Annotated in this window: 44 protein-coding genes and 1 pseudogene (2 of these 45 only partly in view); 29 read left to right on the top strand and 16 right to left on the bottom strand. The window is 69.1% G+C overall.

Annotation, left to right across the window (positions count from 1 at the left end):
* Positions 1 to 173 (bottom strand): annotated as a pseudogene (locus NUG21_RS09055) (glycosyl hydrolase 108 family protein) (it extends 459 nt beyond the left edge of the window).
* 187 nt (positions 174 to 360) lie between these two features.
* On the opposite strand from NUG21_RS09055, the gene can reads away from it, so the two are divergent.
* From can to NUG21_RS09015, 8 genes are all read left to right on the top strand, one after another.
* A complete protein-coding gene (gene can, locus NUG21_RS09050) occupies positions 361 to 1,023 on the top strand; it encodes a carbonate dehydratase (protein WP_160948265.1) in 663 nt (220 codons plus the stop codon).
* 39 nt (positions 1,024 to 1,062) lie between these two features.
* Complete coding sequence (locus NUG21_RS09045; protein ID WP_160948264.1) at positions 1,063 to 1,587, top strand: 3-hydroxyanthranilate 3,4-dioxygenase; 525 nt, start codon at positions 1,063 to 1,065, stop codon at positions 1,585 to 1,587.
* 31 nt (positions 1,588 to 1,618) lie between these two features.
* Positions 1,619 to 3,763 (top strand): FUSC family protein, encoded by a 2,145-nt coding sequence (locus NUG21_RS09040; protein WP_242083087.1) that lies wholly within the window; start codon positions 1,619 to 1,621, stop codon positions 3,761 to 3,763.
* A gap of 123 nt (positions 3,764 to 3,886) precedes the next feature.
* The gene (gene kynU / locus NUG21_RS09035; RefSeq protein ID WP_263392863.1) at positions 3,887 to 5,158 is read left to right on the top strand and encodes a kynureninase; all 1,272 of its coding nucleotides are present in this window, start codon (positions 3,887 to 3,889) and stop codon (positions 5,156 to 5,158) included.
* A 46-nt stretch (positions 5,159 to 5,204) separates the two neighbouring features.
* Entirely contained in the window at positions 5,205 to 6,569 is a 1,365-nt protein-coding gene (locus NUG21_RS09030; protein WP_263392862.1) for an FAD-dependent oxidoreductase, read from the top strand.
* Positions 6,570 to 6,735: 166 nt separating this feature from the next.
* The gene (gene sbcB, locus NUG21_RS09025) at positions 6,736 to 8,175 is read left to right on the top strand and encodes an exodeoxyribonuclease I (protein ID WP_263392861.1); all 1,440 of its coding nucleotides are present in this window, start codon (positions 6,736 to 6,738) and stop codon (positions 8,173 to 8,175) included.
* Positions 8,172 to 8,858 (top strand): DUF2461 domain-containing protein, encoded by a 687-nt coding sequence (locus NUG21_RS09020; RefSeq protein WP_160948259.1) that lies wholly within the window; start codon positions 8,172 to 8,174, stop codon positions 8,856 to 8,858. The genes sbcB and NUG21_RS09020 overlap by 4 nt, the downstream gene beginning before the upstream one ends.
* A 100-nt stretch (positions 8,859 to 8,958) precedes the next feature.
* Positions 8,959 to 9,495, top strand: coding sequence for a DUF2939 domain-containing protein (locus NUG21_RS09015; RefSeq protein ID WP_263392860.1), 537 nt, complete (start codon positions 8,959 to 8,961; stop codon positions 9,493 to 9,495).
* A 424-nt stretch (positions 9,496 to 9,919) separates the two neighbouring features.
* On the opposite strand, the gene NUG21_RS09010 is transcribed toward NUG21_RS09015, so the two are convergent.
* The 5 genes from NUG21_RS09010 to NUG21_RS08990 form a co-directional block, all read right to left on the bottom strand.
* Positions 9,920 to 10,852 (bottom strand): hypothetical protein, encoded by a 933-nt coding sequence (locus NUG21_RS09010; protein WP_263392859.1) that lies wholly within the window; start codon positions 10,850 to 10,852, stop codon positions 9,920 to 9,922.
* Positions 10,853 to 11,099: 247 nt separating this feature from the next.
* Complete coding sequence (locus NUG21_RS09005; RefSeq protein ID WP_263392858.1) at positions 11,100 to 11,909, bottom strand: fused MFS/spermidine synthase; 810 nt, start codon at positions 11,907 to 11,909, stop codon at positions 11,100 to 11,102.
* Positions 11,906 to 12,871, bottom strand: coding sequence for a 5'-nucleotidase (locus tag NUG21_RS09000; protein ID WP_160948255.1), 966 nt, complete (start codon positions 12,869 to 12,871; stop codon positions 11,906 to 11,908). Before NUG21_RS09000 ends, NUG21_RS09005 begins: the two co-directional genes overlap by 4 nt.
* A 130-nt stretch (positions 12,872 to 13,001) precedes the next feature.
* On the bottom strand, positions 13,002 to 13,772 hold the full coding sequence (locus NUG21_RS08995) for an NAD kinase (RefSeq protein WP_184502413.1): 771 nt from the start codon (positions 13,770 to 13,772) through the stop codon (positions 13,002 to 13,004).
* A gap of 421 nt (positions 13,773 to 14,193) precedes the next feature.
* Entirely contained in the window at positions 14,194 to 19,326 is a 5,133-nt protein-coding gene (locus tag NUG21_RS08990; protein ID WP_263392857.1) for an NAD-glutamate dehydrogenase, read from the bottom strand.
* A 242-nt stretch (positions 19,327 to 19,568) separates the two neighbouring features.
* Here NUG21_RS08990 and NUG21_RS08985 point away from each other — a divergent pair, with 242 nt between their 5' ends.
* The 3 genes from NUG21_RS08985 to NUG21_RS08975 are packed head-to-tail and all read left to right on the top strand — an operon-like array spanning position 19,569 to position 24,679.
* Positions 19,569 to 20,222: a TetR/AcrR family transcriptional regulator gene (locus NUG21_RS08985; protein ID WP_160948252.1), complete on the top strand. Its 654-nt coding sequence runs from the start codon at positions 19,569 to 19,571 to the stop codon at positions 20,220 to 20,222.
* Positions 20,219 to 21,493, top strand: a complete 1,275-nt coding sequence (locus tag NUG21_RS08980) for an efflux RND transporter periplasmic adaptor subunit (protein WP_263392856.1) — start codon at positions 20,219 to 20,221, stop codon at positions 21,491 to 21,493. Before NUG21_RS08985 ends, NUG21_RS08980 begins: the two co-directional genes overlap by 4 nt.
* A gap of 12 nt (positions 21,494 to 21,505) precedes the next feature.
* On the top strand, positions 21,506 to 24,679 hold the full coding sequence (locus NUG21_RS08975; protein WP_263392855.1) for a multidrug efflux RND transporter permease subunit: 3,174 nt from the start codon (positions 21,506 to 21,508) through the stop codon (positions 24,677 to 24,679).
* A gap of 365 nt (positions 24,680 to 25,044) precedes the next feature.
* Here NUG21_RS08975 and NUG21_RS08970 read toward each other — a convergent pair whose 3' ends face one another.
* Positions 25,045 to 26,193: an acyl-CoA dehydrogenase family protein gene (locus NUG21_RS08970; protein ID WP_017907602.1), complete on the bottom strand. Its 1,149-nt coding sequence runs from the start codon at positions 26,191 to 26,193 to the stop codon at positions 25,045 to 25,047.
* A gap of 126 nt (positions 26,194 to 26,319) precedes the next feature.
* Here NUG21_RS08970 and NUG21_RS08965 point away from each other — a divergent pair, with 126 nt between their 5' ends.
* The 3 genes from NUG21_RS08965 to metH all read left to right on the top strand — a co-directional run bounded on the left by NUG21_RS08965 (position 26,320) and on the right by metH (position 31,341).
* Positions 26,320 to 27,309 (top strand): ArsR/SmtB family transcription factor, encoded by a 990-nt coding sequence (locus NUG21_RS08965; RefSeq protein WP_263392854.1) that lies wholly within the window; start codon positions 26,320 to 26,322, stop codon positions 27,307 to 27,309.
* Entirely contained in the window at positions 27,306 to 28,451 is a 1,146-nt protein-coding gene (locus NUG21_RS08960; RefSeq protein WP_263392853.1) for a homocysteine S-methyltransferase family protein, read from the top strand. Before NUG21_RS08965 ends, NUG21_RS08960 begins: the two co-directional genes overlap by 4 nt.
* A gap of 100 nt (positions 28,452 to 28,551) precedes the next feature.
* The gene (metH, locus tag NUG21_RS08955) at positions 28,552 to 31,341 is read left to right on the top strand and encodes a methionine synthase (RefSeq protein ID WP_263392852.1); all 2,790 of its coding nucleotides are present in this window, start codon (positions 28,552 to 28,554) and stop codon (positions 31,339 to 31,341) included.
* Positions 31,342 to 31,546: 205 nt separating this feature from the next.
* Here metH and NUG21_RS08950 read toward each other — a convergent pair whose 3' ends face one another.
* The 7 genes from NUG21_RS08950 to NUG21_RS08920 form a co-directional block, all read right to left on the bottom strand.
* On the bottom strand, positions 31,547 to 32,401 hold the full coding sequence (locus tag NUG21_RS08950) for a transporter (protein ID WP_263392851.1): 855 nt from the start codon (positions 32,399 to 32,401) through the stop codon (positions 31,547 to 31,549).
* 41 nt (positions 32,402 to 32,442) lie between these two features.
* The gene (locus NUG21_RS08945; protein ID WP_263392849.1) at positions 32,443 to 34,581 is read right to left on the bottom strand and encodes an acyltransferase family protein; all 2,139 of its coding nucleotides are present in this window, start codon (positions 34,579 to 34,581) and stop codon (positions 32,443 to 32,445) included.
* 2 nt (positions 34,582 to 34,583) lie between these two features.
* Positions 34,584 to 35,273 carry a DUF2058 domain-containing protein gene (locus NUG21_RS08940; RefSeq protein WP_263392848.1) on the bottom strand — a complete coding sequence of 230 codons (690 nt, stop codon included), beginning with the start codon at positions 35,271 to 35,273 and terminating at the stop codon, positions 34,584 to 34,586.
* A gap of 27 nt (positions 35,274 to 35,300) precedes the next feature.
* A complete protein-coding gene (locus tag NUG21_RS08935; protein WP_010344225.1) occupies positions 35,301 to 35,537 on the bottom strand; it encodes a SlyX family protein in 237 nt (78 codons plus the stop codon).
* Positions 35,527 to 36,873, bottom strand: coding sequence for a UDP-glucose dehydrogenase family protein (locus NUG21_RS08930; protein ID WP_019796455.1), 1,347 nt, complete (start codon positions 36,871 to 36,873; stop codon positions 35,527 to 35,529). The genes NUG21_RS08935 and NUG21_RS08930 overlap by 11 nt, the downstream gene beginning before the upstream one ends.
* Positions 36,874 to 36,888: 15 nt before the next feature.
* Complete coding sequence (locus tag NUG21_RS08925) at positions 36,889 to 37,839, bottom strand: FKBP-type peptidyl-prolyl cis-trans isomerase (protein WP_160948242.1); 951 nt, start codon at positions 37,837 to 37,839, stop codon at positions 36,889 to 36,891.
* Positions 37,840 to 37,939: 100 nt separating this feature from the next.
* Positions 37,940 to 38,506 (bottom strand): glutathione peroxidase, encoded by a 567-nt coding sequence (locus NUG21_RS08920; RefSeq protein ID WP_263392847.1) that lies wholly within the window; start codon positions 38,504 to 38,506, stop codon positions 37,940 to 37,942.
* Positions 38,507 to 38,634: 128 nt separating this feature from the next.
* Here NUG21_RS08920 and NUG21_RS08915 point away from each other — a divergent pair, with 128 nt between their 5' ends.
* The 7 genes from NUG21_RS08915 to NUG21_RS08885 all read left to right on the top strand — a co-directional run bounded on the left by NUG21_RS08915 (position 38,635) and on the right by NUG21_RS08885 (position 43,162).
* Complete coding sequence (locus NUG21_RS08915) at positions 38,635 to 38,877, top strand: hypothetical protein (RefSeq protein ID WP_242160424.1); 243 nt, start codon at positions 38,635 to 38,637, stop codon at positions 38,875 to 38,877.
* Positions 38,878 to 38,879: 2 nt separating this feature from the next.
* A complete protein-coding gene (locus NUG21_RS08910) occupies positions 38,880 to 39,242 on the top strand; it encodes a GntR family transcriptional regulator (protein ID WP_017908106.1) in 363 nt (120 codons plus the stop codon).
* Positions 39,239 to 40,117: an ABC transporter ATP-binding protein gene (locus NUG21_RS08905; protein WP_263392846.1), complete on the top strand. Its 879-nt coding sequence runs from the start codon at positions 39,239 to 39,241 to the stop codon at positions 40,115 to 40,117. Before NUG21_RS08910 ends, NUG21_RS08905 begins: the two co-directional genes overlap by 4 nt.
* Positions 40,114 to 41,106: an ABC transporter permease gene (locus NUG21_RS08900; protein WP_184502411.1), complete on the top strand. Its 993-nt coding sequence runs from the start codon at positions 40,114 to 40,116 to the stop codon at positions 41,104 to 41,106. Before NUG21_RS08905 ends, NUG21_RS08900 begins: the two co-directional genes overlap by 4 nt.
* A gap of 43 nt (positions 41,107 to 41,149) precedes the next feature.
* Positions 41,150 to 41,974, top strand: coding sequence for a DUF4097 family beta strand repeat-containing protein (locus NUG21_RS08895; RefSeq protein WP_263392845.1), 825 nt, complete (start codon positions 41,150 to 41,152; stop codon positions 41,972 to 41,974).
* 38 nt (positions 41,975 to 42,012) lie between these two features.
* The gene (locus NUG21_RS08890) at positions 42,013 to 42,567 is read left to right on the top strand and encodes a DUF2884 family protein (protein ID WP_160948236.1); all 555 of its coding nucleotides are present in this window, start codon (positions 42,013 to 42,015) and stop codon (positions 42,565 to 42,567) included.
* 154 nt (positions 42,568 to 42,721) lie between these two features.
* Positions 42,722 to 43,162, top strand: coding sequence for a hypothetical protein (locus NUG21_RS08885; protein ID WP_160948233.1), 441 nt, complete (start codon positions 42,722 to 42,724; stop codon positions 43,160 to 43,162).
* Positions 43,163 to 43,536: 374 nt separating this feature from the next.
* Here the strand turns inward: NUG21_RS08885 and NUG21_RS08880 are convergent, their stop codons facing one another.
* The gene (locus NUG21_RS08880) at positions 43,537 to 44,970 is read right to left on the bottom strand and encodes a class II fumarate hydratase (protein WP_263392844.1); all 1,434 of its coding nucleotides are present in this window, start codon (positions 44,968 to 44,970) and stop codon (positions 43,537 to 43,539) included.
* Positions 44,971 to 45,298: 328 nt separating this feature from the next.
* Positions 45,299 to 46,303: a YiiG family protein gene (locus NUG21_RS08875; RefSeq protein WP_263392843.1), complete on the bottom strand. Its 1,005-nt coding sequence runs from the start codon at positions 46,301 to 46,303 to the stop codon at positions 45,299 to 45,301.
* Positions 46,304 to 46,676: 373 nt separating this feature from the next.
* Between NUG21_RS08875 and NUG21_RS08870 the strand changes: the two genes are divergently transcribed.
* The 8 genes from NUG21_RS08870 to lpdA all read left to right on the top strand — a co-directional run.
* Positions 46,677 to 47,990 carry a hemolysin family protein gene (locus NUG21_RS08870; protein WP_263392842.1) on the top strand — a complete coding sequence of 438 codons (1,314 nt, stop codon included), beginning with the start codon at positions 46,677 to 46,679 and terminating at the stop codon, positions 47,988 to 47,990.
* 230 nt (positions 47,991 to 48,220) lie between these two features.
* Positions 48,221 to 49,588: an adenylosuccinate lyase gene (purB, locus tag NUG21_RS08865; protein WP_263392841.1), complete on the top strand. Its 1,368-nt coding sequence runs from the start codon at positions 48,221 to 48,223 to the stop codon at positions 49,586 to 49,588.
* A 61-nt stretch (positions 49,589 to 49,649) separates the two neighbouring features.
* Positions 49,650 to 50,252, top strand: coding sequence for a DUF3060 domain-containing protein (locus NUG21_RS08860; RefSeq protein ID WP_263392840.1), 603 nt, complete (start codon positions 49,650 to 49,652; stop codon positions 50,250 to 50,252).
* Between the two features lie 276 nt (positions 50,253 to 50,528).
* A complete protein-coding gene (locus NUG21_RS08855) occupies positions 50,529 to 51,770 on the top strand; it encodes a ribosomal protein uL16 3-hydroxylase (protein ID WP_263392839.1) in 1,242 nt (413 codons plus the stop codon).
* A 7-nt stretch (positions 51,771 to 51,777) separates the two neighbouring features.
* Positions 51,778 to 52,677: a GNAT family N-acetyltransferase gene (locus tag NUG21_RS08850; protein ID WP_263392838.1), complete on the top strand. Its 900-nt coding sequence runs from the start codon at positions 51,778 to 51,780 to the stop codon at positions 52,675 to 52,677.
* Between the two features lie 183 nt (positions 52,678 to 52,860).
* Entirely contained in the window at positions 52,861 to 55,686 is a 2,826-nt protein-coding gene (locus NUG21_RS08845; protein WP_160946043.1) for a 2-oxoglutarate dehydrogenase E1 component, read from the top strand.
* A gap of 47 nt (positions 55,687 to 55,733) precedes the next feature.
* Positions 55,734 to 56,948, top strand: a complete 1,215-nt coding sequence (sucB, locus tag NUG21_RS08840) for a dihydrolipoyllysine-residue succinyltransferase (RefSeq protein ID WP_160946042.1) — start codon at positions 55,734 to 55,736, stop codon at positions 56,946 to 56,948.
* Positions 56,949 to 57,060: 112 nt separating this feature from the next.
* Positions 57,061 to 57,671: the beginning of a dihydrolipoyl dehydrogenase gene (gene lpdA, locus NUG21_RS08835; protein ID WP_263392837.1), read on the top strand. 832 nt of this gene lie beyond the right edge of the window; 611 of the gene's 1,443 nt are visible here — the first part of the coding sequence; its start codon is at positions 57,061 to 57,063; its stop codon lies beyond the right edge, outside the window.

Here is a 57,671-nt window from a genome sequence, read left to right as displayed (position 1 = left end):
AGCGCGCGCAGGTTATCCAGGGTCGGCTCCAGTTGCAGCAGGCTCTTGGCGTAGACGCGGAACGTCGCCAGGGTGATGCCCTTGTTGGTGGCGCCGCCCGGGTCCACCGGGTCGTTGACGAAGCCGCCCTCGTGCTTGAGCAGGGTCGGAAAGAATGCGTTGAAGTCGGCCATGGGATCCTCCGCTGGTGCCCGCTGGTGGGCGTGGAGGAAGTCTGCGCAGCGGTGCGCGGCGGCGGGATCGGCAAAAGCCCGATCCGGCGGCGCCTGCGCACTGAGGCGCCGCGGCGATCAGGCGCGCATGCCGGTGCGCCGCGCCAGGCTGCGCACCGGCCGCGGGCTTCTGGGATAATGCCGGGCTATGAGCAAAATCGCGCAACTCCTGGACAACAACCGCTCCTGGTCCGAACGCATCAATCGCGAGGATCCCGAGTTCTTCAGTCGCCTGTCCAAGCAGCAGACGCCGGAGTACCTGTGGATCGGCTGTTCCGATTCGCGGGTGCCGGCGAACCAGATCATCGACATGGCGCCGGGCGAAGTGTTCGTCCACCGCAACATCGCCAACGTGGTCGTGCACACCGATCTGAACTGCCTGTCGGTGATCCAGTTCGCGGTCGAGGTGCTGAAGGTGCGGCACATCCTGGTGGTCGGCCACTACGGTTGCGGCGGCGTGCACGCGGGCCTGACCCGCGCGCGGCTGGGCCTGGTCGACAACTGGATCCGCCACGTCACCGACGTGGCCGAGAAGCACGAGCACTGCCTGCAGCAGGCCGGCGACCTCAACGTGCAGCACGCGCGCCTGTGCGAACTCAACGTGCTCGAGCAGGTGGTCAACGTCAGCCGCACCTCGATCGTGCTCGACGCCTGGGCGCGCGGCCAGGAACTGACCGTGCACGGCTGGGTCTACAGCCTGCGCGATGGCCGCGTGCACGACCTGGGCATGGAACTGGACCGCATCGACGACCTGGCGCCGCGCTACGATGCCGCCCTGGCGCGCATCAGCCAGGACCGCGAGGACCGCTGAGCGGCGCGCACGGCCCCGTCCTTCCCCGCTAGGATCCACATGCTCCCCGGCCCCCTCAACCTGCACGCCTGGATCGACGCCCACCGGCACCTGCTGAAGCCGCCGGTCGGCAACAAGTGCATCCACGCCGGCGACTTCATCGTGATGGTGGTCGGTGGGCCGAACGCGCGCAGCGACTATCACTACGACGAAGGCCCGGAGTGGTTCTACCAGCTCGAAGGCGAGATGGTGCTGAAGATCCAGGAGGACGGCGCGGTGCGCGAGATCCCGATCCGCGCCGGCGAGACCTTCCTGCTGCCGCCGAAGGTGCCGCACTCGCCGCAGCGTGGGCCCGACTCGGTGGGCCTGGTGATCGAGCGGCGACGCCTGCCGCACGAACAGGACGGCCTGCTGTGGTATTGCGCGCACTGCAACCACCTGCTGTACGAAGCCTACTTCCCGCTGCAGGACATCGAGACCGACTTCCCGCCGGTGTTCGCGCGCTTCTACGCCTCCGAAGCGCTGCGCACCTGCGCCCGCTGCGGTCACGTGCATCCGCGGCCGCCGGCGGCCGCCGCGCCGTGACCGCCCTGCGCCCGCACCGTTCCGGATTGCGATGCTGCGCAGCCTGATCGCGCTCAAGCCGCGCGACGTGCCGGTGCGCGTGGCCCTGCGCAACACCGCCGCGGTGGTCGCGCCGCTGGCGCTGGGCGTGGCCGCCGGCCATGCCGAACTCGGCCTGGCAGTGTCCACCGGCGCGCTCAACACCATGTTCTCCGACCAGCCCGGCCCGTACCGGGCTCGGATGCAGCGCATGCTGATGGCGGCCCTGGCAGCGGGCGTGGCCGCGCTGCTGGGCATGCTGATCGGCGCGCATACGGTGGCACTGGCGCTGAGCGCCCTGTTGCTCGGCCTGGGCGGCGGCCTGCTGGTGGCGCTGGGCCCGGTGGCGGCGCGGGTCGGGCTGACCAGCATGATCCTGCTGGTGGTCAGCGCCGACGTACGCCTGCCGCCGTTGCAGAGCGTGGGCGTGGCGGCGCTGATCTTCGCCGGCGGCGTGCTGCAGATGCTGATGGCACTGGCGGCCTGGCCGCTGCAGCGCTACCGGCCGGAGCGCTTCGCCCTGGCCGACCTGATGCGGCAACTGGCCGGCCTCGCCCGCCAGCGGCCGAGCGCGACCGCGGCGCCGCCAGCCACCGAGGCGGTGCTCGAGGCGATGGTGATGCTGCATGGCGAACACCGTTCGCGCGGGCGTGCGGTGCAGGCGTTCCGGGTCATCGCCGAACTGTGCGAACGCGCGCGGCTGGAACTGCTGACCCTGGCCGACCTGCACGGGCGCCTGGACACGGCGTCGCCCGCGCGGCTGCCGATCGAACGCGTGCTCGAACGCAGCGCGGTGGTGCTGGACCAGCTTGCGCACGCGCTGGACGGCGCCGAGGATCCCGACGCGGCCAATGCCTCGATGACCGGGTTCGACGATCTCATCGACGCGCTGGCACAGGTGCAGGCGCAGACCGAGGACACCCGCGAACGGCGCCTGCTGCGCATCGCCGTGGCCCGTGCGCAGGGCCTGGGCGGCCAGTTGCGCGCACTGGTGCGCAACGGCCGCTGGGCCAGCAGCCGCGGCGAGATCCAGGCCGAGCTGGCAGAAGCGCGGCTGCCGGCGGCGCTGCGCCCGCTGGCGCCGCTGCAGACCTTGCGGGCGAACCTGAACCTGTCTTCGGTCGCGTTCCGGCATGCGCTGCGCTGCGGCGTGTGCCTGGCGCTGGCGGTGCTGTTCGCGCGCTGGCAGGCGATCCCGCACGGCTACTGGATCCCGATGACCACCGCGATCGTGCTCAAACCGGATTTCGGCGGCACCCTCAGCTTCGGCGCGCTGCGCGTGGCCGGCACCTTCGCCGGGCTGCTGCTGGCCACCGTGCTGGCGCACTTCGTGATGGACGGGGCGGTGGTGCGGCTGCTGTTGCTGACCGTGTTCTGCCTGGGCTTCCGCCTGCTGACCCAGGTCAACTACGGGCTCGGCGTGGCCTGCCTGACCGGCATGCTGGTGCTGCTGCTGTCGTTCGAGGGCATGGCCCCGGGCGAGGCGATCGGCGAGCGCATCCAGGCCACCGTGCTCGGCAGCGCGCTGGCGCTGGCGGCCTATGCGCTGTGGCCGACCTGGGAACGCAAGCACATCCGCGCCATCCTCGCGCAGTTGCTGCTCGCCTATCGCGACCATTTGAGCGCGGTGCTGGAGGGGCGCCTGCAGGCGCTGCCGGATACCCGCGCGGTCTCGCGTACCGCGCGCACCAACGCGCAGGCCTCGATCGAACGCCTGCGCGGCGAGCCGCGGCGCAAGCGCAACCTGCGCGAGCTGACCCTGGCCGAATCGATACTGGCCAACGGCAACCGGCTGATCCGCGCCTCGCTGTCGCTGGAAGCAGTGCTGCGCGATGCGCCGCCGCTGCCGCCGCTGCCGGAACTGCAGCAGTTCCGGCAGCAGGCGCATGCCGCGCTCACCGAACTGGCCGAGGGTCTGCGCACCGGCACCCCACCGCCGCAGGCCAGTCTGCGCACGCACGAGCGGCACCTGGCCGAGGCGCTGGCCGCGCACCTGCAGGACGGCAGCGACGGTGGCGCCCTGGCCGCGCTGGCCGACACCAGCGACCGCGTGGCCGACAGCATCGGCACCCTCACCCACCTGGTCCGCAGCGCCCTGCTGCCGACCGCGGCGGCCGCAAAGGAACCGCCGCCGGTGGGCGCGCACCGCAGCGGGTGAAGGCGTGTCGTGCCGACGGTGCTGGCAACGCCCGCGGCACACCCGACTGCCTGCCGGCGGACAGTCACCTCACGTCGTCCCGCACGCTCTAGACTCTCGCCCTGCTTCCAGGAACCCACGCCGATGAACGAGATCCTGTCCCGCCAGCACGCCATCGCCCTCGACGCCGCCGATCCGCTGCGCGCCTTGCGCCAGGAGTTCCTGTTCCCGCAGCATCAGGGCGCCGACCAGGCCTACTTCGTCGGCAACTCGCTGGGCCTGCAGCCGCGCGGGGCGCGCGCCGCGGTGCAGGAGGTGCTGGACAAGTGGTCCTCGCTGGCGGTGGAAGGCCATTTCAACGGCGACACGCAGTGGATGACCTACCACGAACTGCTGGCCGCGCCGCTGGCGCGGCTGGTCGGCGCGCTGCCGCACGAAGTGGTGGCGATGAACACGCTGACGGTCAACCTGCACCTGCTCATGGTCAGCTTCTACCGGCCCACCCGCGAGCGCCCGGCGATCCTGATCGAGGCCGGCGCGTTCCCCTCCGACCAGCACGCGGTGGCCTCGCAGATCCGCTTCCACGGCTTCGACCCGGCCACCGACCTGATCGAAGTGCAGCCCGATGGCGCCGACGGCACCGTGTCGCTGGCGGCGATCGAGCGCGCCATTGGCGAGCACGGCCCGCGCCTGGCGCTGGTGCTGTGGCCGGGGGTGCAGTACCGCACCGGCCAGGCCTTCGACCTGGCCGCGGTGGCGCGGCTGGCGCGCGCGGCCGGCGCTGCGGTCGGCTTCGACCTGGCCCACGCGATCGGCAACGTGCCGCTGCACCTGCACGATGCCGCGCCGGATTTCGCGGTGTGGTGCCACTACAAGTACCTCAACGCCGGCCCCGGCGCGGTCGCCGGCGCCTTCGTGCACGAGCGCCACGGCCACGGCGACACGCCGCGCTTCGCCGGCTGGTGGGGCCACGACAAGCGCACCCGCTTCCGCATGGCGCCCGAGTTCGTCGCCGCACCCGGCGCCGACGGCTGGCAGCTGAGCAATCCGCCGATCCTGAGCATGGCGCCGCTGCGCGCCTCGCTGGACCTGTTCGAGCGGGCGGGGCTGGACGCGCTGCGACAGAAGTCGCAGCAGCTCACCGGCTACCTGGAGGCGCTGATCCGCGCCCGCCTGGCCGACACCCTGCAGATCATCACCCCGTCCGACCCGGCGCAACGCGGCTGCCAGCTGTCGCTGCGCGTGGCCGGCGGCCGCGAGCGCGGCCGCGCCCTGTTCGAGTATCTGCAGTCGGTGAGCGTGCTCGGCGACTGGCGCGAGCCGGACGTGATCCGGATCAGCCCGGTGCCGCTGTACAACCGCTACCGCGACGTCTACCGCTTCGTCGAGGAAGTGGAAACCTGGGCCGGGGTCTGACCCACCTTCTTCGCGCGGCCCGCGGCCGCGCCTTCCGGACACCGCATTGAACGCATCCCCCCGCAGCATCACCCTGATCGGTGCCGGACTGGCCGGCTCCCTGCTCGCCATCCTGCTCTCGCGCCAGGGCTGGCAGGTCACCGTCTACGAACGCCGCGGCGACCCGCGCGTGCACGACTACGAGCGCGGCCGCTCGATCAACCTGGCCTTGGCCGAGCGCGGCCTGCACGTGCTGCGCCAGGCCGGCGCCGATGCCGCGGTGATGGCCAAGGCGGTGATGATGCGCGGGCGCATGGTGCATTTCGCCGACGGCCAACAGCAACTGCAGCGCTACGGCCGCGACGACAGCGAAGTGATCTGGTCGGTGCATCGCAACGATCTCAACATCACCCTGCTGCAACTGGCCGAGCAGGCCGGCGCGCGCATCCACTTCTACCGGCGCCTGCACACGGTGGATTTCGACGCCGGCTATGCGCGCTTCATCGACGACCGCGACGACCAGCCGCACGACATCCGCTTCGAGAGCATGATCGGCGCCGACGGCGCCGGCTCGGCGCTGCGCGCGGCGATGCAGCGCAAGGCGCCGATGGCCGAACACATCGAGTTCCTCGATCATTCCTACAAGGAACTGGAGATCCCGCCCAGCGCCAGCGGTGGCTTCCGCATCGAACCCAACGCGCTGCACATCTGGCCGCGCGGGCACTACATGTGCATCGCCCTGCCCAACCACGAAGGCACTTTCACCGTCACCCTGTTCCTGCCCAACAAGGGCGAGCCCAGCTTCGCCACCGTGCGCAGCGGCGAGGAGGCGCTGGCGCTGTTCGCGCGCGATTTTGCCGATGCGCTGCCGCTGATGCCGCAACTGGCCGAGCACTGGGAACAGCACCCGCCGGGCCTGCTCGGCACGCTGCGCCTGGAGCGCTGGCACCTGGACGGCCGCGCGGTCCTCCTGGGCGACGCCGCGCACGCGATGGTGCCGTTCCACGGGCAAGGCATGAACTGCGCGTTCGAGGATTGCGCCGCGCTGGCCGCGCACCTGCAGCGCGAACCGGACCTGGCGCGCGCTTACGCCGCCTTCGAGGCCGAGCGCAAGCCCAACGCCGGCGCGATCCAGCAGATGGCGCTGGAAAACTACGTGGAAATGCGCGACCGCGTCGGCGACGCCGGCTTCCTGCTGCAGCGCGAACTCGGCCAGGCCCTGCAGGCGCGGCACCCCACCCGCTTCGTCCCGCACTACACCATGGTCACCTTCCTGCGCACGCCTTACGCGCAGGCGCTGGAACGCAGCGAGGTGCAGCGCGACATCCTGGTCCAGGCCACGCAGGGCCACAGCGATCTGTCGCGGATCGACTGGCAGTGGCTGGAGCGGATCGTGCACGCGCGGCTGGCGCCGCTGGAGGGGGCGCATTGAACCGGCGTACCCTGTGCGGGCACCCGGTCTTCCGCAGGAGCGGCTCTCCCTGGTCTGGGGCGATCTGCTGCGACAGCATTACCGGTAACGCCCATCGCGGCTGAAGCCGCTCCTACACAAGCATCCGCGCTCCGCGCCTCGCCTGCCCCGCACCATTCGACTCGTCATGCCCGACAGCTTCCTCTTCTACGACCTGGAGACCTTCGGCGCCGATCCGCGGCGCACGCGCATCGCGCAGTTCGCCGCGGTGCGCACCGACGCCGACCTCAACGTGATCGAGGAGCCGATCAGCTTCTTCGTCAAGCCGGCCGACGACCTGCTGCCCTCGCCGGTCGCCACCCTGATCACCGGCATCACCCCGCAGCAGGCGCTGCGCGAGGGGGTCAGCGAAGCCGAGGCGTTCGCGCGTATCGCCGAACAGATGGCGCGGCCGCAGACCTGCACGCTGGGCTACAACTCGCTGCGCTTCGACGACGAGTTCGTGCGCCACGGGCTGTTCCGCAATTTTTACGATCCCTACGAACGCGAGTGGCGCAACGGCAACTCGCGCTGGGACCTGCTGGACATGCTGCGGCTGATGCACGCACTGCGCCCGGAGGGCATCGTCTGGCCGCAGCGCGAGGACGGCGCCACCTCGTTCAAGCTGGAGCAACTGGCATTGGCCAACGACGTGCGCGACGGCGATGCGCACGAGGCGCTGTCCGACGTGTACGCCACCATCGGCATGGCCCGGCATTTCCGCCGCAGCCAGCCGCGGCTGTGGGAATACGCGCTGAAGCTGCGCGACAAGCGCTTCTGCGGCAGCCTGCTCGACGCGGTGGCGATGCAGCCGGTGCTGCATGTGTCGATGCGCTATCCGGCCGCGCGCCTGTGCGCGGCGCCGGTGCTGCCGCTGGCACGGCATCCACGCATCGACAGCCGGGTGCTGGTGTTCGACCTGGAAGGCGACATCGAGCCGCTGCTGCGCTATACGCCGGAACAGATCGCCGACCGCCTGTACACCCCGCAGGCCGACCTGCCCGAGGGCGAACAGCGCATCCCGCTCAAGGAAGTGCATCTGAACAAGGCGCCGGCGCTGGTCGCCTGGGCGCACCTGCGCGAGGCGGACTTCGCCCGGCTGCGGCTGGACCCGGCGCAGCTGTTGGCCAAGGCCGCGCGCCTGCGCGAGGCCGGCCCGGCGCTGGCCGAGAAGGTGCGGCGGGTGTTCGCCAACGAGCGTGCCGCGGTGCCGGCCGATGTCGACGCCTCGTTGTACGACGGCTTCCTGGCCGATGGCGACAAGCGCGCCATGGCCCAGGTCCGCGCCAGCCCGCCGGCGCAACTGGCTGCGCTGGAAGGCCAGTTCCGCGATCCGCGCCTGCCCGAACTGCTGTTCCGCTACCGCGCGCGCAACTGGCCGCAGAGTCTGTCCATCGCCGAGCAGGCGCGCTGGGACGAGTACCGGCGGCAGCGCCTGCAACAGGACAGCGGCCTGTCCGAACTGAGCTTCGACGCCTTCTATGCGGAGCTGGCCGATTTACGCCTGGCTCACTCGCAGGATGCTACCAAGCAAGCCCTGCTCGACCAGTTGGCCGCCTGGGCCCACGACCTGCAACGCAGCCTATGACCAGCTATTTCAGCGACGCCAGCTTCAAGTTCCTGCGGGCCCTCGCCCGGCACAACGACAAGGCCTGGTTCAACGACAACCGGCACAAGTACGAAGAACACGTGCGCCAGCCGTTCCTGCGCCTGATCACCGACCTGCAGCCGGACCTGGCCCAGGTCAGCGAGCACTTCCGCGCCGATCCACGCGGCGTCGGCGGCTCGCTGTTCCGCATCCATCGCGACGCGCGCTTCTCCCACGACAAGTCGCCGTACAAGACCTGGCAGGGCGCGCGCCTGTTCCACGAGCGGCGCAAGCAGGTGCCGGCGCCGTCGTTCTACATCCACCTGCAGCCGGGCGAGAGCTTCGTCGGCGCCGGGCTGTGGCATCCGGAACCGGACACGCAGCGCAAGGTGCGCCAGTTCATCTTCGACAATCCCGGCAGTTGGAAGGCCGCCGCGCACGCGCCGGCGCTGCGCCGCCGCTTCGACTTCGAGGAAAGCGAGATGCTGGTGCGGCCGCCGCGCGGCTTCCCGGCCGACTTCGAGTGCATCGACGACCTCAAGCACAAGAACTGGGTGTTCTGGCGCCAGGTCGACGATGCGGCGATGACCGGCCCGCGGCTGCGCTCGCAGATCGCCGCCGACCTGCAGACGCTCGGTCCGTTCGTGGACTATCTGTGCGCGGCGCTGGACCTGGAATTCTAGAACGGCAACGTTTTCCCGTAGGAGCGGCTTCAGCCGCGACAGGCATTCCGTCGACGCCGGTCGCGGCTGAAGCCGCTCCTACGCGACCCGAGGACATCCCATGAAGAAATGGCTGGCATTGCTGTTCCTCGCCCTGTTCGCCCTCGGCGGCTATGTCGTCGCCGGACCGTACCTGGCCATCCGCGGCATCGACCAGGCGCTGCGCGAGCGCGATGCGGCGGCGTTGGAGCGCTACGTCGACTTCCCGACCCTGCGGGTGAACCTCAAGGCCCAGGTGGACGATGCGCTGGTGCGCCGCGCCGGCCCCGACCTGCAGTCCAGCCTGTTCGGCGGCGCACTGCTGTCGCTGGCCGGCGGCCTCGGTGGAATGAGCGTGGATGCGATGGTCACCCCGACCGGCATCGGCGCGCTGATGCAGGGCGACGCGCTGTGGAAACGCGCCAGCGGCGACACCGTCGGCGGCGACACCTACGCCGCGCCGCGCCCGCCGCAACCGCTGCGCCAGGCCGAACACCGCTTCGAATCGACCACGCGCTTCGTCGCCACCGTGCACACGGCCGACGGCACCGCGGTACCGTTCGTGTTCACTCGCGACGGCCTGCGCTGGAAGCTCAGCAACATCCTGCTGCCGCTGTAGGCGATGGCGGGCGGCGCAAGGCGTCTCGGCCGAGCGCGCGAGGGCACGTCAGGCCACGAGCACGCGGCGCCCTCCTGTCGCGAGGACGTTCAGGGCAAAACCAACAACCCGTTGTTTGCTAAGCATTCGCTAGTCTCGTAGGAGCGGCTTCAGCCGCGACGAGACGTTCCCTGCATGGCTGTCGCGGCTGAAGCCGCTCCTACGCGGGTGCGCCCCGTCGTGATCGGAGGCTCCTTCAGTCGCGGCGATCAAAGCGCTATGGCTTCCCGGGCAGCATGCAGTCGGGACTGAAGTCCCTCCCACAGGAGGCACATCCGGCCATCTCTCGCCATCCGCCTTCTGCCGGGCTGGATCGACTGTTGGACTGGCCTTACACATGCAGGTCCTGCACCGTCGCCCGCCCGGCCTCGGCAAGGGAGAGTCGCTACAACTGCAGGCAGATCAGCTCGGAAACTTCCGGATCGCCGGCGCTGCGCCATAGGTTGCGGGTGGCGAATGCGCACCCTGCGTCCGGGCACATCAGCGCGATCTCGAACTCCGGCGGCGCCTGCACCCAGCGGTGTGGTGCGCACTCGTCGGTGCGGAAGGACGCGACACCCGTCTGGACATGCCGCGCTTGCTCGCCAGTCGTCGCCGTGGTGGCGGCCACCGTCAGCATGCGGCCATCGCGAGTGACCGCGATGTTCCAGAAGTCGGTGCCAAGGTCGATCTCCGTCACCGACGTGTACGGCGGGTCCATGAAGCCGGCGCTCGCGGTCGGTGCCGCCCAGGACACGCGGTTGCCGTCGACGATGCGGCCGGGTCCGAGCGAGAGCCACAGGCGGCCCTGTCCGTCCATCGCCGAGTGGCACATCGGCGGCGTCCGCGCGATGCGCTTGGGCGGCCTGGGCAGGCCCGGCTCCGCGAGCCAAAGGCTGCCCTCGGCCGCCACCGCCAGGATCTTTCCATCGGGCGTCGCGTGCAGCTGCAGTTCCTCCGCCAGCGCCCTGCGCCGCACGCTGCCATCCGCCAGACTGACGGCGCTGAGCTGTGCGGAGCGGGCATTGGCCGCATGCACATGGCCGTCCAGCGGCAGCAGGCGGTCGATGTACCGCGGAATGCGCGACGTCCATTTTTCCGCGACGCGCAGCGTGCCGGACTCGAGCCGGAACAGCTTGGTCTCGGTGGCCGCCAGCACGCTGCCCCCGCCGTCGCTGGCGAAGGCCCGCGCCTGGTTGCCCAGGGCGACCGACGCCACTTCGTCGCCTGTCGCCATGGACAGCGCGCGCACCCGCAGCGCGCCGAAGCTGACGCCCCATCCATCCGCGACCAGCACCTGCCCGGTCCGTTCGTCCAGCCAGAGTCGATGGGCGGCCACTCCGGGCACGGTGGTCCGCCATAGAATCGTGGCAGCTTCGGGATCTGCGCTCGCGTGCGCACGCGGGGACGCAGCTGAATCGTGTTGTGGACGCATCGATGCGCGGACTCTTCCATCAACGAGCAGGAATTCTTGCAAATCGCACCTGAGCGCAACGTGTTTGCCAGCGCTGACGTGCAACGTCGGACAGGCGCCGTGTGCGAACGATGCACGCGCAGCCCAATGACCCGATACAGCCAGGCGCCGCCTAGCGCTGAGCGCCTTGCCCCGTCCTGCCGGCCATCGCCTGCTGCACGCGCCGGAACGGCGTGCGCAGTTGCCAGCGTGCCGACCACGGCAGCCGCGCCAGCGCTGCATGCGCATCCAGCGCCGGCAGCGCGCCGGTCCAGGCGAACACCACGTGGTTGTCCATGGCCGGTTCGTCCAGGCGCAGTACGCGGCCACCGAACAGGGCGCGCAGATGCGCCAGATGCCGGCGGGTGTCGGTGTCGTACAGGTTCACCGCCAATACCCCGCCCGGCGCCAGCGCCGCGTGGCAGTCCTCGTAGAAGCCGCGGCTGAGCAGCGCGGCCGGGATGCCGTCGGCGTCGTAGGCGTCGAGCAGCAGCAGGTCGTAGCGGTCGCGCCGTTGCCGCAGCAACCGCGCGCCGTCGCCGTGCATGGCCTCGAAGCGCGCGTCGTCGTCCGGGATGCGGAACGCCGTGCGCAGGGCCAGCACGTCGGCATCGGCCTCGATCGCCTCGATCCGCGCCTGCGGCAAGTGCCGATAGCAGAACTTGGCCTGCGACCCGCCGCCGAGACCGACGATGCCGATCCGCCGCGGATCCGGGCGCAGCAGCAGCGCGCCGAGCATGCTGCGGGTGTAGCCCACCTGCAGCACGTCCGGCCACCAGGTGTACATGCGGCTCTGAGTCACCTCGCCCTTGAACTGCAGGCTGGTGTAGCGCCAGCCGTGGCGCACGTAGGGCCGCCCGGGACGCAGGTCGGTGGGCGCGTCCGCGTCTTGCCGCAGCAGGCGGCGCAGCGCGGCCCAGCGGCCGCCGGGCGCCGCGCTCACGGCGTGGCGATGTCGTTGGCGACCCCATGCGGCACATGCCCGGCGGCGACGCGCTCGCGGGCGGCGCTGTCGATGTTGTGCTGCGAATCGTCGAAGAAGATGTCCGCTCCGAACGCCTGCAGGAACGGGCCCTTGTGGCGGCCGCCGAGGAACAGCGCCTCGTCCAGGCGCACGCCCCATTCGCGCAGGGTGCGGATCACCCGCTCGTGCGCCGGCGCCGAGCGCGCGGTGACCAACGCGGTTCGGATCGGCGACGCTTCGCCGGCCGGAAACGCGGACTGCAGCGCATGCAGCGCCGACAGGAAATTGCGGAACGGCCCGCCGGTCAGCGGCTCGCGCGCGTTCTCGCGCTCGTAGCGGCCGAACGCCTCCACGCCCTGCTCGCGCGAGAAGCGCTCGCCCTCGTCGCCGAAGATCACCGCATCGCCGTCGAAGGCGATGCGCAGCTGCGTGGACAGGCGATCGGCGTCGATCGCGCCGGCCGCCGCGGCCGCTTCCTGCGCGTGCTCGCCGGGCGGCTTGGGCAGGATGGTCGCCGCGGCGATGCCGTGGCTGAGCGCGCGCCGCACCGACTCCGGGTTGGCCGACAGGAACAGGTCGGTGCCGAACGGCTTGACGTAGGGCCAGGTCGCCTCGCCGGAGGTGAAGGTGGCGCGGACGATGCCCAGGCCGTAGTGCTGGATCGAATTGAAGATGCGCAGCCCGGTGTCGGCGGAATTGCGCGACAGCAGGATCACCTCCACCGGCGGCGTCTCCGGCGGCGTGCCCTGGTTCAGCGCCAGGAGCTTGCGCACCACCGGGAACGCCACCCCGGGCGCCAGCACATCGTCCTCGCGCTCGCGCTGGTACGCGCTGTACGCCTCCACCCCGTCCCGCTCGAACAGGGCATGACCCTCTTCCAGATCGAACAGGGCGCGCGAGGTGACCGCGACGGTGAGCAGACGGGGGGAGTTGTCGGACATGAGAGCAGGGATTCGGCAGTGGGGATTGGGGATTGGCAAAAGCGAGCAAAGGGGTGGGAAGGTGCACAGAGGAATCTGAGAAAGCGGTGCGCTGTTGCGAATCCCCAATCCCGACTCCCGAATCCCCGCCCTACACCATAAATTGCTCGCTCAAGATCCGCTCCTCCAGGTTGTGCTCCGGATCGAACAGCAAGGTGACCAGGCGGTCGCGGGATTCGCGGATGGTGACTTCGACCACGTCGCGGGTCTCGTGCGAGTCGGCGGTGACGCTGACCGGGCGCTTGTACGGGTCCAGCACACGGAAGCGCACTTCGATGTCGGCCTTGAGGATCGCGCCGCGCCAGCGCCGCGGCCGGTACGGCGCGATCGGGGTCAGCGCCAGGGTGTGCGAGCCCAGCGGCAGGATCGGTCCGTGCGCGGAGGAGTTGTAGGCGGTGCTGCCGGCTGGGGTGGAGACCAGCACGCCATCGCAGATCAGTTCGTCGACCCGGGTCTGGCCGTTGAGATCGATGCTCACGTGCGCGGCCTGGCGCGTCTGCCGCAGCAGCGAGACCTCGTTGTAGGCCAGCGAGCCGGTGGTGGCGCCGGATTCGGTCTGCGCCAGCATCTCCAGCGGCCGCAGCTTGGCCGGCTCGGCCTGGGCCAGGCGCGCGACCAGGTCGTCGTCGCGGAACTGGTTCATCAGGAACCCGACCGTGCCCAGCTTCATGCCGAACACCGGCTTGCCCAGGCTGCCGTGGCGATGCAGGGTCTGCAGCATGAAACCGTCACCGCCGAGCGCGCACAGCACATCGGCCTCGGCCGGCTCGCAATCGCCATAGCGCGCGACCAGTTGTTCGCGCGCCCGCTGCGACTCGGTGGGGACACTGGCAAGAAAACAGATGCGGGGCGAGGACGGCATGGACGCATTCATGGCGCCGATCATACCTGTCCGGGTGTAAAGCCGGGATTCGGGAGTGGGGATTCGGGATTGGCAGAAGCGGCTATCGCGTCGGAAACGGGACAGTCAAGACCGCAGAACTGGGCAACCCAAAGGCTCTGATTCGGGAATGGGGATTCGGGATTGTCAAAAGCGAGCAACGGGATCGTCAGATGCACAGAGGAATCGAGAACGTGATGCGCTGTTGCGAATCCCAACTCCCGACTCCCTAACCCCCATCACCACGCCCCCTCTCCCATCCCACACTCCTCTCTGGAGGAAAGCCCCCCTTCTGTTAAGGGGGGCGCGGCGAAGCCGCGGGGGATAGGCAAGGTGGCCGTGCGGCGCCAACCGTTTGCGCCGCAAACGGTTGGGTCAGGCCCGCACGGGCCTGACCACGGGGCTACACCCCGTGCGCCGTCACCCCGTGCGCCGCCAACTGGCCCAGCCGCTGCACCGCCACCGACACGGTGGGATAGTCCAGCGTCTTCTGCGCAGCCAGTTCCTGCAGCATGCTCAGGGTAAAGCGCAGGCTGCTGTCGTCGCGCTGCAGCCAGTGCTGCACCTTGGCCTCGGCGGTGCCGCCCGGCAGGCTCAGCGCCTGGCCGGCCAGCGCGCTGTGGTGCTTGGCCAGTTCGTCGCGCAGCACGCCGCGGGCCACCGCGTGCCAGCGGCCGTTGACCTCCAGCGCGTCGATCTGCTCGAACAGCCACGGCAACTGCAACGCCTCGCCGAGGCGGAAGTGCACCTTCGACACCTCCACCGGCTTGAGCTTGCGGGTGCGCGCCATCTCGATGATGTCGAACGCCGGCTCCAGGAAGCGCAGTTCCGACAGCTGCTGCGCCAGCGCCGGCGGCAGGCCCTTGTCCTGCCACTCCTGCACCAGGGCCTCGTAGCGCGGACGCTGCGAATCGGGCAGCACGCCGGAGGCGACGCGGATGTCGTTGAACGGCTCGTAGTAGCGCTCCACCGCCGCGGTGATGCCCGGCATCGGGCCCGGACGGAACAGCAGCCAGCGCACGAAGGCGCGTTGCAGCGTCCAGATCACCTCCAGCGCGTCGATCTGCACCGACTCGGGCACCTTGCCGTTCAGCGCGTCGATCTGCGTCCACAGCGCGCGCGCATCCAGCGTCTCGCGGCTGATGGTGTAGGCCTTGGCGACTTCGGCGATGCTGCGGCCGGTGTCTTCCTGCATGCGCATCAGGAAAGTGGCGCCCATGCGGTTGATGGTGGTGTTGGTCACCGCCGTGGCGATGATCTCGCGCTTGAGGCGGTGCCGCTCCATCGCATCGGCGTACTTCTTCTGCAGCGGCTGCGGGAAATAGCGCTGCAGTTCCTTGGACAGGTACGGGTCCTCGGGGATGTCCGATTCCAGCAACTGCTGGAACGCCACCAGCTTGGAGTAGGACAGCAGCACCGCCAGCTCCGGCCGGGTCAGGCCCTGGCCGCGAGCCTTGCGTGCGGAGATCTCCGCATCCGACGGCAGGTATTCGATCTGCCGGTCGAGCAGGCCCTGCGCTTCCAGGGTGCGGATGAAGTGCTGCTTGGAGCCCAGGCGCTTGACGCTCATCCGCTCCATCAGGCTCAGCGCCTGGTTCTGGCGGATGTTGTCCCACAGCACCAGCTCGGCGACCTCGTCGGTCATCGACGCCAGCAGCTTGTTGCGCGCGTCCAGGGTCAGCTTCTTGGCCTGCACCACGTCGTTGAGCAGGATCTTGATGTTGACCTCGTGGTCGGACGTATCCACGCCGGCCGAGTTGTCGATGAAATCGGTATTGAGCAGCACCCCGACCTGCGCGGCCTCGATGCGGCCGAGCTGAGTCAGGCCGAGATTGCCGCCCTCGCCGACGATCTTGCAGCGCAGCTCGCCGCCGTTGACGCGCAGGCCGTTGTTGGCGCGGTCGCCGACATCGCCGTGGGTCTCGCTGGCGGCCTTGACGTAGGTGCCGATGCCGCCGTTCCAGAACAGGTCCACCGGCGCCTTGAGGATGGCGTTCATCAGGTCGTTCGGCGAGAGCTGCTTAACCCCCGGCTCCAGGCCCAGCGCCTCGCGCACCGGGGCGCTGATCTCGATCGACTTGAGCGTGCGCGGATAGATGCCGCCGCCGGCGCTGATCAGCTTGGCGTCGTAATCGGCCCAGCTGGAACGCGGCAGCTTGAACAGGCGCTCGCGCTCGGCGAAGGACGCCGCCGCGTCCGGGTTCGGGTCCAGGAAGATGTGGCGGTGGTCGAACGCGGCCAGCAGGCGGATGTGGCGCGACAGCAGCATGCCGTTGCCGAACACGTCGCCGGACATGTCGCCGATGCCCACGCAGGTGAAGTCTTCGTTCTGGCAATCGCGCCCCAGCGCGCGGAAGTGGCGCTTGACCGACTCCCAGGCGCCGCGCGCGGTGATGCCCATGCCCTTGTGGTCGTAGCCGACCGAGCCGCCGGAGGCGAACGCGTCGCCCAGCCAGAAGCCGTGGTCCAGCGCCAGGCCGTTGGCGATGTCGGAGAAGGTGGCCGTGCCCTTGTCGGCGGCGACCACCAGGTACGGGTCGTCCTGGTCGTGACGCACCACCTGCGGCGGCGGCACGATCTTGCCGCCGACGATGTTGTCGGTGATGTCCAGCAGGCCCTGGATGAACAGCTTGTAGCAGGCGATGCCTTCGGCCAGCACCGCATCGCGGTCGCCGCCGACCGGCGGGCGCTTGCAGAAGAAGCCGCCCTTGGCGCCGACCGGCACGATCACCGTGTTCTTGACCATCTGCGCCTTGACCAGGCCCAGCACCTCGGTGCGGAAGTCCTCGCGCCGGTCGGACCAGCGCAGGCCGCCGCGCGCCACCGCGCCGAAGCGCAGGTGCACGCCTTCCACGCGCGGGCCGTACACGAAGATCTCGCGGTACGGGCGCGGCTTGGGCAGGTCCGGCACCTTGGCCGAATCCAGCTTGAAGCTGATGCAGTGGCCCAGCCCGCCATCGGCGCTGCGCTGGTAGTGGCTGGTGCGCAGGGTCGCTTCGATCACGCCCTTGAAGCTGCGCAGGATGCGGTCCTCGTCCAGGCTCGCCACCTGGTCGAACAGCTTCAGCAGCGCGGCCGAGACCGCCTCCAACTGGGTCTCTCGGTTGCCGCTGCGCGCGTCGATCACCGGCTGCAGCGCCTTCAGCGCGGCCTCGTCGCCGTTGGCGAGCAGGCGCAGCTGCGCCGCCAGCGCGGCCTGGCCTTCGGCGATCTGCGCCTTGCTCTCGCTGCCGGTGGCCGGATCGAAGCGCGCCTCGAACAGCTCCACCAGCAGCCGCGCCAGCAGCGGATAGCGGTTGCAGGTCTCTTCCACGTAGGCCTGCGAGAACGGCACGCCGGTCTGCAGCAGGTACTTGCAGTAGCCGCGCAGCACCGCGACCTGGCGCCAGCTCAGGCTGGCGCCGACGATCAGGCGGTTGAAGCCGTCGTTCTCGGCGTCGCCGCGCCAGATCCGCACGAACGCCTCGCACAGCGGCGCGTCTGCGGCGTCCACGTCGATGCTGCCGGCCAGCGGCTCGACCTCGAAGTCCTGGATCGACAGCGGCGTGCCGTCCACCACCAGCCGGTACGGACGCTCGGAGATCACCCGCAGGCCCAGGTTCTCCATCATCGGCAGCACGTCCGACAGCGGCAGGTCGTCGTGCTGGCGGTACAGCTTCAGGCGCAGGCTGTCGGCGCCGTCGCGGCGCAGCGCCTGCAGGCTCAGGTGCAGGTCTTCCGGGCCGCGCAGCGCGGCCAGGCGCTCGACGTCGCGCGCGGCGATCTGCGCGGTCGACTCCTCGATGTAGCCGGCCGGCAGCGCGCGGCCGTAGCCCGCGGCCAGGCGCAAGCCATCGCGCTCGCCGCGGCTGGCCACCAACGCCTCGCGCAGGTCGTCGTGCCAGTTGCGCAGCAGATGCGCCAGGCGCGATTCCAGTTCGGTGGTGTCGAACTCCAGCGCCTCGCCCGGCTTCGGCCGCACGATCAGGTGCAGCTGCGCCAGCGGCGATTCGCCCAGCACCACGTTGGAATCGATGTACTCGCCGTGCAGCGCGTCCTTCAGCAATGCCTCGATGCGCAGGCGCACGTCGGTGTTGAAGCGCTCGCGCGGAATGTACACCAGCGCGGAAATGAAACGGCCGTACTTGTCGCGGCGCAGGAACAGGCGGCTGCGCACCCGCTCCTGCAGGCCGAGGATGCCCATCGCGGTGCGGTACAACTCTTCCTCGTTGGACTGGAACAGTTCCTCGCGCGGCAGCGTCTCCAGGATGTGGCGCAGCGCCTTGCCGCTGTGGCTGCTCGGGGTCAGCTCGGACTTGCGCATGACATAGTCGAAGCGCTCGCGCACCAGCGGGATCTCCCACGGGCGGCGGTTGTAGGCGCTGGAGGTGAACAGGCCGAGGAAGCGCTGTTCGGCGACGATGCGGCCCTTGGCGTCGAACTCCAGCACGCCGATGTAGTCCATGTAGCCGCTGCGGTGCACACGCGAGCGCGCATTGGTCTTGGTCAGGATCAGCGCTTCCTTGTTGCCCGACTCGCTGAGGCCGTGCGCGGCCAGCGTGCGCACCGGCCGCGCCGGCGACTTGTCCTGCCCGCGCAGCAGACCCAGGCCGCTGTCTTCCAGCGGCGCCAGCACGTCTTCCCCGCCCTGCTTCTCCACGCGGTACTCGCGGTAGCCGAAGAAGGTGAAGTGGTCGGCCGCGGCCCAGCGCAGGAATTCCTGCGCCTCGCGCCGGCCCTTGTCGTCCACCGGCAGGCGCCGGGTGGTCAGGTCGTCGGCCAGCGCCAGCATCTTCTCGCGCATGCTGCCCCAGTCGCGCACGATGTTGCGCACCTCGCCGAGGATGCGCCGGATCGCCGCTTCCACCTGCGCCATGTCTTCCGGCGGCTGGCGGTCGATCTCCAGCGCCATCAGCGATTCCGCCTTGCCCTCGCCCACGTTCTCCAGCGTGCCGCTCTTGTCGCGCTGCATGCGCAGCACCGGATGGCCCAGCACGTGCACGCCGATACCCAGTTCCGCCAGCGCCATGCTCACCGAATCGACCAGGAACGGCATGTCGTCGTTGACGATCTGCAGCACCGTGTGCGACGACTCCCAACCGTCGTCCTTCAGATTCGGATTGAACACCCGCACGTTGACCGTGCCCGGCTTGCGCTTGCGCGCGAATTCCAGCATCGACGCGGCCAGCGCCGCCCACTCCTGCGCGCTGTGGTGGGGGAACTCGTCCTCCTCCATGCGCTTGTAGAACTCCTCGGCGAACGTCTGCGCTTCCTCCTGGCGGGCGGCCGGGTAGCGCTTGCGCAGCGCCGCGAACACCGGCGTCAGGCTGAAACCGCCGGCGGCGGGCGCCGCGTCGATCACCTTGGACGTGGCCGGCACGGTCGCGGCCAGCTTGGGCGGCGTCGCGGCCTTGCGCGGGGCGGCCGGCTTGGCCGCAGGCTTGGCGGCCGCCTTGGGCTTGGCGGGCGCCTTGGCCGACTTGGTGGCGGACGGGGTCGCGGAGGTGCGGGTGGCGGCCGGAGATTTGGAACGGGAAGCGGCGTGTTTGGGTTTCATGACGGAGAGCAGCAACGATGCTCGATGGGAAAGCGAGAATTGTACCGGTGCTCCGTTCAACTACCTTGCTGCATCGCAAACCGAGGGCATGGCGGTGACAAGGCGCCAAATCGGGCAAAGCGGGTCGCAACACCATCGTCACGCCGCGATCACCATGCTTTGCGGGCCGCGTTGTTGTCAGCAAGAACGCCGCGGTGTCAAGGCTGTTCTAATTCTAAACTGGACGGTATAGTCCACAATCGATGAGCACCCCCCTCGCCTCTGCCGCACAGCGCCAGGCGCGCGACCAACGCGTGTACGCGGTCGTGCGCGAGCTGCTGGCCGAGGAAGGCATGGGCCTGAGCATGGACACGGTGGCGGCACGCGCCGGCTGCTCCAAGCAGACCCTGTACAGCCGCTACCGCAGCAAGCAAGCCTTGCTGCGGCGGGCGCTGCAGGACCACCTGGACCTGGCCACCGCGCACCTGGAGCCGGCGCAGGACGACCTGCGCGGCAGCCTGCTGCGCTTCGCCTGCGAATACCTGGAACAGTTGTTCGAGCCGAGCGTTCTGCAGAGTTCCCAGCTGATCGCCGCCGAATCTCGGCACTTCCCCGAAGAAGCCCGCTCCTTGTTCCGCGACAGCGCCGGAGCGCTGATGCAGCGCCTGAGCGAGCACCTGCGCGATGCCATGGCCCGGGGCCAGCTCCGGCATGACGATCCGCACTTCATGGCCGAACTGCTGTTGAGCATGATCGTCGGCATGGATTTCGAACGTCGGCGCTTCCACAGCGCGCATCGCGACGCGCCCGCCGCGCAGCGCGCCTGGGCCGAGTTCGCCGTGGACGGTTTCCTGCGCGCCTTCACCCCCGCCCCTTCCCTTCCTTCTACAAAACCAGACCGGAGTACCACCCGATGACCTCCCCGTTGCGTTCTTTCGCCCTGGCCTGCGCCGTCGTGGTGGTGTTGGCGTCCTGCAAGAAACAGGATCAGCAGCAGGCCATGCCGCCGCCGGAGGTGGGCGTGCTGCAGGCGCAGCCGCAGACCGTGCCGCTGCAGCGCGAACTGGTCGGCCGCCTGTCCGCGTTCCGTAGCGCCGATGTGCGCGCCCGCGTGGCCGGCGTGCTGGAAAAGCGCCTGTACACCGAAGGCACCGACGTCAAGGAAGGCCAGCCGCTGTTCCAGATCGACCCGGCGCCGCTGCGGGCGACGCTGGCCTCGGCGCAGGGCCAGCTGGCCGCCGCCGAAGCCACCTACGCCAACGCCAAGGCCGCCGCCGCCCGCGCGCGCAGCCTGGCGCCGCAGGCCTACGTGTCCAAGTCCGACCTGGACAACGCCGAGGCCACCGAGCGCAGCTCCGCCGCGTCGGTGCAGCAGGCCCGCGCGGCGGTCGAAACCGCACGCATCAACCTCGGCTACGCCACCGTCACCGCGCCGATCGCCGGCCGCGCCGGCAAGCAGCAGGTCACCGAGGGCGCGCTGGTCGGCCAGGGCGACAGCACCCTGCTGACCACGATCGACCAGCTCGACCCGCTGTACGTCAACTTCTCGATGAGCGCCGACGAACTGGCGCAGCTGCGCCAGGCGCAGACCGAGGGCAACGTCGCCCTCAACGCCGAGGACAAGTCCACCGTGCAGATCAAGCTCGGCGACGGCAGCACCTATGCGCATGCCGGTACGCTGGACTTCTCCGGCGCCGCGGTGGATCCGAGCACCGGCTCGGTGACGCTGCGCGCACTGCTGCCGAACCCGGACCGGGTGCTGCTGCCCGGCGCCTTCGTCAGCTTCGCGGCCAACCTGGGCCAGCGCAAGGACGTCTACCTGATCCCGCAGGCGGCGGTGCTGCGCGATGCCAAGGGCGCCTACGCCATGGTCGTCGGCAAGGACAGCAAGGTGGTGCGCAAGGACCTGACCACGGTCGGCCAGCAGGGCGACAAGTGGATCGTCAGCGGCGGCCTGCAGAGCGGCGACCAGGTGGTCGTCAGTGGCCTGCCCAAGGTCAAGGAAGGCGCACCGGCCGTGGCCAAGCCGTGGGACCCGAACGCCGCTGCGCAGGGCCAGGGCCCGGGCGCTGGCGCCGCCCCCGGCCAGGGTGCTGCCGCACCGGCCAAGGGCGCCGCCCCGGCACAGGGCGCAGCGCACGGCGATTCGCCGGACGCCGCCTCGCATTCCGACCAGCCGAAGCAGTAACGGACTCCCCCCATGCCTAAGTTCTTCATCGAACACCCGGTCTTCGCCTGGGTGGTGGCGATCCTGATCTCGCTCAGCGGCGTGATCGCCATCCTCAATCTCGGCGTCGAGTCGTATCCCTCGATCGCCCCGCCCCAGGTCACCGTCACCGCCACCTATCCCGGCGCCAGCGCCAGCACCACCGAACGCTCGGTCACCCAGGTGATCGAGCAGCAGCTGACCGGCATCGACCACCTGCTGTACTTCAGCTCGTCGTCGTCCTCCAGCGGCACCGCCACCATCACCCTGACCTTCGAGACCGGCACCGATCCGGACATCGCCCAGGTGCAGGTGCAGAACAAGGTGTCGCTGGCCACCCCGCGCCTGCCCTCGGAAGTGACCGCGCAGGGCGTGGTGGTGGCCAAGGCGAACGCCGGCTTCCTCAGCGTGATCGCGCTGCGTTCGGACAACCCGTCGATCGACCGCGACGCGCTCAACGACATCGTCGGTTCGCGCGTGCTGGAACAGATCTCGCGCGTGCCCGGCGTCGGCAGCACCCAGCAGTTCGGTGCCGAGTACGCCATGGACATCTGGCTGAACCCGGAGAAGCTGCAGGGTTACCACATGTCCGCCAACGACGTGTACACCGCGATCCGCGCCCAGAACGTGCAGTTCGCGGCCGGCTCGCTGGGTTCCGATCCGGCACCGCAGGGCCAGTCGTTCACCGCCACGGTCAGCGCCGAAGGCCGCTTCACCTCGCCCGAGCAGTTCGAGAACATCATCCTGCGCGCCGACGGCAACGGCACCGTGGTGCGGCTGAAGGACGTGGCGCGGGTGGCATTCGGCCCGACCAACTTCGGCTTCGACACCCAGTACAACGGCAAGCCGACCGGCGCCTTCGCGATCCAGCTGCTGCCCGGCGCCAATGCGCTGAGCGTGTCCGAGGCGGTCAAGTCCAAGATGGACGAGCTGCAGCCCAGCTTCCCGCAGGGCGTCACCTGGTTCACGCCGTACGAGAGCACCACCTTCGTCAAGATCTCGATCGAGGAAGTGGTCAAGACCCTGGCCGAGGCGATCGTGCTGGTGTTCCTGGTGATGCTGGTGTTCCTGCAGAACTTCCGCGCCACCATCATCCCCACCCTGGTCATCCCGGTGGCGTTGCTGGGCACCTTCCTGGGCATGTGGGCGATCGGCTTCACCATCAACCAGCTGACCCTGTTCGCGATGGTGCTGGCGATCGGCATCGTGGTCGATGACGCGATCGTGGTGATCGAGAACGTCGAACGCATCATGTCCGAGGAGCACCTGGCACCGAAGGCGGCCACCCACAAGGCGATGACCCAGATCACCGGCGCGGTGGTGGCGATCACCGTGGTGCTGGCGGCGGTGTTCATCCCCTCGGCGATGCAGCCCGGCGCGGCCGGCGCGATCTACAAGCAGTTCGCGATCACCATCGCCATGTCGATGGGGTTCTCGGCGTTCCTGGCGCTGAGCTTCACCCCGGCGCTGTGCGCGGCGTTCCTCAAGCCCACCCACAACGACAACCCGAACTGGGTCTACCGCACCTTCAACAAGTACTACGACAAGCTGGCGCACCGCTATGTCGGCGCGGTCGGCAGCACCATCCGCCGCGCGCCGCGCTGGATGGCCGTGTTCGCCCTGCTGTTGGTGCTGTGCGGCTTCCTGTTCACGCGCATGCCGGGCAGCTTCCTGCCGGAAGAGGACCAGGGCTTCGCGCTGGCGATCGTGCAGTTGCCGCCGGGTGCGACCAAGACCCGCACCAACGAGGTGTTCGCGCAGATGCGCGGCGTGCTGCAGCAGCAGAAGGCGGTCGAAGGCATGCTGCAGGTGGCCGGCTTCAGCTTCCTGGGCCGCGGCGAGAACGTGGGCATGGGCTTCATCCGGCTCAAGCCCTGGGAAGACCGCGACATCACCGCAGGCGACCTGATCCAGCAGTTGAACGGGATGTTCTACGGGATCAAGGACGCGCAGATCTTCGTGGTCAACCTGCCGACCGTGCAGGGCCTGGGCCAGTTCGGCGGCTTCGACATGTGGCTGCAGGACCGGACCGGTGCCGGCGAGGAAGCCCTGCTGCAGGCGCGCAACATCGTGCTCGGCAAGGCCGCGCAGCGCCAGGACACCCTGGCCGGCGTGCGCCCGAACGGCCTGGAGAACTCGCCGCAGCTGCAGTTGAAGGTGGACCGCGTGCAGGCGCAGTCGATGGGCCTGTCGGTCAACGACATCTACCAGTCGATCCAGCTGATGCTGGCGCCGGTGTACGTCAACGACTTCTTCTACGAAGGCCGCATCAAGCGCGTCAACATGCAGGCCGACGCGCCGTTCCGCACCGGTCCGGAGTCGCTGCGCAACTTCTACGTGCCCAGCAGCACCGCCACCGACAGCAGCGGCCTGCCGCAGATGATCCCGTTGAGCACGGTGGTGAGCTCGGACTGGATCTACAGCTCGCCCTCGCTGAGCCGCTACAACGGCTACTCGGCAGTCAACATCGTCGGTAACCCGGCCCCGGGCGGCAGTTCGGGCCAGGCGATGGGCGCGATGGAGGATATCGTCAACAACGACCTGCCGCCGGGCTTCGGCTTCGACTGGAGCGGCATGTCGTACCAGGAAATCATCGCCGGCAACACCGCCACGCTGCTGCTGGTGCTGTCGATCGTGGTGGTGTTCCTGTGCCTGGCGGCGCTGTACGAGAGCTGGTCGATCCCGGTGTCGGTGCTGCTGGTGGTGCCGATCGGCGTGCTCGGTGCGGTGGCGTTCTCGCTGCTGCGTGGCCTGCCCAACGACATCTACTTCAAGATCGGCCTGATCACGGTGATCGGCCTGGCCGCCAAGAACGCGATCCTGATCGTCGAGTTCGCGGTGGAGCAGCGGGCGATGGGCAAGACCCTGCGCGAGGCGGCGGCCGAGGCGGCGCACCTGCGCTTCCGCCCGATCCTGATGACCTCGTTCGCGTTCATCCTCGGCGTGCTGCCGATGGCGATCTCCACCGGTGCAGGCGCCAACGCCCGCCACGCGATCGGTACCGGCGTGATCGGCGGCATGCTGTTCGCCACCGTGCTGGGCGTGCTGTTCATCCCGCTGTTCTTCGTGATGGTGCGGCGCATGCTCGGCGACAAGCTGGACGAGCCGTCGAAGGAGTTCACGCAGATGCAGGAAGCCGGCCTGGCGCGGCATCAGCCGGATCGCTGAGGGGCGGGGATGATCAGCCATTCGGCTGCTGAAAGGCCAGGGATTCGGGAGTGGGGATTCGCGAATCCTACTCTCGGACTTGATCCTTTCGCTTCGTAGAGGCAAACAAAAAGCGGCCGCAAGGCCGCTTTTTGTTGTCCGGGAATCTAGTCGGGAAGCGCGATCCAAAACCCGCCGCAAGACGGAGAGCTCCTTGAAGGCCGAGCGCTCCCTGTGGGAGGGACTTCAGTCCCGACGCAATGCAGCCCGAACGCCACTCATCCCTTTTCCACAAAAAGAAAAAGCGGCCTTGCGGCCGCTTCTCCCGATGCCTCAACCGATTCGGAAACCGGCCAATCCCCAATCCCGACTCCCAAATCCCCGCCTCAACGCAATCCCGTCTCGTTACGGGCAATCACCAGGCGCTGGATCTCCGAAGTGCCCTCATAGATCTCGGTGATCTTGGCATCGCGGAAGTAGCGCTCCAGCGGCATCTCCTTGGAGTAGCCCATGCCACCGTGGATCTGCACCGCCTGGTGGGTGATCCACATCGCCGCCTCGGAGGCAGTCAGCTTGGCCACCGAGGCTTCGGTGGTGAAGCGCTGGCCCTGCCCCTTCAGCCAGGCCGCGCGCAAGGTCAGAAGCAGCGCCGCGTCCAGCTTGCACTTCATGTCGGCGATCTTGGCCTGGGTCATCTGGAACGCACCGATCGGCGAACCGAACGCCTTGCGCTCCTTCACGTACTCCAGGGTGGCCTCGTAGGCGGCGCGGGCCAGGCCGATCGCCTGCGAGGCGATGCCGATGCGGCCGGCGTCGAGCACGCTCATCGCGATCTTGAAGCCTTCGCCCGGCGTGCCCAGCACCTCGTCGGCGCTGGCCACGTAGTCCTGGAACTCGATCTCGCAGGTGGCCGAGGCGCGGATGCCCAGCTTGGGCTCGGTCTTGCCGCGATGGAAGCCCGGCTTGTCGGTATCGACCACGAACGCGGTGATGCCGCGCGCGCCCTTGTCCGGCTCGCTCATCGCGAACAGCACGATGTACTTGGCGACCGGGCCGGAGGTGATCCAGCTCTTCTTGCCGTTGATGACGAAGCTGCCATCGTCCTGGCGCACCGCGCGGCACCGCATCGCGGTGGCGTCGGAGCCGGACTGCGGCTCGGTCAGGGCGAAGGCGCCGATCTCGCGGCCCTCGGCGATGGCGCGCACGTATTTCTGCTTCTGTTCCTCATTGCCGTTCTTGAGGATGCCGGCGCAGAACAGCGAGTTGTTGACCGACATGATGGTGGAATGCGCCGCGTCGCCGGCGGCGATCTCGACCATCGCCAGCACGTAGGCGATCGGGTCCATGCCAGCGCCGCCGTATTCCTCCGGCACCTCGATGCCCATCAGCCCGTTCTCGCCCAGCAGGCGGATGTTCTCCAGCGGGAATTCGCCGGCACGGTCGTGGTGCTCGGCGCTGGGGGCGATCCGCTCCTGGGCGATGCGCCGCGCCACGTCCTGGATCATCAATTGCTCTTCGGTAAAGCTGAAATCCACGTCGAACCCCTCCCGGGCTTGTTGGTGCGGCCATTGTAGCCGCGCCAACCATACGCCGGCGTGTGCAACTTGACCGCAACCGCCGCGCGGACCAGAATATCTCTATATCGCGATAGGAAGATATTTATGGATCTGGAGGACTGGTCGTCCCGGCTGAAGGTCTTCGCCGACGCCACCCGCGTGCGCCTGCTGGCGTTGCTGGAGCAGGAGGAGCTGACCGTGGCCGAACTGTCGGCCATCACCCGCCTGGCGCAGCCGCGCGTCTCGACCCACCTGGCCAAGCTCAAGGAGGCCGGGCTGGTGCGCGACCGCCGCGCCGGCGTGTCGGCCTATTATCGCTTCGACGAGACCCTGCTGGACCCGGCCCAGCGCGCGCTGTGGCTGGCGCTGAGCACCGGCAGCGACGATCCGCTGCTGCGCCAGGACGCCGAACGCGTGGCCGCGGTGCTGGCCAACCGCGCCGCCGACCAGAACTGGGCCGACTCGGTGGCCGGCGACATGGAACGCCACTATTCGCCGGGCCGCACCTGGGAAGCGCTGGCGCGCACCGCGCTGCCGCTGCTGGAGACCGGCGACGTGCTCGACATCGCCTCCGGCGACGGCGTGCTGGCCGAACTGGTGGCGCCGCACGCGCGCCGCTACGTCTGCATCGACACCAGCGCGCGGGTGGTGGCCGCGGCCAGCGAGCGCCTGCGCCGGCTCGGCAACGTGGAGGTGCGCGAGGGCGACATGCACGCCCTGCCCTTCGCCGACGCCAGCTTCGACCTGGTGGTGATGATGCACGCCCTGACCTACGCCACCAAGCCGGCGCAGGCGGTGTGCGAATCGGCGCGGGTGCTGCGCCCGGGCGGCCGCCTGCTGCTGTGCAGCCTGGCGCGCCACGAACACAAGGCCGCGGTGCAGGCCTACGGCCACGTCAACCTCGGCTTCGCCGCCAAGGAACTGCGCAAGTTCGTCGGCAAGGCCGGGCTCGAGGTCTCCAGCCTGGAAACCGTGACCCGCGAGAAGCGCCCGCCGCATTTCGAGGTGATCTCGTTGATTGCGGGAAAGCCGGGATTGGGGAATGGGGATTCGGGATTGGGGAAGGCAAAAGCCAAGGCGGAGGCCGGAGCATGAGTCGAGCGGCTGTTTCACAAATCCCCAATGCCCAATCCCCAATCCCGGGCCCGCCCTGGCTAAACCCACAGCGCACGCAGAAGCTGCTGCAGGCCTTGTCCGAGCGCATCCTGATCATCGATGGGGCGATGGGCACGATGATCCAGCGCCATGGGCTGCAGGAGGCCGACTACCGCGGCGAGCGCTTCGCCGAGGGCTACGACGCGCAGGCCGAGCATGTGCATGGCCCCGGCTGCGACCACGCGCCGCAGGGCCACGACCTGAAGGGCAACAACGACCTGTTGCTGCTGACCCGCCCGGAGGTGATCGCCGAGATCCACCGTGCCTACCTCGACGCCGGCGCCGACCTGCTCGAGACCAATACCTTCAATGCCACCGCCATCAGCCAGGCCGACTACCACCTGGAACACCTGGTCTACGAACTCAACAAGGCCGGCGCACAGGTCGCCCGCGCCTGTTGCGATGCGGTCGAGGCACTGACGCCGGACAAGCCGCGGTTCGTGATCGGCGTGCTCGGTCCGACCAGCCGTACCGCCTCGATCAGCCCGGACGTCAACGATCCCGGCTTCCGCAACACCAGCTTCGACGAGCTGCGCGCCACCTACCGCGAGGCCATCGACGGCCTGATCGACGGCGGCGCCGACACGCTGATGGTGGAGACCATCTTCGACACGCTCAACGCCAAGGCCGCGCTGTACGCGATCGAAGAGGTGTTCGACGCGCGCGGCGGGCGCCTGCCGGTGATGATCTCCGGGACCATCACCGACGCCTCCGGCCGCACCCTGTCCGGGCAGACCGCCGAAGCGTTCTATGCCTCGGTCGCGCATGGGCGGCCGCTGTCGGTGGGGCTGAACTGCGCGCTCGGCGCCAAGGACCTGCGCCCGCACGTGGAAACCCTGGCGCGGATCGCCGACGGCTACGTCAGCGCGCACCCCAACGCCGGCCTGCCCAACGCCTTCGGCGAGTACGACGAGACGCCGGAGGAAATGGCGGCGACGCTGCGCGAGTTCGCCGAGTCCGGGCTGCTGAACCTGGTCGGGGGCTGCTGCGGCACCACCCCCGCCCACATCCGCGCCATCGCCGAGGCGGTGCGCGGGCTGCCGCCGCGCGTGCCGCTGGCGGCGCAGGCGCAGGCCGCCTGATGTCCGCTGCGCGCACGCCCGCCGCCGCCCGCGCGCCCTGGCGCCAGCACGGTACCGCCTGCGTGCGCGCCGGCACCTCCCCGTTTCCGGAATGCTGACCATGTCCTCCGCCCGCCACACCCGCCTGTCCGGCCTGGAGCCGTTGCTGCTGACCCCGGACCTGCTGTTCGTCAACGTCGGCGAGCGCACCAACGTCACCGGCAGCGCGCAGTTCCGCAAGCTGATCAAGGAAGAGCGCTACGAGGAAGCGGTGGAAGTGGCGCGCCAGCAGGTCGCCAACGGCGCGCAGATCCTCGACGTCAACATGGACGAGGGCCTGATCGATTCGGAGAAGGCGATGGTGCGCTTTCTCAACCTGATCATGTCCGAGCCGGACATCGCGCGCATCCCGATCATGGTCGACTCCTCCAAGTGGAGCGTGATCGAGGCCGGGCTGAAGTGCCTGCAGGGCAAGAGCGTGGTCAACTCGATCTCGCTCAAGGAAGGCGAGGCGCTGTTCGTCGAACAGGCGCGCAAGGTGCTGCGCTATGGCGCCGCGGCGGTGGTGATGGCCTTCGACGAGGTCGGCCAGGCCGACACCTGCGCGCGCAAGGTGGAGATCTGCACCCGCGCCTACCGCATCCTCACCGAGCAGGTCGGGTTCCCGCCGGAAGACATCATCTTCGACCCGAACATCTTCGCCGTGGCCACCGGCATCGAGGAGCACGACAACTACGCGGTCGACTTCATCGAGGCGACCCGCGAGATCAAGCGCACCCTGCCGCACTGCCACGTCTCCGGCGGCGTCTCCAACGTGTCGTTCTCGTTCCGCGGCAACGAGACCGTGCGCCAGGCGATCCATTCGGTGTTCCTGTACCACGCCATCGCCGCCGGCATGGACATGGGCATCGTCAACGCCGGCGGCATGCCGATCTACGACGACTTGGATGCGGAGCTGCGCGAGCGCGTGGAGGACGTGATCCTCAATCGCCGCCGCGACGCCACCGAACGCTTGCTGGAGATCGCCGAGCGTTACAAAAAGGCGGGAAATCGGGAGGCGGGAATCGGGAATCGGGAAAAGCTGGCCTGGCGCGAAAAGACCGTGCGCGAGCGGTTGAGCCATGCGTTGGTGCACGGCATCGACGAGTTCGTCGAGGTCGATACGGAAGAGGCGCGGCAGCAGGCCGCGCGCCCGCTGGACGTGATCGAAGGCCCGTTGATGGACGGCATGAACGTGGTCGGCGACCTGTTCGGCGCCGGCAAGATGTTTCTGCCGCAGGTGGTGAAGTCGGCGCGGGTGATGAAGAAGGCGGTCGCCTACCTGCTGCCCTACATCGAAGCGGAGAAACTGCGCAGCGGCGACACGGGCAAGTCCAACGGCAAGATCATCATGGCCACGGTCAAGGGCGATGTGCACGACATCGGCAAGAACATCGTCGGCGTGGTCCTGGCCTGCAACAACTTCGACGTGATCGACCTGGGGGTGATGGTGCCGACCCAGACCATCCTCGACCGCGCCCGCGCCGAGAACGCCGACATCATCGGCCTGTCCGGGCTGATCACCCCGTCGCTGGAAGAGATGACCCACGTCGCCCGCGAGATGCAGCGGCAGGGCTTTTCGATGCCGCTGCTGATCGGCGGCGCCACCACCTCGCGCGCGCACACCGCGCTGAAGATCGACCCGCACTATGCGGCGCCGACGGTGTGGGTCAAGGATGCCTCGCGCGCGGTGGGCGTGGCGCAGTCGCTGATCTCGCGCGAACTGCGCGCGGCCTTCGTCGCTTCCAACGACGCCGACTACGCCGAAATCCGCCAGCGCCACAAGAACCGCGGCGACGCCAAGCGCCTGGTCTCGCTCGCGCACGCCCGCGGGCAGCGCTTCGACGGCGGCTGGGACGCCTACACCCCGCCGACCCCGCGCCAGCCCGGGCTGCACGTGTTCGACGACTACCCGCTGGACGACCTGGTCCCGCTGATCGACTGGACGCCGTTCTTCCAGGCCTGGGAACTGGCCGGCAAGTTCCCGGCGATCCTCACCGACGAGATCGTCGGCCAGCAGGCCAGCGAGCTGTACCAGGATGCGCGGGCGATGCTGCAGCGGATCGTCGAGGAGAAGTGGCTGACCGCCAAGGCGGTGTTCGGGCTGTGGCCGGCGCAGTCGGTGGGCGATGATGTGGAAGTGGTGGTTGGGCGGGACCCGGGACCCGAGACCCGGGACCCGCAACAGCAAGAAACTGCCGACACTTTGGGATCTGCTTCCCCCGGGTCCCGGGCCCCGGGTCCCGAGTCCCGGCACCTCCTGCATTTCCTGCGCCAACAGGTCGACAAGCCCGCCGAGCGCCCGGACTTCTGCCTGGCCGACTTCATCGCCCCGCGCGACAGCGGCAAGCAGGACTGGATCGGTGCGTTCGCGGTCACCGCCGGCATCGGCATCGAGCCGCACGTGGCGCGCTTTGAGGCGGCGCACGACGACTACAACGCGATCCTGCTCAAGGCCCTGGCCGATCGCCTGGCCGAGGCGCTGGCCGAGCGCCTGCACCAACGCGTGCGCACCGAATTCTGGGGCTATGTCGACGACGAAGCGCTGGACAACGAGGCGCTGATCGCCGAGCGCTACCGCGGCATCCGTCCCGCCCCCGGCTATCCGGCCTGCCCCGACCACAGCGAAAAGCAGACCCTGTTCGCGCTGCTCGACGCCGGACGCAACGCCGGCATGTCGCTGACCGAGAGCTTCGCGATGCTGCCGACCGCCGCGGTGTCCGGCTACTACTTCAGCCACCCGCAGAGCCAGTACTTCGTGGTCGGCCGGCTCGGCAAGGACCAACTCGCCGACTACGCCCGGCGCAAAGGTGTCTCGCTGCAACAGGCGGAGCGCTGGCTGGCCTCGAACCTGGACTACGACCCGGAGTGAGCCGGGGCCGTCGCGCGCTCACGCGTGCGTGGATCGAAACAACGATGACGCGCTGGCGCTGATGGAAGCGCCGGCTTGTCGCACGCGCACCGGTGCGCGGATCGAGACGCACATGACCAGGCGTCGTGCGGCTTGATCCCGCGTGCAGCCTCTGCGCGTCGCGCGCCCAAGACCGCTGCGAAAAGGCGCAACGCGCACGGCGCGCTCAGCGCAACAACATCGAAATGCCGAGGCCGCCCTGCCAGTCCGGGGTCTGCGAGGAGAGACCGCGCAGGACCGACACGTCCAGTTGCACACGCTTGGCGAACAGCCAGGTGACGCCGCTGCCGAGCGCGCGCATGTCGTCCTCGCCACCGCCGATGCCGGCCTCGACGTAGGCGCTCAGGGTGTCGCCGGCATAGAAGGTGTAGCTCGGCGAGACGCTCCAGCCTGAGCCGTCCTCGCTGTCGCTGACATTGCCGTAGAGGGCCACGCTACGTCCTTGCGGCAGGTCCCACCCGGCGCTCAGGCCCAGGTCGTAGCGGTGGCCGGCATCGCCGTACGGCGCGCGGCCGACCGGCAGGCTGGCGCTGCCGAGCAGCGCCCAGGTAAAGCCGTCGCGGGTGCTCGGCAGCGCCTGCTTCAGGCCGATGCTGGCGTCGCCGCCGCTGTGCCCGCGCCGGTCCTGGCCGCCGCCGCGCACGCGTTGCCACACCTGGCTGTCGATCGCCAGCTGCAGTTCGGTGCGCGCACTCAGGCCGATCCGTAGCCGGCTGTTGGCGACGTACTCGGTGCTGCGCACGTCGCCGTCGCGGTCGTAGCTGCCATCGAAGAACGCCTGCTCCCAGGCCACCTGGCCGCGCTGCAGGGTGCTCGAGGCGAAGCCGATGCCAGGCCGGTCGAACGCCGGTGCGTCGTCGGCGCAGGCCACGCCGGCGCTGCCGGCAGTGGCGGCCAGCAGCAGCGCCCCGCGCAACAGCACATCGCCGCGGCGGCGCAACGGCGGCCGGCGGCCATGGCGGGCGGCGACGGACGCCGACACCGCCAGCGACGGCGGCGCGAGAAAACGTGGAACAGGCATGCGCGAACTCCTTGCGAGGCGGGAGGCGGAGGGGCTGCGCCTCAAGGCGCCGGCGGCGAGTGTGCCTGGATCGCCGCGATGTGCGACGTGAAGTCCGGCAACAGCACGCGGTTGCCGTAGCCGCTGAGGTGATCGGCATCGAAGAACAGCGGGCGCCCGTCGCGGCGGCCGCTGCATTGCCGCGCGTCGCACAGCAGCGGCAACGGATCCCACACCGAGGCATGCGGCAGCTGCGCGGCGATGCGCTGCAGGCTCTGCAGCACCGGTGCGCGGTAACGCTCCATGGTTGCGCGCGAACTCGGGATGCCGCGCGCGCAGATCGGATTGCCGCGGTTGAACCAATCCGAACAGCGATACGGCGGCGCGCGCAGCACCGGCTTGGGCGCCTCGAAGACGATGCGCACGCCGCGCTGCGCCAGTGGCTGCAGCAGCGCCAGCGCGGCCGCTTCGCCAGCGCTGCGCGCGGCCTGCGCTTCGGCGCCTTCCTGCTCGGCCATCACCGCCGTCTCGTCGAACAGGCGGTCCTGGTCGGCCAGGCGCAGCACCCGCAACGCGGGCAGGAACAGCACATCGCCATCGCGCGCATGCGCGGCGACGTCGGCCAGGGTACTGCGCTCGTAGGCCTGACAGCCGGGGTTACTCGCCTGCCAGGCCTGCAGGCCGACGATCGGGCAACCACCGACGCCGTACAGGCGCACCGGCATCCCGCTCTGCAGCGCAAAGCGCCGCAGCAGTTCGTTGTAGGCCAGCGCATGCGAGTCGCCGGCCACGAACAAACGGCCGCCCGCGTGGTTGTGCAGCGTACAGGCGCCGCGTTCGAACAGCTTGGCGCTGCCCACCTGTACCGGTACCTGGCGGGTCTGCAGCGCGCAGTGCGGGAATTCCCGGCGCAGGCCCTTGGCATAGGCGTACCAGTCCAGCGGATGCCGGCTGACCGTGCTCAGCCCGTAGTAGCGCTGGGTGTCCTGCAGCAGCGCATGGGTGCCCGCGGCGAGCAGCACCACGCCCAGCCCGGCGACGACGGTCCGCGCCGGGGTGCGCACGCGGCCGATCCGGCCATGCCGCCACGGCAGCTCCACCCAGCGGTACGAGGCCAGCGCCAGCGCCGCCACCAGCAGCAGCGCCACGGCCCTGGCCGGCGCCGATTCCAGGCCGACGGTCCAACGGAACAGCACGAACACCGGCCAGTGCCACAGGTACAGCGAATACGACACGCGGCCGATCGCCACCGGCAGGCGGTGGGCCAGCGCGCGACGGGTCCAGCCGGCTGGAGCGCCATGCAGCAGCGCCAGCAGGCCGAGCGTGCCCAGTACCGGCCACAGGCCATCCGGCCACGGCGAGTGGCCCGGGCGCGCGCGCCACAGGCCGACCGCCACCGCTCCCAGCGCCACCGCCAGCAATGGCGAACGCCAGGTCCAGGCAGCCGGCGGCGGCGCCTGTGTGCCGGCGTCGTATCGTCCGCGCAATGCCAGCACCTGGTACAGCAGCACCCCGCTGCCGAGTTGCCAGAAGCGCGCGGTGGTCAGATAGAACGCCGCCGCGGCATCGCCGGCGTCACGGCTATGCCGCCAGGCGAACGCCAGCGACGCGGCCGAGGCCAGCGCCACCAGCAGCGTCGACCATAGCCGGCCGCGGCCACCGCGATTCCAGGCCAGGAACAACAACGGGAACAGCAGGTAGAACTGCTCCTCCACGCCCAGTGACCAGGTGTGGGTGTAGGGGTTGAATTCGGCCTTGGGCGAGAAGTAATCGTTGCCGGTCGCGGCCAACACCCAGTTGCTGAGGCCGACGAAGGCCATGCGCCCGGTCTTGGCGCTGGTCTCGCTGAGCCAGGACTCGGGAATGAACAGGCCGCTGGCCAGCCCCGTGACCAACAGGCACGCCACCAGGGCCGGCGCGATGCGGCGCATGCGCCGCGCGTAGAACTGCGCGAACACGCCCAGCTGTCCGGCCGCCGGCAAGCGCTGCAGCGAGGCGCTGACCACGAAGCCGGAGATCACGAAGAACATGTCCACGCCGGTGAACCCGCCCGGCAGCCACGCCGGATCGAGGTGGTAGGCGATCACCGCCAGCACCGCGATCGCGCGCAGCCCGTCCACGTACGGCAGGTAACCGCCGCCCGCGTGCGGCGGCGTGCGCAGACGCCCGGCGTCCTGCGTGCCCGTCCCTGGCAGTGCCACGCTTACCAGACCAGATCGTCGGGGATCTGGTACTTGGGATCGGCGTAGGGGTCTTCCTCGACCGGCGCGTTCGGATCCACCCGCAGCGCCACCGCTGCCGGGAAGATCGCTTCGGCCTGGTCCAGCAGCGCCGCGTTCACCAGCAGGTAGCGGCCGTTCTGCTGCAGCACGCCCAGCTCGCCGGCGTTGAGCGCCTTGAGCTGGTCGGCGGTGACGTAGATGCGCTTGATCTTGCCACCATAGGGAAAGTGGCGGGCGATGTCGGCCTCGGCCTGGTTCAGCGCCTGGTCCTTGAGCAACGCGTCGAGCTTGGCCCGCGCCTCGCGGCGCAGGCGTGCTTCTTCCTGCTTCTGCCGCTCCGCCTCGATCCGCTCGTCCTTCTCGCGCTGGGCGCGGATCGCATAGGCCTTGGCCAGGTCGATGTCCTCGCGGCTGCGCGGCGGCCGTGCAGGCTGGCCGCCCGCACCCTGCGGCTTGCCCTGGCCGTGGCCGTGCGGACGGCCGCGCCCGCCGCCGGGCTTGCCGGCGTTGGGCGCGCCGCCGGGAGCGCGCTCGCCGCGCGCCCCGGCCGGTGCCGGGCGCTGGCCCGGCCGTCCCTGCGGCCGCGGCGCGGCGGGCGGGGCTTTGCGTTCGGGTTTCGGCGCAGGCTTGAAGCCCAGGCCCAGCAACTGCTCGCGGAGGGTATCGCTCATCGGGACGGAATCGATCGGTTCGGGGGATCAGTAATGCGGCGGCGGCGGTTCGTCGGCCGGGTCGGCGTAGAGCGTGCTGCGCACCTTGCCCAGATCCTCGAGCAGGTGACGCAGCAACTCGGCGTTGCGCTGGCTTTCGATCCGCGCTTCGGCCAGGGCATCGCTCATTTCCGCCAGCGCCTGCTCCTGGAAGGAGAGGCGCGTTTCCAGCTCGATCAGGCGGTTCTCCAGCAACCGATCCTGGGTGGAAAAATCATGCTGCATGGATCGAACGTCCGCGGCCGATGCCGTAGTACGCCAGGCCGAAGCTCTCGATTTCCTGCGGATCGTAGAGATTGCGGCCGTCGAACACCACCGCATCGCCGATCAACTCCTTCATGCGGGTGAAGTCCGGGCTGCGGAACTGCTTCCACTCGGTGACCACCACCAGCGCGTCGGCGCCTTCCAGCGCATCGAAGGCATCGCTGCAGAAGTGCAGGTCGGCGCGCTCGCCGAAGATGCGCTTGGCCTCCTCGGTCGCTTCAGGATCGTATGCACGGACCGTGGCGCCCGCCTCCCACAGTTGCGCCAGCAGGCGGCGGCTGGAGGCGGCGCGCATGTCGTCGGTGTTGGGCTTGAACGCCAGGCCCCACACCGCGAAGGTCTTGCCCTTCAGCGGCTGCGCCGCGCCATAGTGGCGCTGGATCAGCTCGTACAGGTGGCCCTTCTGCGCCTCGTTGACCGCTTCCACCGCATCCAGCAGCCTGGGCGCGTGGCCGTACTGCTGCGCGGTGCGCGCCAGTGCCTGCACGTCCTTGGGGAAGCACGAGCCGCCGTAGCCGGCACCCGGGTAGATGAAGTGCCAGCCGATGCGCGGATCCGAGCCGATGCCCTGGCGCACCTTCTCCACGTCGGCGCCGACGCGCTCGGCGATGTTGGCGATCTCGTTCATGAAACTGATCTTGGTCGCCAGCATCGCGTTGGCCGCGTACTTGGTCAGTTCGGCCGAACGCACGTCCATCTCCACGATGCGGTCGTGGTTGCGGTTGAACGGCGCGTACAGGCGGCGCAGGCGCGCGGCCGAGCCGGGCTTGCTGCTGCCGATGACGATGCGGTCCGGCCGCATGCAGTCGGCCACCGCATCGCCTTCCTTCAGGAACTCCGGGTTGGAGACCACGTCGAACTCGATCGCTTCGCCGCGCGCTTCCAGCTCGGCGGCGATCGCCGCGCGCACCTTGTCGGCGGTGCCCACCGGCACCGTCGACTTGTTGACCACGATGGTCGGCCCCTGGATGTGCTGGCCGATGGTGCGGGCCACCGCCAGGACGTACTGCAGATCTGCGCTACCGTCCTCGTCCGGCGGCGTACCGACGGCGATGAACACGATATCCCCATGCGCGATGGCGCTGGCCGCATCGGTGGTGAAGAACAGCCTCCGTGCGGCGTGATTGGCCTTGACCATCGGCGAGAGGCCAGGCTCGTAGATCGGGACCACGCCCTTGTTGAGCCCATCCACCTTGGCCTGGTCGATGTCTACGCACACCACATGGTGGCCGACTTCGGCCAGACAGGTTCCGGTGACGAGCCCGACATAGCCGGTGCCGAATATCGCTACGCGCATGTAATCTCCTTTCGGTTATTGAAGGATGTTCAAAAGTTCCACGTCGAAGGTCAACATCGCATCCGGGCCGATCGGGCCGCCCGGCGTTCCCTGCGGGCCGTAGCCCAGGTTGGACGGAATCCAGAAGCGGTACTTGGACCCCACCGGCATCAGCGCCACGCCCTCGCTCCAGCCCGGCACGACCTGGCTCAGCGAGAACTCGGCCGGCTGGCCGTTCTTGTAGGAGCTGTCGAAGACGGTGCCGTCGAGCAGCTTGCCTTCGTAGTTCACCCGCACCTTGCTGGTGGGCGTGGGCCGCGCGCCGCTGCCTTCGCGCAGCACCATGTACTGCAGGCCCGACGGCGTGGTGATCACGCCCTTCTGGTTCTTGTTCTGCGCCAGGAAGGCGTTGCCCTCCTGCTTGTTCTTGGTCGCCACGGCAGCCTGCTTGGACGCGCCGAACGCCTGCAGCGTGGCCATCGCCTGCTCCTGGGTCATCGCGGTCTGGCCCTTGGCGAACACGGTGCGCACCGCACCCATCAGCGTCGGCAGGTCGATGTCGTTCTGGATCCGCGCCAGCGACGGGCCGACCGCACGGTCGCCCAGCATCAGGCCGACGTTCTCCTTGGACACCGGCGGCGGCTGCGTGCCAGGCGCCATGCCCGGCACCGGCTGGCCGTTACGCGCGGCCAGTTGCGTGCGCAGCGCGGTGTCGGTGGCCTGGGTCTGCTCGTCGGACAACAGCGGCTTGCCGCCCTTGAACGCGTTCTCGATCGCGCGCTGCAGCGCGTTAACGTCGATGTCCTGGGCGATGGGCTCGAACGAACGCGCCACATCCATGCCGATCGCGTAGCTGACCTTCTGCTTCTCGCTGCTCAGCGTCGTCGTCGCGCTGCCGGCAGCCGGCGCCTGCGCCTGCGCTTGGCCGGCGGCCAGCATCATCCCCACCACCAGCGACGCCACGGCGCCGCGCATTCCCATCTTCATTCGCTACTTTCCCTGGAAGTGAACCGTGAACTGGACGCGCCGGGATGGCGCAGACAGAGGCCGGCATTGTCGCATGCGCGGCCGAGATGTTGACCCGCTTTCAGTGCGACGCAGGCTGCGCTTTCAGTTCGCGTTCGATGGCACTGCGCAAGGCCGGATCGTCCGGCGTGACCTTGCTCGGGAATTGCGCGACCACGCGCCCATCGCGCGCGATCAGATACTTGTGGAAATTCCAGCCCGGCGCCACGCCGGTGGCCTGGGTCAGTTGCTTGTACAGCGGCGTGGCCTCGTCGCCGATCACGTGCACCTTCTCGAACATCGGGAACTTGACCCCGTAGGTGAGCGTGCAGAATTCCTGGATCTGCTTCTCCGATCCCGGCTCCTGGCCCTTGAAGTCGTTGGACGGGAAGCCGAGCACGCTGAAGCCCTGCGCCGCGTACTGCCGCTGCAGCTTCTCCAGGCTGTCGTACTGCGGGGTGTAGCCGCACTTGCTGGCGGTGTTGACCACCAGCAGCACCTTGCCGCCGTAGGTCTTGTTCAGGTTCACCTTGTCCTTGCCGGCCAGCGGACGGTAGTCCTGGTCCAGCAGGGAGCCCGCCCAGGCACTGCCGACGGCGCCGGCAGCGGCCAGGATCGCGAGGAAAAACAGACGCTTGGAAAATTTCATGGGGCACCGTCGAAGAGAAAGGGAAGTCGCGCACGACCAGGTCGGAAGTTGGGTCCGCAGCGTGTTGACATGCCGTGTAACGGTGTTATAGTTAAATACAACACCACTCACCCAGAGCAGGTCCCACGATGAATCTCAAACGCCTCCAGCGCAGTCTTCCGGCCCTGGTCATCGTCGGCACCCTGCTCTGCGCGAGCTGGATCGGCGCCCAACGCCACCAGGGACGGCCGCTGGATTATGGCGCCAGCACGCCGCACGACGACAGCGCCACCGGCGCCGCACCTGCCACCGTCCCGGCGGTACGGCGTCTGCGGGCCTCGCTGTCCGTGCCTTATTTCTCCTTCGCGCGCACCCTGCGCCCACGGAGCTGACCATGAGCGATATCCAATGGAGCGATGGCGCTCCGATCTACCGCCAGCTGAAGGAGCGCGTCATCGCGATGATGCTCGACGGCATCCTCAAGCCCGGCGACGCCCTGCCCTCGGTGCGCCAGGTGGCCGCCGAATACCAGCTCAACCCGATCACCGTCTCGCGCGCCTACCAGGAACTGGCCGACGAGGCCCTGGTCGAGAAGCGCCGCGGGCTGGGCATGTTCATGACCGAGGAAGCGGCGCAGAAGCTGCGTGGCAGCGAGCGCGAGCGCTTCCTCAACGAAGAGTGGCCTCTGGTGCTGGAACGCATCCAGCGCCTGGGCCTGACACTGCAAGACTTGTTGCCACCGGGGAAAACGCCATGACTGCCGCTGTCGCATCCGAATCCGTCGTCTCTGCGCAGGGGTTGCGCAAGACCTACAACCACAAGCCGGCGCTGGCCGACGCGTCCTTCACCATCGCGCCCGGCCGCATCGTCGGCCTGATCGGCCCCAACGGCGCCGGCAAGACCACCGCATTGAAGGCGGTGCTGGGCCTGACTGCGGTGGAAGGCCAACTGCGCGTGCTGGGCATGGACCCGCGCAAGCAGCGCGACGCGCTGATGAACGAGGTGTGCTTCATCGCCGACGTGGCGGTGCTGCCGCGCTGGATGCGGGTGCGCGAGGCGATCGACTTCGTCGCCGGCGTGCATCCGCGCTTCGACCGCGCCAAGTGCGAGCGCTTCCTGGCCAACACCAAGCTCTCGCCCAAGCTGCGGGTGCGCGAGATGTCCAAGGGCATGATCGTGCAGCTGCACCTGGCGCTGGTGATGGCGATCGACGCGCGCCTGCTGGTGCTGGACGAGCCGACCCTGGGCCTGGACATCCTGTATCGCAAGGAGTTCTACCAGCGCCTGCTGGAAGACTATTTCGACGAGCAGAAGACCATCGTCATCACCACCCACCAGGTGGAGGAGATCGAGCACATCCTCACCGACGTGCTGTTCATCCGCGACGGCCGCATCGTGCTCAGCGCCGACATGGAGCACATGGCCACCCGCTACACCGAGCTGCTGGTGCCGGCCGAGCGCATCGACGCGGCGCGCGCGCTGCAGCCGATCGACGAACGCGGCCTGCCGTTCGGCAAGTCGGTGTTCCTGTACGACGGCGTGCCGCAGGCGCAGCTGGCCGCGCTCGGCGAAACCCGCACTCCCGGCCTGGCCGACCTGTTCGTCGCCATCATGAAGGGCACCTACGCATGAACGCTCCCGCCAAGACAATCTCTCCCGTGTCCACCTTCACGTGGCTGCTCAAGCGCGAGTTCTGGGAACACCGCGGCGGCTTCCTGTGGGCCCCGGTCATCACCGGCGGCATCGTCGCCGCGCTGTACACCGTGCTATCGATCATCGGCAGCATCGCCGGCCGCAACCACGGCGGCGGTTCGCGCCTGAACGACGTGCAGTGGGACGGCCAGGCCCAGAACGCCCACCAGATCATCGGCGCGGTCGGCGACGGCACCATGCTCGCCGGCGTCCTGCTGGCCAGCATCGTGGTCGGCTTCGTGGTGTTCTTCTACGCGCTGGGCGCGCTGTACGACGACCGCCGCGACCGCAGCGTGCTGTTCTGGAAGTCGCTACCGCTGTCGGACACCGGCACCGTGCTGTCCAAGGCCGCCTGGGCGCTGCTGCTGGCGCCGCTGCTGGCGATCGGCGTCGGCCTGCTGATCGGCCTGGCGCTGTGGGTGGTCACCGCCCTGACCCTGTCGGTCAACGGCATCCCGCAAAGCACCGCGGTCTTCACCGAATCGCACCCGCTGCGCATCATCGGCATGGTCCTGGCCGCACTGCCGGTACAGGTGATGTGGTCGCTGCCGGCGATCGGCTGGCTGATGCTGTGCTCGGCCTGGGCGCGCAGCAAGCCGTTCCTGTGGGCGGTGCTGATCCCGATCCTGGGCTGCGTGACCGCCAGCATGATGGGCATCCTGCCGATGCTCAATGTCAACCACAACCTGATCTGGTACACGGTGGTCTATCGCGGCCTGCTCAGCGTGCTGCCCGGCAGCTGGGGCCCGGTACTGAACGAGCAGGTGGCCGAGACCCACATCAGCGGTCCGCAGGACCTGGTCAATGCGATCCACCTGGGCGACAGCTGGGTGCTGTTCCGCGACCCGGACATGTGGATCGGCGCCGCCGTCGGCGTGGCCTTCATCGTCGCCGCGATCTACGTGCGCCGCTGGCGCGACGAAGCCTGATCGCAGCGCAGCCCCCCTTCCCTTTTCCGCAAGGAGTTTCCCGATGCGCAAGACCCTCGCCCTGTGTGCGCTGCTGTCGCTGCCGGCCGTCGCCATGGCCGACGACTGCAAGTATTCCGAACCGCGCGAACTCAAGCTGGACCTGGCCGGCGTCAAGTCGGTGCTGTTTGACGTGCAGCAGAACGACCTCAAGCTCAGCGGCGCCAGCGGCGGCGACTCCACCCTGCGCGGCCGCGCCTGCGCCTCCGACGAGGACATGCTCAAGGAGCTGACCCTGCGCCAGCGCCACGACGGCGATACCCTGGTGGTGACGCTCAAGCACGAGGGCAAGATCCACGGCATCAGCGTCGGCAACCGCTACGCCTACCTCAACGTGGCCGGCAGCATTCCCGCCAACCTGCCGGTGCAGCTGCAACTGGGCTCCGGCGATGCCGAGATCAGCGGCGTGGCCTCGCTCGACGCCAAGATCGGCTCCGGCGACCTGCACGCGCAGAACATCCGCGGCGCGGTCAGCGCCACGGTCGGCTCCGGCGACATCGAACTGCGCAATGTCGGCAGCGTGGCCCTGCCGACGCTGGGTTCGGGCGACGTCAAGGCCGAGCAGGTCGGCGGCGACGTCAAGGTCGGCACCGTGGGCTCCGGCGACCTCACCGTGCACGGCGTGCGCGGCAGCGTGCAGCTCGACAGCGTGGGTTCGGGCGATGTGCAACTGCGCGACGTCAGCGGCGGCGTCGCGGTGCAGACCGTCGGCTCCGGCGACCTGGACGTGGGCAACGTCGGCGGCAACCTGAGCGTGCAGAAGGTCGGCAGCGGCGACGTCACCCACCGTGGCGTGCGCGGCAGCGTCAGCCTGCCCAAGCCGCGCTGATCTCCTCCGCTTTCTCCCTTTCGTACGAGGACACGCCCATGCAGTTCCGTTCCCTGCCCCTGGCCGGCGTCGCCCTGGCCACCCTGCTCGCGCTGAGCGCCTGCCAACGCTCATCCAACGACCGCGTCGTGGTCGATCACGGCGGCGCGCAAAGCCTGACCTTCCTCAACGGCGACCTCACCCTGAAAGCCGATGGCCAGCCGCCGGCCACCATCACCCGCGACGGCAAGCTGCTGATCGACGGCAAGCCGGTCGCGCTGGACGCCGAGCAGCAGCGCCTGCTGCTGGCCTACCGCAGCCAGATCGAGGCGGTGGGCAAGCAGGGCGTGGAGGTCGGCAAGGCCGGCGCGGCGCTCGGCGTGAAGGCGGCCGGCGACGCCATCAGCGGCGTGCTCAGCGGCGACACCGAGCACATCGGCGCGCAGGTCGAGGCCCAGGCCGACAAGATCAAGCAGGCGGCGCTAAAGATCTGCGACCAAGTCGCCGCGCTGCGTGCCGCGCAGGATGCGCTGATGCAGAAGGTGCCGGCGTTCCGTCCCTACTCCACCCTCGACGACAGCGACGTCAGCGACTGCAGGCACTCGGCCGCGTAACGCGCCCTCGCCGTCCCGGCGCTCCCCCCTGCGCCGGGGCGGCACGGCATCGCCTGCGGCGAGCGACCGGCGCGCCCTGCGACATGCGGCCGCACGCCGCGACACGGTCACACACTCTAGAATGGGCGGTACTCTCCCCCGCTCCATCGCCCCCATGAAGAAGACGCTGTTCGCCTGGTTCTCGCTGCTGTCGCTGTGCCTGCTGCTCGCCGCCTGCGGCGGACGCGGCGGCGAGACCGCCTCCTCGCGCGCCGAGCGCAGCAAGCCGCGCGTGGCAGTGGACAGCATGAACGTGATGCTGCGCCGCGCCCCGGCCGCCAACGCCACCATCGGCCCCGATGGCAGCCTGCGCATCGACGACATCGAACTGCCGCTGCCGGCCGCGCAGCGCACCGAGTTGCAGCAGTTGTTCATGCACCTGCAGATGCAGCGCCAGCGCACCCTGGAGACCGCGGCGCCGGACCCGAACATGCGCTCGGTCGGCTTCGCGCCGACTCCGGAGATCACCGCCGCGCAGGAAGCGGTCTTGCGCGACATTCCGTCGCTGCAGCCGTACCGCGACAGCTTCGGCAACCTGCAGGCCGAACGCCGCTGAGGGCTGCCGGAGTCGGCAAGCCAGGCACGAGGGAGCCTCGAAGGATTGGAGGCCCCTGTAGGAGCGGCTTTAGCCGCGATTGGCTTTACCGAGAACGTCCATCGCGGCTGAAGCCGCTCCTACAGGAGGGGCTTGCGGTGAGGCGTCTGGGCGCAATATGGGAGGGACTTCAGTCCCGGCTGCTTTCGGTGTCCGATTGCCGCCCTCCTTCGTTCTTCGCGGCTAAAGCCGCTCCTACAGGTGCTTGCGGCGAGATATCCGGAGACGATGTGGGAGGGACTTCAGTCCCGACTGCTTTCACCGTGCGATCGTCCGCTGCGCCTGGCACGCCATAACGCCATGCCAGGCATTTCTGCTCGCAGCGCCAGCGCGCTTCAGCCGCCGCCGCCCGCGCCGCCGTGAATGCCGCCTTCGGTCAATGCGGCGGGGTCCAGCAGCCGGCGCAGCTCGTCCTCGCCGAGGCCGCTGTCCTCCTTGGCCACCTCCAGCACCGGCCGGTTCTCCTTGTAGGCGCGCTTGGCGATCGCCGCGGCCTTCTCGTAGCCGATGATCGGATTCAGCGCGGTCACCAGGATCGGGTTGCGGTCCAGCGCCTCGCGCACCCGCTCCTCGCGTACCTTGAGCCCGGCGATCGCCGAATCGGCCAGCAGCACCGACACGTTGCCCAGCAACTGGATCGACTCCAGCAGGTTGGCCGCGATCAGCGGCAGGGTCACGTTCAACTGGAAGTTGCCGGTCTGCCCGGCCACGGTGATCGCGGTGTGGTGGCCGATGACCTGCGCGCAGGCCATCACCGTGGCCTCGGGAATCACCGGGTTGACCTTGCCCGGCATGATCGAGCTGCCCGGCTGCAGCGCCGGCAACTCGATCTCGCCGAGGCCGGCCAGCGGCCCGGCGTTCATCCAGCGCAGGTCGTTGGCGATCTTGATCAGCGCCACCGCCAACGCATTGAGCTGCCCGGACAGTTCCACCGCATCGTCCTGCGCGGCCAGGCCCTCGAACTTGTTCTCGGCGCTCTCGAAGGTGCAGTCGGTCAGCGTCGACAGCGCCTTGGCGACCTTGCCACCGAAACGCGGATCGGCGTTGATGCCGGTGCCGATGGCGGTGCCGCCCAGCGGCAGCCGGCGCAGGCGCTTGAGGCTGTCGTCGATGCGTTCCTGCGCCGACACCAGTTGCGCCGACCAGGCGCCGAACTCCTGGCCGAAGGTCAGCGGCATCGCATCCATCAGGTGGGTGCGGCCGGTCTTGACCACGCCCTGCAGTTGCTTGGCGCGCTTGTCGATCACCTTGCGCAGATGCTTGAGCGAGGGCAACAGATGCTCGCGCGTGGCCAGCAACGCCGCGACCCGGATCGCGGTCGGCACCACGTCGTTGGAGCTCTGGCCGAGGTTGACGTGGTCGTTGGGATGCACCGTCGGCAGCGCCTTGCTGCCGTTCTTGCCCTCGCCCTTGGCGGTGCGGTTGGTCAGCGTGGCGATGACCTCGTTGGCGTTCATGTTCGACGAGGTGCCCGACCCGGTCTGGTAGATGTCGATCGGGAAGTGCGCGTCGTGGCGGCCGTCGGCCACCTCCAGCGCGGCGGCCTGGATCGCCTTGGCGACCGCCTTGGGCAACAGCTCCAGGTCGGCGTTGACGCCGGCCGCGGCGGCCTTGATCAGGCCCAGCGCGCGGATGAAGCCACGTGGCATCGGACGCCCCGACACCGGGAAGTTCTGCACCGCACGTTGGGTCTGCGCTCCCCACAAGGCATCGGCGGGCACCTGCAGTTCGCCCATGCTGTCGTGTTCGACCCTGAATTTGTCACTCATTGCGCAATCTCCGCATCTGCAAAAGGGAATCCATCGGCGCCGTCGTCGGACGTCCGGGGAGGCAGGCTGGCGGGATTGCGGCTGGCGCGCGCATTATCCGCGGCGCAGCGCCCGGCGTCAGCAGTGTGCGCCCGCGGATGTTAGGAATGTCTGGAGGCTTGTCCGCCCGGCGCAGACCTGCCGCGATCGGCAGCCGCATCCGAGCGCGGATCGGATCCGCGGAGCCAGGCAGCGCGGTGCGAACGGCGTGAGCCATGCGCCGTTGTCGGCAAACGACGGGACGACGACACGGGTGAGGGCCAGCGGCATGCGCCGCCGGCCCGGACGCTCATTGCTGCCGGTTGCTCTGGAACACCAGGTCGTTGTAGCTCTTGAGCAGGCGTGCCGGCGAGCCTTCCGGTGCGACGATCGGATTGTCCAGCGAGCGCTGCTCGAATGCGCTGTACGGAATCTTGTCCGCCACGCGCTTGATCCGCGCCTTGGATTCCTTGCGGAAATTCTCTGCCGCGCTTTCGAAGCCTGCCCAGTCGGACTTGCCCGGCTCCTGGTTGGCGACCTTGGCGTGCGCCTCGTCGGACAGGCGGTTGAAGCCGGCCACCAGCGCCGTGGCCTTGGCGGTGTCGAAGTCGTCGTCCTGCATCAGGCCGGCGATCTCCTTGGCCTCGAGCATCATCGACAGCCGATAGAACTCGCGGGTGCGCCCTTCGGCCTTCTCCATCGCCTTCAACTGCTCGCGCTGCGCGGCATCGTTCTGCGCCTCCAGCTCATGGCTGAAGGCCTCGCTGGCTTCGTGGAATTCGGACAGCGCGGCCATCAGCGGCGCATGCAGTTGCTTGCCCTTGGCGAACTGGTCGTCCTGGTAATCCTCGCGGTCGTAGTAGTCGCGGGCCTGGTTGGCCAACGGTTGCAGCGTCTTCAACGCGGCCAGATAGCGCTTCGCCGCCGCATCCAGCGCCGGCAGCGCCGGCTTGGCCGCGATCGCCTGCGTCATCGGCGCATCGCACAGCTTCATCGCGTACTCGTCGATCGGGGCCGGCCCATACACGCTGGTTTCCTTGCCGGTCGGGCCGGCCTTGGGGTCGGCCATCCAGCGGATGTACTGCTGCGCGCCTTCGTGGATGCGCCCATCGACCTTGTTGAAGCATTCGATGTAGGCGTTGAGCTTGCTGGTCAGGGCCTGATCCGTTTCGCTGCCAGCGGTATCGGCGGAGGCATGGCTGGCATCGGCACTGGCATCGGAATCGGTCGGCGTGGCCGAGGGCTTGCCGCCGCAGGCGGTCATGAAAACGGACACAGCGGCGGCCAGCGCCGCCAGACGCAAAGAAGATTTCATTGGGGGGAACGTTGATGTTGAAAACGGTTACAGAAAGTCTAGCAAACGAAAAGATTGTCGCGGCGTGATGGCTGGAGGGCCGGGATTGGGGAGTCGGGACTGGGGATTCGCAACAGCGGTTGCGCGCTTGTGCGGGTATTCGTTGGCGACGCTTGCCTGTGACCGAATGCGCGAGACGGTGCCTGCGGGCGCCGCCGCCATGGCGCATCGGCTAGACTGCGGCGACGTATCACCGATGGAACTTCCACGCCGCCATGGGCGACGATTCAGACTGTAGATGCCGGCGCACGCTGCGCCGGACCACGCACTCCGCCGTTCCCACCCCTCCCGCCCGGCGCGATGACGCGCCAGCGGCGCGCGCCGGGGACCGCACATGATCGGCAACCTCCTGCTGTTGGCGCTGGCGATGCTGCTGGTGCTGCTCAACGGCTTCTTCGTCGCCGCCGAGTTCGCCCTGGTCAAGCTGCGCCATACCCAGGCCGTGGGCCTGGCCGAGCACCACGGTTGGCGCGGCCGCCTGCTGCTCAATGTGCACGGCCATCTCGACGCCTACCTGTCCGCCTGTCAGCTCGGCATCACCCTGTCATCGCTGGGCTTGGGCTGGGTCGGCGAACCGGCGTTCGCGCACCTGTTGCAGCCGCTGTTCGACCTGCTGGGGCTGAGCGAGGAGGCGGCGCGCCTGAGCGCCTTCGTCATCGCCTTCAGCGTGATCTCGTTCCTGCACATCGTGCTCGGCGAACTGGCCCCCAAGTCGATGGCGATCCGCCGTCCGGAGCGCATGTCGCTGTGGACCGCGGCGCCGCTGTACCTGTTCTACTGGGCGATGTATCCGGCCATCTGGCTGCTCAACACCAGCGCCAACGGCTTGCTGAAGGCCGTTGGCTGGGGCGAGGTCGAGCATGCCTCGCACCGCTACTCGCGCGAGGAACTGAAGCTGATCGTGGGCCGCCAGCACCCCGCCGGCGGCGCGCCCGACCACGAACTGACCCTGATGAGCCATGCGCTGGAGCTGCCGGAACTGGTCGCCGGCGACCTGATGCGCGCGCGCGACCATCTGCGCGCGTTCCGCGAGGGCATGGCGCTGGAGGCGGTGATGGCCGAGTTCGCCGAGAGCCGCTACAGCCGCTACCCGTGGTTCGACCGCGACGGCGAGCAGGTGCTCGGCATCCTGCACATGAAGGATTTGCTGGTGGAGATCGCCCGCGGCCGCCGCAGCGACAATCTGGGCGCGCTGCTGCGCCCGGCCAACCTGATCGCGCTGGAGACGCCGGTGCCGCTGGTGCTGGAGCGCTTCCGCACCGGCGCCACGCACATGGCGCTGTGCGTGGACGAGCACGGTCGCATCCTCGGCTACTTCACCCTGGAAGACCTGCTGGAAGTGGTGGTCGGCGACATCGAGGACGAGCACCCGCACGTGGTCAAGGACGCGCCGACCCGCGGCGCCGACGGCAGCGTGCTGGTGGCCGGCTCGACCTCGATCTTCCGCCTCGAACGCCTGCTCGGCCGCGACCTGCGCGCGCCGGAGCACCTCAACTCGGTCGGCGGGCTGATCGTGCATCAGTTGCAGCGCCTGCCCGAGGAAGGCGAGCAGTTGCAGATCGACGGCCACCTGTTCACGGTCAAGCGCATGGCCGGGCACCGCATCCAGGCGGTGACCGTGCGGCTGGGGTCCGTCATTCCTTCCTGAGGGTGCCGCAGTGTGTCGCCTGCGCCTGGCAGGCAGGCGCCGGCATTGCCTGGGCGCAGCGCCTGACTGGCCGCCAGGTCACGCCACGCAGCGCCGCCGGCGCCTGCCACGCCCGACCCGAAGGGCCGTGGTGCGGCCTGCTCAGGGAGTACGACACACCCCAGCCCAGGCCACGGACGCCGCGCCGACGTAGAATGGCGCCCCCGCCGACACCACCCCACGCCCCCGCCATGTCCGATTCCGCCCTGCTCGCCCTGTCCCCGCTCGATGGCCGCTATGCCGGCAAGGTCGACGCCCTGCGGCCGATCTTCTCCGAATACGGCCTGATCAAGGCGCGGGTGAAGGTGGAGATCGAATGGCTGCTGGCGCTGGGCGCCGAGCCGGGCATCGGCGAACTGGCCGCGTTCTCGCCGGCGGCGGCGCAACGCCTGCGCGCGCTGGCCGACGGCTTCGGCGTGGAGCACGCGGCGCGGGTCAAGCAGATCGAGTGCACCACCAACCATGACGTCAAGGCGGTGGAGTACTTCATCAAGGAGCAGCTCAAGGACGACGCCGAACTCGGCCCGGCCCTGGAGTTCGTGCATTTCGCCTGCACCAGCGAGGACATCAACAACCTCAGCTACGGGCTGATGCTGGAGCAGGCCCGGCGCGAGGTGCTGCTGCCGACCCTGGACGCGGTGATCGCCACGCTGCGCGCCCTGGCCCACGCACAGGCCGCACAGCCGATGCTCTCGCGCACCCACGGCCAGACCGCCTCGCCGACCACCCTGGGCAAGGAGGTGGCCAATGTGGTCGTGCGCCTGCAGCGGCAGCGCCGGCAGATCGCCGCGGTCGAGCTGACCGGCAAGATCAACGGCGCGGTCGGCAACTACAACGCCCACGTCGCCAGCTACCCCGACGTCGACTGGCCGGGCTTCGCGCAGCGCTTCGTGGAAAGCCTGGGCCTGGTGTTCAACCCCTACACCACCCAGATCGAGCCGCACGACAACGTCGCCGAACTGGGCGACGCGACCCGCCGCGCCAACACCGTGCTGATCGACCTGGCCCGCGACATCTGGGGCTACATCTCGCTGGGCTACTTCAAGCAGAAGCTCAAGGAAGGCGAAGTCGGCTCCTCGACCATGCCGCACAAGGTCAATCCGATCGATTTCGAGAACGCCGAAGGCAACTTCGGCATCGCCAACGCCCTGTTCGAGCACTTCTCGGCCAAGCTGCCGATCAGCCGCTGGCAGCGCGACCTCACCGACTCCACCGTGCTGCGCGCGCTCGGCACCGCCTTCGGCCACACCCAGGTGGCGCTGGACTCGCTGGCCAAGGGCCTGGGCAAGCTGACCGTGAACCCCGAGCGCCTGGATGCCGACCTGGACGCGGCCTGGGAAGTACTCGCCGAAGCCGTGCAGACGGTAATGCGCCGCCACGGCCTGCCCAACCCCTACGAGCAGCTCAAGGCGCTGACCCGCGGCCAGGGCATCACCGCCGAGTCGATGCGCGCCTTCGTCGAGACCCTGGAACTGCCCGAGGACGCCAAGCAGCGCCTGCGCGACCTGACCCCGGGCGGCTACGTCGGCCTGGCCGAGCGGCTGGCGCGCGGCATCTAGGGCCGTCCATCCTGGGTTAATCGGCCGGGGGCATGCTGGTGGCTCACAGCAGAGCCCCGCGATGAGACACACCCCGTTGTTTGTGCTGCCGCTGTTGGCCCTGGCCGGCTGCGCGCAGGCGCCACGCCCGCCGGCCGGCGATGGCGCGCACACCGCCGCCGCGCGTACCGTGATCATGCAGGCCGCGCCGCCGATCGCGGCGGCGCCGTCGGCCGGCGACATTGCCGATGGCGACGAGCGCGACGCGGAAGCGCCGATCCGCATGGTCGCCTCGGCCAGCGGCGACATCGATTGCGACGGTCGCGACCTGAACATCGTCGGCCGCGACGCCACCCTGGTGCTGCATGGGCACTGCGCCACCGTCAGCCTGTTCGGCCGCAACGGCAACCTGCAGATCGAGCGGGCCGACACCTTGCGCGTGCTCGGCGACAACGCCCAGGTCGCGATGCGCGGCGACGCGGGGCAGGTCGCGCTGTTCGGCCGCAATGGCCGGCTGCAGATGGCGCGCATCGACAGGCTGGACGTGTCCGGCGACCAGAACCAGTTGCAGGCCAGCGAGATCGCCACCATCGCCCTGCAGGGCAACGACAACGCCATCGTCCAGCGCAGCGGCAGCGCTCAGGTCGACGACGGCGGCCGCGACAACCGCATCCTCGTCCAGTAGCGCGACCGACGCTGCGCCCCCACTGCCCTGAGGGTCGCCGTCATCGCCCAGTTCGTATGCGCCTAGCGCCGCCCATGGCCTGCGCACGTGGTCACCCACGATGCGCGGTCACGACACACGACCAGGGCCTCCGCCCGGCCGCCCATCCGCGCGCAGCGGCGCACACGAAGGCCAGCGCGATGGCCCCACGCACCAAACCGGCGGACAATGGCCGGGTCCGGCCGGCGCCGCTGCGCGCCCGCCCTCCCCCTTCCGCGTCGCAAGGACCCACTGCACATGGCTGCCCGCAAGACCGCCGCTCCCGCCTTCGAACTCCACGCCCGTCCCGGGCAACCGCTGGGCATGCCCGCCGCGACCTTCCTGCGCGACTACTGGCACAAGCGCCCGCTGCTGATCCGCAACGCCTTCCCCGGCTTCGTCTCGCCGATCGAGCCCGGCGACCTGGCCGGGCTGGCCTGCGAGGAAGCGGCGCTGTCGCGGCTGATCGAACACGACCGTGCCAACGATCGCTGGCGCGTGCGCAGCGGCCCGTTCCAGGAACACGAGTTCCCCGGCATGCCCGACCACGACTGGACCCTGCTGGTGCAGGACGTGGACAAATGGGACCCGGACATCCGCGCCCTGCTCAAGCAGTTCCGCTTCCTGCCGCGCTGGCGGGTGGACGACGTGATGGTCAGCTTCGCCGCGCGCGGCGGCTCGGTCGGCGCGCACGTGGACCACTACGACGTGTTCCTGCTGCAGGCCCATGGCCACCGCCGCTGGCAGATCGACGCCAGCGTCGCGCTGGGCCGGCCGGCGCCGCCGACCGACTTCCGCGACGACGTGGAACTGAAGCTGCTGCGCCAGTTCGACCCGACCCACGATTGGGTGCTGGGGCCGGGCGACATGCTGTACCTGCCGCCGCTGGTGCCGCACCACGGCGTGGCCGAGGACGCCTGCCTGACCTTCTCGGTGGGCATGCGTGCGCCGTCCTCGGCCGAGCTGATCGCCGATTACCTGGACACCCTGATCGACGGCGCCGACGAGGCGCTGCGCTACCACGACGAGGACCTGCAGGCGCCGGCCGACCCGTACGAGATCGACACGGCGGCGATGGGCCGCGTGGTCGAGGCGCTGAACGCGCTGCGCATGAACGACCCGGACAAGCTGGGTGCCTGGTTCGGCCGCTTCATCACCACCTACCGTGCCGCCGGCGAGATCCTGCCGCCGGCCGGGCTGCCGCCGGCGGCGGAGATCGCCGCGGCGCTGGAACAGGGCCTGGTCCTGCAGCGCCACCCGTGGGCGCGGCCGGCGTGGCGGCGCGCCAGCCGCGGCGCCATGCTGTTCTGCAGCGGCCTGGAATTCGCGCTGCCGGTGAAGGACGCCAAGCGCCTGGCCGCGGCCGAGCAGCTCGACGGCACGGACTACGCGGCGCTGTCGGCGGCCGGCAGGCAGACCCTGCTGGAACTGATCGAAGGCGGCTTCTATCAGCCGCTGGACGCGCAGGATGCCGAGGACGAGGACGCCGAGGCGCCCTGATCCGACCATGTCCGGCACCGGTTTCCGCATCGCTGCACTGGATCCCGTCCGCGACGGCGCGGAACTGCGCGCGTTGCGTGCCGCGACCGGTGCTCCCGCGGACTCCGCCGACACCGCCGCGGCGGCGCTGGACGCGCTGGGCGAGCACCTGGTCGCGCGCAGCGACGACGGCCAGGCGGTGGGCGCGGTGCGGCTCGGCGCGGATCGGCGGATCGCCGCACTGACCGTGCTGCCCGGCTGGCGCGGGCGCGGTGTCGGCAGCGCGCTGCTGCGTGGCCTGGTCGAGGCGGCGCAACGCCGGCGCTGGCCGCACCTGGAGCTGCAGGCCCCGGCCGCCACGCTGGCGTTCTATGCCCGCCACGGCTTTCTGCCGCCCGCGGGCGGCATGGCCGCCGCCGCGGAGGCCGTGCCGCTGCGGCGCCGCTTCGACGGCGCCGTGGCGGTGGAGGACGCGGCGATGGCGATCGCCGCCAGCATCGCGGTACTGGCGCAGGCCCGCCGCCAGGTGCTGATCCACAGCCGCGCACTGGATCCGGGCCTGCTCGACGATGCCCGCGTGCTAGAGCAACTGCGCCGCTTCGCGGTCGCCGCGCATGCCAAGCAGGTGTGGATCCTGCTGCACGATGCGGCCGCGCCGCAGCGCGCCGGCGCGCCCTTGCTGGCCCTGGCGCAGCGCTTGCCCAGCGTGTTCCAGTTCCGCGAAGTCAGCGATCCGGTGGACCGCAGCGACGCCACCGCCTACCTGGTCAACGAGGGCGGCGGCTACTACTTCCGTGGTCTCGGTCACCGTTACGACGGCGACACCGACCTGCTCGGCAGTGCCCGCGCGCGGCAGTTGCGCAGCTCCTTCGCCCGGGTCTGGGAGCGTGCGCGCCCCTGCAGCGAACTGCGCGCACTGGGTTGGTGAGGCCGCCGGACCGCGCCGCTACGTGCGCCGCGGATGAACCGGGATCGGCCTTGACCACGCCGAATGCACACCCCGGCTGGTTCATGGGGGTATAATTTTTGCGCTTGATTACGCCCGCGCGGCCCACGCGTCCGCCGGTTCCTACCGCAAGCCAACCCAACAAAGCGACCCGACCCCACCATCGTGGACAATCTACTCAAGCAGTTTGCGCAGTCATCGCAACTCGCCGGCGGCAATGCCGCCTATATCGAAGACCTGTACGAACAGTACCTGGTCTCTCCCGACAGCATCGATCCCAAGTGGAAAACCTACTTCGACGGCTTCCAGGGCCGCGATGCCGGTGACGTCCCCCACTCCGCGGTCATCGCCCACATCGCCAGCGCCGCGCGCCAGGCCGCCAACAGCGGCACCGGCCCGAGCGGCGACGAGCGCGAGCGCCATGTCGGCCGCCTGATCACCGCCTACCGTTCGCGCGGCCACCTCGGCGCGCGCCTGGATCCGCTGGGCCTGACCCCGCCGGTGAACCCGCCGGACCTGGGCCTGCCGTTCCACAGCCTGTCGGAAAGCGATCTGGGCAGCGAGTTCAGCACCGGCGGCCTGGGCGGCCAGCCGCGGATGAAACTGCGCGATCTGCTGGCGCGGCTGAAGGCGACCTACACCGGGTCGATCGGCAGCGAGTTCATGCACATCTCCGAGTTCGAACAGCGCCAGTGGATCTACCAGCGCCTGGAGAACGCGGGCGGCAACATCGCCGGCGACGCCGCCAGCCGCCGCCGTACCCTGGAGCGGATCACCGCCGCCGAGGGCCTGGAGCGCTATCTGCACACCAAGTACGTCGGCCAGAAGCGCTTCTCGCTGGAAGGCGGCGACTCGCTGATCCCGATGATGGACGTGCTGGTGCAGCGCGCCGGCAACGACGCGGTCAAGGACATCGTGGTCGGCATGGCCCACCGCGGCCGCCTCAACGTGCTGGTCAACACCCTGGGCAAGAACCCGCGCAAGCTGTTCGACGAGTTCGAAGGCAAGTTCGAGCACGCCCACGACGACCGCGCCCACACCGGCGACGTGAAGTACCACATGGGCTTCTCCGCCGACGTGGCGGTAGCCGACGGCAAGTCGGTGCACCTGGCGCTCGCGTTCAACCCCTCGCACTTGGAAATCGTCGACCCCGTGGTGGTCGGCAGCGTGCGTTCGCGCCAGGAGCGCTACGGCGACGCCGCGCGCAAGTCGGTGCTGCCGGTGATCATCCACGGCGATGCTGCGTTCGCCGGCCAGGGCGTGGTCATGGAGCTGTTCCAGATGTCGCAGGCGCGCGGCTTCGCGGTCGGCGGCACCGTGCACATCGTGGTCAACAACCAGATCGGCTTCACCACCAGCGCCCGCGACGACGCCCGTTCCACGCTGTACTGCACCGACGTGGCCAAGATGATCGGCGCGCCGGTGTTCCATGTGAACGGCGACGATCCGGACGCGGTGGCGTTCGTGGCCAACCTGGCCTACGACTTCCGCCAGCAGTTCAACAAGGACGTGGTCATCGACCTGGTCTGCTACCGCCGCTGGGGCCACAACGAGGCCGACGAGCCGGCGGCCACCCAGCCGGTGATGTACCAGACCATCCGCAAGCACAAGACCACCCGCGAGCTGTACGCCGCCCAGCTGGAAAGCGAAGGCGTGCTGCAGGCCGGCGAGGCGCAGGCGCTGGTCGACGGCTACCGCAACAAGCTCGATTCGGGCGAGTACACCACCGAACTGGCGACCCGCAAGCCCGACGAATTCGCCATCGATTGGTCCAAGTACCTGTCGGGCAAGCTCTCGGACAAGGTCGACACCACGGTCAAGCGCAAGACCCTGGACCAGTTGGCCAAGATCATCACCACCATCCCGGGCGGCGTCGAGCTGCACCCGCGCGTGGCCAAGATCTACGAGGACCGGGTGAAGATGGCCGCCGGCGAACTGCCGGGCGACTGGGGCTTCGCCGAAAACCTGGCCTATGCCACCCTGCTGGGCGAAGGCCACAAGCTGCGCCTGGTCGGCCAGGACGCGGGCCGCGGCACGTTCTTCCACCGCCACGCGATCCTGCACGACCAGAAGACCGACAGCTACTACCTGCCGCTGCGGCAGTTGGTGGAGAACCCGGAAGACGCCACCGTGATCGACTCGCTGCTCAGCGAGGAGGCGGTGATGGGCTTCGAGTACGGCTATTCCACCACCGATCCCAATGCGCTGTGCATCTGGGAAGCGCAGTTCGGCGACTTCGCCAACGGCGCGCAGGTGGTGATCGACCAGTTCATCGCCGCCGGCGAGGCCAAGTGGGGCCGCATCTCCGGCCTGGCGCTGTTCCTGCCGCACGGCTACGAAGGCCAGGGTCCGGAGCACAGCTCCGCGCGCCTGGAGCGCTTCCTGCAGCTGTGCGCGCTGGAGAACATGCTGGTCTGCGTGCCGACCACCCCGGCGCAGGCGTTCCACATGATCCGTCGGCAGATGCGCATGTCCACGCGCAAGCCGCTGGTGGTGATGACGCCCAAGTCGCTGCTGCGCCACAAGCTGGCGGTGTCGACGCTGGAAGAACTGGCCGATGGCGAGTTCCAGCACCTGATCCCGGACGCCAAGGCCGACCCGAAGAAGGTCAAGCGCGTGGTCGCCTGCTCCGGCAAGGTCTACTACGACCTGCTCGAGGACCAGACCAAGCGCGGCCAGGACGACGTCGCCATCCTGCGCGTGGAGCAGCTGTATCCGTTCCCGCGCGAACTGCTGTCGGCCGAACTGAAGCGCTACGGCAATGCCACCGACCTGGTCTGGTGCCAGGAAGAGCCGCAGAACCAGGGCGCCTGGTACCAGATCAAGCACCACCTGCAGGCCTGCCTGGCCGACGGACAGAGCCTGCACTACGCCGGCCGCGCCCGTTCGCCGTCTCCCGCCGCCGGCCATTTCGCCGAGCACGTGGAAGAGCAGCTGAAGCTGGTCGCCGACGCGCTGTTGAATCCGTTCAACGACCAAGTCGCTGAATAAACCACATCACCCTTTCGAAAAAAAACACCACTAGGACGCCCCCTGCAATGGCCACCGAAGTCAAAGTTCCGGTACTGCCCGAATCCGTATCCGATGCCACCATCGCCAGCTGGCACAAGAAGGCCGGCGAGGCGGTCAAGCGCGACGAGAACCTGGTGGACCTGGAGACCGACAAGGTCGTGCTGGAAGTGCCCTCGCCCGTCGACGGCGTGCTGAAGGAGATCAAGTTCGAGACCGGCGCCACCGTGACCAGCTCGCAGATCCTGGCGATCATCGAGGAAGGCGCGGCCGCCGCTGCGGCGCCGGCCGAGGCCAAGGTCGCCGAGGCCCCGAAGGCCGAAGCGCCCAAGGCCGCCGCCGCGGAAGCGCCGAAGGCCGCCAAGGCCGAGGCGCCGAAGGCCGCCGGTGACGTCTCCAGCCTGCCGCCGGGCGCACGCTTCAGCGCCATCACCGAAGGCGTGGATCCGTCGCAGGTCGAAGGCACCGGCCGTCGCGGCGCGGTGACCAAAGAAGACATCCTCAACTACGCCAAGCACGGCGGCGCCGGCAAGGCCAGCGGTGCGCGTCCGGAAGAGCGCGTGCCGATGACCCGCGTGCGCAAGCGCATCGCCGAGCGCCTGATGCAGTCGAAGAACTCGACCGCGATGCTGACCACCTTCAACGAGGTCAACCTGGCCAAGGTTTCGGCCGCGCGCAAGGAACTGCAGGACGAGTTCCAGAAGGCCCACGGCATCAAGCTCGGTTTCATGAGCTTCTTCGTCAAGGCCGCGGCCAACGCGCTGCAGCGCTTCCCGCTGGTCAACGCCTCGATCGACGGCGACGACATCATCTATCACGGCTACAGCGACATCTCCATCGCCGTGTCCACCGACAAGGGCCTGGTCACGCCGGTGCTGCGCAACGTCGAGCGGCAGTCCTTCGCCGACATCGAGCAGGGCATCGCCGACTACGCCAAGAAGGCGCGCGACGGCAAGCTGAGCCTGGAAGAACTGCAGGGCGGCACCTTCACCGTGACCAACGGCGGCACCTTCGGCTCGCTGCTGTCGACCCCGATCATCAACCCGCCGCAGAGCGCGATCCTGGGCATGCACGCGATCAAGGAGCGTCCGATCGCCGAGAACGGCCAGGTCGTGATCGCCCCGATGATGTACCTGGCGCTGTCCTACGACCACCGCATCATCGACGGCAAGGACTCGGTGCAGTTCCTGGTCGACATCAAGAACCAGCTGGAAAACCCGGGCCGGATGCTGTTCGGTCTGTAAGAGCCGGGATTGGGGATTCGGGATTGGGGATTGGTCACAGCGTCCCCGTCCTGAGCCCCTCCTGCTTTTGCGAATCCCGAATCTCCAATCCCGAATCCCGTGAGCGAATGAAATGAGCGAACAACAGCAATACGACGTCGTCGTCATCGGTGCCGGTCCTGCCGGCTATCACGCGGCCATCCGCGCCGCCCAGCTGGGCCTGAAGACCGCGTGCATCGACGCGGCGCTGGGCAAGGACGGCAAGCCGGCGCTCGGCGGCACCTGCCTGCGCGTGGGCTGCATCCCGTCCAAGGCGCTGCTGGATTCCTCGCGCCAGTTCTGGAACATGGGCCACCTGTTCGGCGAGCACGGCATCAGCTTCAAGGATGCCAAGATCGACGTCACGGCGATGGTCGGGCGCAAGGACAAGATCGTCAAGCAGTTCACCGGCGGCATCGCGATGCTGTTCAAGGCGAACAAGATCACCCCGTACTACGGCTTCGGCGAACTGCAGCCGGGCAACGTGGTCAAGGTCAAGCAGCACGACGGCAGCGAAGTCGAGCTGAAGGGCACCAACGTGATCCTGGCCGCCGGCTCGGATTCGATCGAACTGCCGTTCGCCAAGTTTGACGGCGAGACCATCGTCGACAACGTCGGCGCGCTGGACTTCACCGAAGTGCCGAAGCGTCTTGCGGTGATCGGCGCCGGCGTGATCGGCCTGGAACTGGGCAGCGTGTGGAAGCG

Origin of the sequence: Xanthomonas sp. CFBP 8445 (genome assembly GCF_025666235.1) — a bacterium.
Classification (GTDB): domain Bacteria; phylum Pseudomonadota; class Gammaproteobacteria; order Xanthomonadales; family Xanthomonadaceae; genus Xanthomonas_A; species Xanthomonas_A indica.
The sequence above is the reverse complement of the archived record's forward strand: the minus strand, read 5'-3'. Positions and strand labels throughout refer to the sequence as shown.

What these genes read in the sequence shown, in the direction of transcription:
- NUG21_RS08995 (WP_184502413.1), bottom strand. Translation starts at nt 13,772, where the DNA reads ATGCCGTCCTCGCCCCGCATCTGTTTTCTTGCCAGTGTCCCCACCGAG.
- NUG21_RS08910 (WP_017908106.1), top strand. Translation starts at nt 38,880, where the DNA reads ATGAGCGATATCCAATGGAGCGATGGCGCTCCGATCTACCGCCAGCTG.
- NUG21_RS08900 (WP_184502411.1), top strand. Translation starts at nt 40,114, where the DNA reads ATGAACGCTCCCGCCAAGACAATCTCTCCCGTGTCCACCTTCACGTGG.
- NUG21_RS08975 (WP_263392855.1), top strand. Translation starts at nt 21,506, where the DNA reads ATGCCTAAGTTCTTCATCGAACACCCGGTCTTCGCCTGGGTGGTGGCG.
- NUG21_RS08890 (WP_160948236.1), top strand. Translation starts at nt 42,013, where the DNA reads ATGCAGTTCCGTTCCCTGCCCCTGGCCGGCGTCGCCCTGGCCACCCTG.
- NUG21_RS09000 (WP_160948255.1), bottom strand. Translation starts at nt 12,871, where the DNA reads ATGTCCGACAACTCCCCCCGTCTGCTCACCGTCGCGGTCACCTCGCGC.
- sbcB (WP_263392861.1), top strand. Translation starts at nt 6,736, where the DNA reads ATGCCCGACAGCTTCCTCTTCTACGACCTGGAGACCTTCGGCGCCGAT.
- NUG21_RS09020 (WP_160948259.1), top strand. Translation starts at nt 8,172, where the DNA reads ATGACCAGCTATTTCAGCGACGCCAGCTTCAAGTTCCTGCGGGCCCTC.
- NUG21_RS08895 (WP_263392845.1), top strand. Translation starts at nt 41,150, where the DNA reads ATGCGCAAGACCCTCGCCCTGTGTGCGCTGCTGTCGCTGCCGGCCGTC.
- NUG21_RS08925 (WP_160948242.1), bottom strand. Translation starts at nt 37,839, where the DNA reads ATGAAGATGGGAATGCGCGGCGCCGTGGCGTCGCTGGTGGTGGGGATG.
- NUG21_RS08915 (WP_242160424.1), top strand. Translation starts at nt 38,635, where the DNA reads ATGAATCTCAAACGCCTCCAGCGCAGTCTTCCGGCCCTGGTCATCGTC.
- NUG21_RS08880 (WP_263392844.1), bottom strand. Translation starts at nt 44,970, where the DNA reads ATGAGTGACAAATTCAGGGTCGAACACGACAGCATGGGCGAACTGCAG.
- NUG21_RS08960 (WP_263392853.1), top strand. Translation starts at nt 27,306, where the DNA reads ATGAGTCGAGCGGCTGTTTCACAAATCCCCAATGCCCAATCCCCAATC.
- NUG21_RS08875 (WP_263392843.1), bottom strand. Translation starts at nt 46,303, where the DNA reads ATGAAATCTTCTTTGCGTCTGGCGGCGCTGGCCGCCGCTGTGTCCGTT.
- NUG21_RS08940 (WP_263392848.1), bottom strand. Translation starts at nt 35,273, where the DNA reads ATGAGCGATACCCTCCGCGAGCAGTTGCTGGGCCTGGGCTTCAAGCCT.
- NUG21_RS09015 (WP_263392860.1), top strand. Translation starts at nt 8,959, where the DNA reads ATGAAGAAATGGCTGGCATTGCTGTTCCTCGCCCTGTTCGCCCTCGGC.
- can (WP_160948265.1), top strand. Translation starts at nt 361, where the DNA reads ATGAGCAAAATCGCGCAACTCCTGGACAACAACCGCTCCTGGTCCGAA.
- NUG21_RS08935 (WP_010344225.1), bottom strand. Translation starts at nt 35,537, where the DNA reads ATGCAGCATGATTTTTCCACCCAGGATCGGTTGCTGGAGAACCGCCTG.
- NUG21_RS09045 (WP_160948264.1), top strand. Translation starts at nt 1,063, where the DNA reads ATGCTCCCCGGCCCCCTCAACCTGCACGCCTGGATCGACGCCCACCGG.
- purB (WP_263392841.1), top strand. Translation starts at nt 48,221, where the DNA reads ATGTCCGATTCCGCCCTGCTCGCCCTGTCCCCGCTCGATGGCCGCTAT.
- NUG21_RS08850 (WP_263392838.1), top strand. Translation starts at nt 51,778, where the DNA reads ATGTCCGGCACCGGTTTCCGCATCGCTGCACTGGATCCCGTCCGCGAC.
- NUG21_RS08985 (WP_160948252.1), top strand. Translation starts at nt 19,569, where the DNA reads ATGAGCACCCCCCTCGCCTCTGCCGCACAGCGCCAGGCGCGCGACCAA.
- NUG21_RS08860 (WP_263392840.1), top strand. Translation starts at nt 49,650, where the DNA reads ATGAGACACACCCCGTTGTTTGTGCTGCCGCTGTTGGCCCTGGCCGGC.
- NUG21_RS08930 (WP_019796455.1), bottom strand. Translation starts at nt 36,873, where the DNA reads ATGCGCGTAGCGATATTCGGCACCGGCTATGTCGGGCTCGTCACCGGA.
- NUG21_RS09040 (WP_242083087.1), top strand. Translation starts at nt 1,619, where the DNA reads ATGCTGCGCAGCCTGATCGCGCTCAAGCCGCGCGACGTGCCGGTGCGC.
- kynU (WP_263392863.1), top strand. Translation starts at nt 3,887, where the DNA reads ATGAACGAGATCCTGTCCCGCCAGCACGCCATCGCCCTCGACGCCGCC.
- NUG21_RS08885 (WP_160948233.1), top strand. Translation starts at nt 42,722, where the DNA reads ATGAAGAAGACGCTGTTCGCCTGGTTCTCGCTGCTGTCGCTGTGCCTG.
- NUG21_RS08920 (WP_263392847.1), bottom strand. Translation starts at nt 38,506, where the DNA reads ATGAAATTTTCCAAGCGTCTGTTTTTCCTCGCGATCCTGGCCGCTGCC.
- NUG21_RS08870 (WP_263392842.1), top strand. Translation starts at nt 46,677, where the DNA reads ATGATCGGCAACCTCCTGCTGTTGGCGCTGGCGATGCTGCTGGTGCTG.
- NUG21_RS08855 (WP_263392839.1), top strand. Translation starts at nt 50,529, where the DNA reads ATGGCTGCCCGCAAGACCGCCGCTCCCGCCTTCGAACTCCACGCCCGT.
- NUG21_RS08905 (WP_263392846.1), top strand. Translation starts at nt 39,239, where the DNA reads ATGACTGCCGCTGTCGCATCCGAATCCGTCGTCTCTGCGCAGGGGTTG.
- NUG21_RS08980 (WP_263392856.1), top strand. Translation starts at nt 20,219, where the DNA reads ATGACCTCCCCGTTGCGTTCTTTCGCCCTGGCCTGCGCCGTCGTGGTG.
- sucB (WP_160946042.1), top strand. Translation starts at nt 55,734, where the DNA reads ATGGCCACCGAAGTCAAAGTTCCGGTACTGCCCGAATCCGTATCCGAT.
- metH (WP_263392852.1), top strand. Translation starts at nt 28,552, where the DNA reads ATGTCCTCCGCCCGCCACACCCGCCTGTCCGGCCTGGAGCCGTTGCTG.
- NUG21_RS08990 (WP_263392857.1), bottom strand. Translation starts at nt 19,326, where the DNA reads ATGAAACCCAAACACGCCGCTTCCCGTTCCAAATCTCCGGCCGCCACC.
- NUG21_RS08965 (WP_263392854.1), top strand. Translation starts at nt 26,320, where the DNA reads ATGGATCTGGAGGACTGGTCGTCCCGGCTGAAGGTCTTCGCCGACGCC.
- NUG21_RS08950 (WP_263392851.1), bottom strand. Translation starts at nt 32,401, where the DNA reads ATGCCTGTTCCACGTTTTCTCGCGCCGCCGTCGCTGGCGGTGTCGGCG.